48 protein-coding genes, 1 tRNA gene and 2 pseudogenes (2 of these 51 cut by a window edge) are annotated in these 56,499 nt (G+C 74.2%); 20 read left to right on the forward strand and 31 right to left on the reverse strand.

Features of this window, described 5'->3' with window-relative positions; all coding sequences use genetic code 11:
- From mctP to FJK98_RS24750, 7 genes are all read right to left on the reverse strand, one after another.
- On the reverse strand, nucleotides 1–1,474 hold the 5' portion of the coding sequence (mctP, locus tag FJK98_RS24720; protein WP_145921128.1) for a monocarboxylate uptake permease MctP. It extends 182 nt beyond the left edge of the window; only the first 1,474 of its 1,656 coding nucleotides appear in the window; the start codon lies at nucleotides 1,472–1,474; its stop codon lies off the left edge, out of view.
- Nucleotides 1,474–1,716: a DUF3311 domain-containing protein gene (locus FJK98_RS24725; protein WP_145921129.1), complete on the reverse strand. Its 243-nt coding sequence runs from the start codon at nucleotides 1,714–1,716 to the stop codon at nucleotides 1,474–1,476. Before FJK98_RS24725 ends, mctP begins: the two co-directional genes overlap by 1 nt.
- 199 nt (nucleotides 1,717–1,915) lie before the next feature.
- Nucleotides 1,916–3,127 carry a bifunctional RNase H/acid phosphatase gene (locus tag FJK98_RS24730; RefSeq protein WP_145921130.1) on the reverse strand — a complete coding sequence of 404 codons (1,212 nt, stop codon included), beginning with the start codon at nucleotides 3,125–3,127 and terminating at the stop codon, nucleotides 1,916–1,918.
- Between the two features lie 4 nt (nucleotides 3,128–3,131).
- Complete coding sequence (locus tag FJK98_RS24735) at nucleotides 3,132–3,869, reverse strand: zinc ribbon domain-containing protein (RefSeq protein WP_145921131.1); 738 nt, start codon at nucleotides 3,867–3,869, stop codon at nucleotides 3,132–3,134.
- The gene (locus tag FJK98_RS24740; protein ID WP_205789554.1) at nucleotides 3,866–4,696 is read right to left on the reverse strand and encodes a Nif3-like dinuclear metal center hexameric protein; all 831 of its coding nucleotides are present in this window, start codon (nucleotides 4,694–4,696) and stop codon (nucleotides 3,866–3,868) included. The genes FJK98_RS24735 and FJK98_RS24740 overlap by 4 nt, the downstream gene beginning before the upstream one ends.
- A gap of 90 nt (nucleotides 4,697–4,786) precedes the next feature.
- A complete protein-coding gene (locus FJK98_RS24745) occupies nucleotides 4,787–5,368 on the reverse strand; it encodes a flavoprotein (protein WP_145921133.1) in 582 nt (193 codons plus the stop codon).
- Between the two features lie 16 nt (nucleotides 5,369–5,384).
- A complete protein-coding gene (locus FJK98_RS24750; protein ID WP_145921134.1) occupies nucleotides 5,385–6,611 on the reverse strand; it encodes a helix-turn-helix domain-containing protein in 1,227 nt (408 codons plus the stop codon).
- Between the two features lie 251 nt (nucleotides 6,612–6,862).
- On the opposite strand from FJK98_RS24750, the gene FJK98_RS24755 reads away from it, so the two are divergent.
- Nucleotides 6,863–7,534, forward strand: coding sequence for a bifunctional DNA primase/polymerase (locus FJK98_RS24755; protein ID WP_145921135.1), 672 nt, complete (start codon nucleotides 6,863–6,865; stop codon nucleotides 7,532–7,534).
- Nucleotides 7,535–7,879: 345 nt separating this feature from the next.
- Here the strand turns inward: FJK98_RS24755 and FJK98_RS24760 are convergent, their stop codons facing one another.
- The 5 genes from FJK98_RS24760 to FJK98_RS24780 are packed head-to-tail and all read right to left on the reverse strand — an operon-like array spanning nucleotide 7,880 to nucleotide 14,067.
- Entirely contained in the window at nucleotides 7,880–8,602 is a 723-nt protein-coding gene (locus FJK98_RS24760; RefSeq protein WP_145922973.1) for an FAD:protein FMN transferase, read from the reverse strand.
- A gap of 48 nt (nucleotides 8,603–8,650) precedes the next feature.
- Nucleotides 8,651–9,247 carry an FMN-binding protein gene (locus FJK98_RS24765; RefSeq protein ID WP_145921136.1) on the reverse strand — a complete coding sequence of 199 codons (597 nt, stop codon included), beginning with the start codon at nucleotides 9,245–9,247 and terminating at the stop codon, nucleotides 8,651–8,653.
- Nucleotides 9,248–9,260: 13 nt separating this feature from the next.
- Entirely contained in the window at nucleotides 9,261–10,682 is a 1,422-nt protein-coding gene (locus tag FJK98_RS24770) for a ferric reductase-like transmembrane domain-containing protein (protein WP_145921137.1), read from the reverse strand.
- Nucleotides 10,679–12,070, reverse strand: a complete 1,392-nt coding sequence (locus FJK98_RS24775; RefSeq protein ID WP_240762325.1) for a DUF1501 domain-containing protein — start codon at nucleotides 12,068–12,070, stop codon at nucleotides 10,679–10,681. The genes FJK98_RS24770 and FJK98_RS24775 overlap by 4 nt, the downstream gene beginning before the upstream one ends.
- Nucleotides 12,071–12,090: 20 nt before the next feature.
- A complete protein-coding gene (locus FJK98_RS24780; protein WP_145921138.1) occupies nucleotides 12,091–14,067 on the reverse strand; it encodes a DUF1800 domain-containing protein in 1,977 nt (658 codons plus the stop codon).
- A 497-nt stretch (nucleotides 14,068–14,564) separates the two neighbouring features.
- Here FJK98_RS24780 and FJK98_RS24785 point away from each other — a divergent pair, with 497 nt between their 5' ends.
- Nucleotides 14,565–14,822, forward strand: coding sequence for a DUF3040 domain-containing protein (locus FJK98_RS24785; RefSeq protein WP_145921139.1), 258 nt, complete (start codon nucleotides 14,565–14,567; stop codon nucleotides 14,820–14,822).
- Between the two features lie 105 nt (nucleotides 14,823–14,927).
- Here the strand turns inward: FJK98_RS24785 and FJK98_RS24790 are convergent, their stop codons facing one another.
- The 3 genes and pseudogenes from FJK98_RS24790 to FJK98_RS34875 form a co-directional block, all read right to left on the reverse strand.
- On the reverse strand, nucleotides 14,928–15,860 hold the full coding sequence (locus tag FJK98_RS24790) for an SWIM zinc finger family protein (protein WP_145921140.1): 933 nt from the start codon (nucleotides 15,858–15,860) through the stop codon (nucleotides 14,928–14,930).
- Nucleotides 15,857–18,385: pseudogene (locus FJK98_RS24795) on the reverse strand (DEAD/DEAH box helicase); the annotation flags it as partial. The pseudogene FJK98_RS24795 and the gene FJK98_RS24790, both read right to left, overlap by 4 nt.
- A 108-nt stretch (nucleotides 18,386–18,493) precedes the next feature.
- A pseudogene (locus FJK98_RS34875) lies at nucleotides 18,494–19,114 on the reverse strand (ATP-dependent helicase); the annotation flags it as partial.
- 64 nt (nucleotides 19,115–19,178) lie between these two features.
- Here FJK98_RS34875 and FJK98_RS24800 point away from each other — a divergent pair.
- Nucleotides 19,179–20,054 (forward strand): carbohydrate kinase family protein, encoded by an 876-nt coding sequence (locus FJK98_RS24800; protein ID WP_145921142.1) that lies wholly within the window; start codon nucleotides 19,179–19,181, stop codon nucleotides 20,052–20,054.
- 75 nt (nucleotides 20,055–20,129) lie between these two features.
- Here the strand turns inward: FJK98_RS24800 and FJK98_RS24805 are convergent, their stop codons facing one another.
- The gene (locus tag FJK98_RS24805) at nucleotides 20,130–20,651 is read right to left on the reverse strand and encodes a DinB family protein (RefSeq protein WP_145921143.1); all 522 of its coding nucleotides are present in this window, start codon (nucleotides 20,649–20,651) and stop codon (nucleotides 20,130–20,132) included.
- A 122-nt stretch (nucleotides 20,652–20,773) separates the two neighbouring features.
- Here FJK98_RS24805 and FJK98_RS24810 point away from each other — a divergent pair, with 122 nt between their 5' ends.
- A complete protein-coding gene (locus FJK98_RS24810; protein ID WP_088644837.1) occupies nucleotides 20,774–20,971 on the forward strand; it encodes a hypothetical protein in 198 nt (65 codons plus the stop codon).
- A gap of 228 nt (nucleotides 20,972–21,199) precedes the next feature.
- Here the strand turns inward: FJK98_RS24810 and FJK98_RS24815 are convergent, their stop codons facing one another.
- Nucleotides 21,200–22,348 (reverse strand): polysaccharide pyruvyl transferase family protein, encoded by a 1,149-nt coding sequence (locus tag FJK98_RS24815; RefSeq protein ID WP_145921144.1) that lies wholly within the window; start codon nucleotides 22,346–22,348, stop codon nucleotides 21,200–21,202.
- 454 nt (nucleotides 22,349–22,802) lie between these two features.
- On the opposite strand from FJK98_RS24815, the gene FJK98_RS24825 reads away from it, so the two are divergent.
- Entirely contained in the window at nucleotides 22,803–23,762 is a 960-nt protein-coding gene (locus FJK98_RS24825) for a phosphotransferase family protein (RefSeq protein WP_145921146.1), read from the forward strand.
- Nucleotides 23,763–23,872: 110 nt separating this feature from the next.
- Here the strand turns inward: FJK98_RS24825 and FJK98_RS24830 are convergent, their stop codons facing one another.
- The 5 genes from FJK98_RS24830 to FJK98_RS34355 form a co-directional block, all read right to left on the reverse strand.
- A complete protein-coding gene (locus FJK98_RS24830) occupies nucleotides 23,873–24,661 on the reverse strand; it encodes an alpha/beta fold hydrolase (RefSeq protein ID WP_145921147.1) in 789 nt (262 codons plus the stop codon).
- Nucleotides 24,662–24,804: 143 nt separating this feature from the next.
- A tRNA-Val gene (locus FJK98_RS24835) sits at nucleotides 24,805–24,876 on the reverse strand.
- Between the two features lie 136 nt (nucleotides 24,877–25,012).
- On the reverse strand, nucleotides 25,013–25,480 hold the full coding sequence (locus FJK98_RS24840) for a peroxiredoxin (RefSeq protein WP_145921148.1): 468 nt from the start codon (nucleotides 25,478–25,480) through the stop codon (nucleotides 25,013–25,015).
- 90 nt (nucleotides 25,481–25,570) lie between these two features.
- A complete protein-coding gene (locus tag FJK98_RS24845; protein WP_067315614.1) occupies nucleotides 25,571–26,008 on the reverse strand; it encodes a DUF3052 domain-containing protein in 438 nt (145 codons plus the stop codon).
- Nucleotides 26,009–26,121: 113 nt separating this feature from the next.
- Nucleotides 26,122–29,178, reverse strand: coding sequence for a thiamine pyrophosphate-dependent enzyme (locus FJK98_RS34355; protein ID WP_240762327.1), 3,057 nt, complete (start codon nucleotides 29,176–29,178; stop codon nucleotides 26,122–26,124).
- A gap of 325 nt (nucleotides 29,179–29,503) precedes the next feature.
- Between FJK98_RS34355 and FJK98_RS24860 the strand changes: the two genes are divergently transcribed.
- The gene (locus FJK98_RS24860; RefSeq protein ID WP_145921149.1) at nucleotides 29,504–31,165 is read left to right on the forward strand and encodes an alkaline phosphatase; all 1,662 of its coding nucleotides are present in this window, start codon (nucleotides 29,504–29,506) and stop codon (nucleotides 31,163–31,165) included.
- A gap of 72 nt (nucleotides 31,166–31,237) precedes the next feature.
- On the opposite strand, the gene FJK98_RS24865 is transcribed toward FJK98_RS24860, so the two are convergent.
- Nucleotides 31,238–31,642: a YjbQ family protein gene (locus tag FJK98_RS24865; protein WP_168222548.1), complete on the reverse strand. Its 405-nt coding sequence runs from the start codon at nucleotides 31,640–31,642 to the stop codon at nucleotides 31,238–31,240.
- 206 nt (nucleotides 31,643–31,848) lie between these two features.
- Here FJK98_RS24865 and aceE point away from each other — a divergent pair, with 206 nt between their 5' ends.
- On the forward strand, nucleotides 31,849–34,587 hold the full coding sequence (gene aceE, locus FJK98_RS24870; protein ID WP_145921150.1) for a pyruvate dehydrogenase (acetyl-transferring), homodimeric type: 2,739 nt from the start codon (nucleotides 31,849–31,851) through the stop codon (nucleotides 34,585–34,587).
- A 64-nt stretch (nucleotides 34,588–34,651) separates the two neighbouring features.
- On the opposite strand, the gene FJK98_RS24875 is transcribed toward aceE, so the two are convergent.
- Nucleotides 34,652–35,098, reverse strand: a complete 447-nt coding sequence (locus FJK98_RS24875) for an SRPBCC family protein (RefSeq protein ID WP_088644846.1) — start codon at nucleotides 35,096–35,098, stop codon at nucleotides 34,652–34,654.
- Nucleotides 35,099–35,280: 182 nt separating this feature from the next.
- Between FJK98_RS24875 and FJK98_RS24880 the strand changes: the two genes are divergently transcribed.
- The 3 genes from FJK98_RS24880 to gltX all read left to right on the forward strand — a co-directional run bounded on the left by FJK98_RS24880 (nucleotide 35,281) and on the right by gltX (nucleotide 39,394).
- Entirely contained in the window at nucleotides 35,281–36,606 is a 1,326-nt protein-coding gene (locus tag FJK98_RS24880; RefSeq protein WP_145921151.1) for a GH1 family beta-glucosidase, read from the forward strand.
- Entirely contained in the window at nucleotides 36,603–37,880 is a 1,278-nt protein-coding gene (locus FJK98_RS24885) for an MFS transporter (RefSeq protein ID WP_145921152.1), read from the forward strand. Before FJK98_RS24880 ends, FJK98_RS24885 begins: the two co-directional genes overlap by 4 nt.
- Nucleotides 37,881–38,023: 143 nt before the next feature.
- On the forward strand, nucleotides 38,024–39,394 hold the full coding sequence (gltX, locus tag FJK98_RS24890) for a glutamate--tRNA ligase (protein ID WP_240763063.1): 1,371 nt from the start codon (nucleotides 38,024–38,026) through the stop codon (nucleotides 39,392–39,394).
- 58 nt (nucleotides 39,395–39,452) lie between these two features.
- Here the strand turns inward: gltX and FJK98_RS24895 are convergent, their stop codons facing one another.
- A complete protein-coding gene (locus FJK98_RS24895; RefSeq protein WP_145921154.1) occupies nucleotides 39,453–40,064 on the reverse strand; it encodes a copper resistance CopC family protein in 612 nt (203 codons plus the stop codon).
- 223 nt (nucleotides 40,065–40,287) lie between these two features.
- Here FJK98_RS24895 and FJK98_RS24900 point away from each other — a divergent pair, with 223 nt between their 5' ends.
- Nucleotides 40,288–40,953, forward strand: a complete 666-nt coding sequence (locus FJK98_RS24900; RefSeq protein WP_145921155.1) for a hypothetical protein — start codon at nucleotides 40,288–40,290, stop codon at nucleotides 40,951–40,953.
- Between the two features lie 74 nt (nucleotides 40,954–41,027).
- Here the strand turns inward: FJK98_RS24900 and FJK98_RS24905 are convergent, their stop codons facing one another.
- The 3 genes from FJK98_RS24905 to FJK98_RS24915 all read right to left on the reverse strand — a co-directional run bounded on the left by FJK98_RS24905 (nucleotide 41,028) and on the right by FJK98_RS24915 (nucleotide 43,024).
- Nucleotides 41,028–41,990 (reverse strand): NADP-dependent oxidoreductase, encoded by a 963-nt coding sequence (locus FJK98_RS24905; protein WP_145921156.1) that lies wholly within the window; start codon nucleotides 41,988–41,990, stop codon nucleotides 41,028–41,030.
- A gap of 36 nt (nucleotides 41,991–42,026) precedes the next feature.
- A complete protein-coding gene (locus FJK98_RS24910; protein ID WP_145921157.1) occupies nucleotides 42,027–42,380 on the reverse strand; it encodes a hypothetical protein in 354 nt (117 codons plus the stop codon).
- 104 nt (nucleotides 42,381–42,484) lie between these two features.
- On the reverse strand, nucleotides 42,485–43,024 hold the full coding sequence (locus FJK98_RS24915; RefSeq protein ID WP_145921158.1) for a hypothetical protein: 540 nt from the start codon (nucleotides 43,022–43,024) through the stop codon (nucleotides 42,485–42,487).
- Between the two features lie 188 nt (nucleotides 43,025–43,212).
- Between FJK98_RS24915 and FJK98_RS24920 the strand changes: the two genes are divergently transcribed.
- From FJK98_RS24920 to FJK98_RS24960, 9 genes are all read left to right on the forward strand, one after another.
- Nucleotides 43,213–44,397, forward strand: a complete 1,185-nt coding sequence (locus FJK98_RS24920; protein WP_205789189.1) for a sensor histidine kinase — start codon at nucleotides 43,213–43,215, stop codon at nucleotides 44,395–44,397.
- The gene (locus tag FJK98_RS24925) at nucleotides 44,394–45,059 is read left to right on the forward strand and encodes a response regulator transcription factor (protein ID WP_145921159.1); all 666 of its coding nucleotides are present in this window, start codon (nucleotides 44,394–44,396) and stop codon (nucleotides 45,057–45,059) included. Before FJK98_RS24920 ends, FJK98_RS24925 begins: the two co-directional genes overlap by 4 nt.
- Nucleotides 45,060–45,192: 133 nt before the next feature.
- Nucleotides 45,193–46,272: a cellulose binding domain-containing protein gene (locus tag FJK98_RS24930; protein ID WP_145921160.1), complete on the forward strand. Its 1,080-nt coding sequence runs from the start codon at nucleotides 45,193–45,195 to the stop codon at nucleotides 46,270–46,272.
- Between the two features lie 78 nt (nucleotides 46,273–46,350).
- Nucleotides 46,351–47,586 (forward strand): CdaR family transcriptional regulator, encoded by a 1,236-nt coding sequence (locus FJK98_RS24935; RefSeq protein WP_228543461.1) that lies wholly within the window; start codon nucleotides 46,351–46,353, stop codon nucleotides 47,584–47,586.
- Nucleotides 47,587–47,721: 135 nt separating this feature from the next.
- A complete protein-coding gene (locus tag FJK98_RS24940) occupies nucleotides 47,722–48,891 on the forward strand; it encodes an acyltransferase domain-containing protein (RefSeq protein WP_145921162.1) in 1,170 nt (389 codons plus the stop codon).
- Nucleotides 48,888–49,832, forward strand: coding sequence for a beta-ketoacyl-ACP synthase III (locus FJK98_RS24945; RefSeq protein ID WP_145921163.1), 945 nt, complete (start codon nucleotides 48,888–48,890; stop codon nucleotides 49,830–49,832). The genes FJK98_RS24940 and FJK98_RS24945 overlap by 4 nt, the downstream gene beginning before the upstream one ends.
- A 75-nt stretch (nucleotides 49,833–49,907) precedes the next feature.
- Nucleotides 49,908–50,147: an acyl carrier protein gene (locus FJK98_RS24950; protein WP_067313076.1), complete on the forward strand. Its 240-nt coding sequence runs from the start codon at nucleotides 49,908–49,910 to the stop codon at nucleotides 50,145–50,147.
- Nucleotide 50,148: 1 nt separating this feature from the next.
- The gene (gene fabF, locus FJK98_RS24955) at nucleotides 50,149–51,375 is read left to right on the forward strand and encodes a beta-ketoacyl-ACP synthase II (RefSeq protein WP_145921164.1); all 1,227 of its coding nucleotides are present in this window, start codon (nucleotides 50,149–50,151) and stop codon (nucleotides 51,373–51,375) included.
- 190 nt (nucleotides 51,376–51,565) lie between these two features.
- On the forward strand, nucleotides 51,566–53,134 hold the full coding sequence (locus tag FJK98_RS24960) for an amidohydrolase family protein (protein WP_205789197.1): 1,569 nt from the start codon (nucleotides 51,566–51,568) through the stop codon (nucleotides 53,132–53,134).
- A gap of 98 nt (nucleotides 53,135–53,232) precedes the next feature.
- On the opposite strand, the gene FJK98_RS24965 is transcribed toward FJK98_RS24960, so the two are convergent.
- From FJK98_RS24965 to FJK98_RS24975, 3 genes are all read right to left on the reverse strand, one after another.
- A complete protein-coding gene (locus tag FJK98_RS24965; RefSeq protein WP_240762329.1) occupies nucleotides 53,233–54,153 on the reverse strand; it encodes an ROK family protein in 921 nt (306 codons plus the stop codon).
- Nucleotides 54,154–54,256: 103 nt separating this feature from the next.
- Nucleotides 54,257–55,708, reverse strand: a complete 1,452-nt coding sequence (locus tag FJK98_RS24970) for a lyase family protein (RefSeq protein ID WP_145921165.1) — start codon at nucleotides 55,706–55,708, stop codon at nucleotides 54,257–54,259.
- Between the two features lie 9 nt (nucleotides 55,709–55,717).
- A protein-coding gene (locus FJK98_RS24975) for an amidohydrolase family protein (RefSeq protein ID WP_145921166.1) crosses the window boundary here: on the reverse strand, nucleotides 55,718–56,499 show its 3' portion. The gene runs 229 nt beyond the window's last position; only the last 782 of its 1,011 coding nucleotides appear in the window; its start codon lies off the right edge, out of view; its stop codon occupies nucleotides 55,718–55,720.

A 56,499-nucleotide genomic window follows, 5' to 3' on the forward strand; every position in this document is an offset into this window, starting at 1 on the left:
TGCCGACGTAGATCGTCTTCTTGGTGTCGAAGCCGAAGTCGGACAGCGGGAACGCCGACCCGCCGAAGTGCGCGCGCTTCGACGCGGGGTTGGGGATCTGGTAGAGCATCCACATGCCCAGGCCCATGCCGGCCGCCCAGCCGGCGATCAGCGCGCCCCGGTGGAACCAGCGGGTGTAGAGGCCCAGCGCCACCGCCGGCAGCGTCTGCAGGATGATCACGCCGCCGATGAGCTGGAGGTCGATGGAGAACTGCGGGTCGAGGAAGACGATGCAGGCCACCGCGCCGACCTTCACCACCAGCGAGGTGATCTTCGATACGTTCGCCTCCTGGGCGGGGCTGGCGTCCCGCTTCAGGTACTCCTTGTAGATGTTGCGGGTGAACAGGTTCGCCGCCGCGATCGACATGATCGCCGCCGGCACCAGCGCGCCGATGCCGATCGCCGCGTACGCCACCCCGGCGAACCAGTCCGGGAACTGCTGGTCGAACAGCACCGGCACCACCGTGTTGCTGTCGACGGTGCCCTCCTTCGCCCCGGGCAGCGGCTTCACCCCGGCCGCGATGGCCATGAAACCGAGCAGCGCGATCAACCCCAGCAGCAGGCTGTACGCCGGCAGCGCCGACATGTTCCGCTTGATCACGTCCCGGTTCCGGCTGGCCAGCACACCGGTGATGCTGTGCGGGTAGAGGAACAGCGCCAGCGCCGAACCGAACGCCAGGGTGACGTACTGGAGCTGGTTGTTGGCGTTGAGCAGGATGCCGTCGTTCGGGTTCGGCGAGGCGGCGAACTTCGCGTCCGCCGCGTCGAAGATCGAACCCCAACCCCCCAGCTTGTACGGCAGGTAGATCACCGCCACCAGGATCACGATGTAGATCAGGCTGTCCTTGACGAACGCGATCAGCGCCGGGGCGCGCAACCCGGACTGGTAGGTGTAGGCGGCCAGGATCGCGAAGGCGATGATGATCGGCAGGTGCCGCGCCACCGCGCTGTCCCCGGTGACCCCCATCGTCTTGAGCACCGCCTCGATGCCCACCAGCTGCAACGCGATGTACGGCATGGTCGCCACGATGCCGGTGATCGCGATCAGCAGGGCCAGCACCGGCGAGTCGAACCGGCGGCGGACGAAGTCGGCCGGGGTGACGAAACCGTGCCGGTGCGACACCGACCAGAGCCGGCAGAGCACCAGGAACACCAGCGGATAGATGACGATCGTGTACGGCACGGCGAAGAACCCGGCCGCGCCCGCCCCGAACATCAGCGCCGGCACCGCCACGAACGTGTACGCCGTGTAGAGGTCGCCGCCGACCAGGAACCAGGTGATCCAGCCGCCGAAGCTGCGCCCGCCCAGCCCCCACTCGTCGAGGTGCGCCATGTCCTTCGGCGCCCGCCACCGGGCCGCCACGAAACCCATCGCGCTGACCAGCAGGAACAACGCCGAGAAGACGATGATCTCGGTAAGATGATCACGCCACATTAGTGGTCACCCCGCTTCTTGGTCATCTGGTAGACCAGCGTGGTGGTGGCCACCCCGAGCAGGATCCACACCAGTTGCAGCCAGTAGAAGCGCGGGAAGCCGAAGATCCGGGGCGAGTCCGCGTTGAACAGCGCCGGGATCAGCGGCACCACGATCGGGATGAAGAGCAACCAGTTCCAGGGGCTGTGGTCCTTCGCCCTGAACGACGCCGTACGCGGCGTCTCCGGTTCGCCAGCTGTCATCTGACCTACCTCCGGTCGTCGTTCCGGCCAGTAACGGCCGGACGCTACGACCCGGTGCAGCCGGTCACGATCAATCGGCGCTCGACGATGCGCCCAACGGTGTTCCGGCTGCGCCGAACGGCACGGCGAACGGCGTGACGCATCGACCGACGACGAACCGGCCCGGGATTTCCGGGCCGGTTCGGGGGACGATCCGTAATCAGCGGGCCGGGAGGTGGGCGGTGTCGTTGACGGAGCGGACCGCGACGCCCCCGTCGGGCCACATGTCGAGCACCGAGATGCCCGCCGCGTCCAGGTAGAGCCGGTGCAGGAGGGCGTCGCCGGCCGCGAGGGCGTCGCGCAGGGCCAGCTTGATCGGCGAGACGTGCGAGACGACCACCACGGTCTCCCCGGGGTACGCCTCCCGCAGCGCCACCATCGCCCGGTCGACCCGCTTCCCGACCTCGGTGAACGACTCACCGCCCGGCGGGGCGACCCGGGTCGAGGCGAGCCAGGCGTCCAACTCGCCGGGCCACCGGTCGCGGACCTCGGCGAAGGTGTGCCCGTCCCAGTCACCGAAGTCGCACTCGATCCAGTCGTCCTGGGGACGTACCGGCAGGCCGCCGAGCGCCCCGGCGATCGCCTCGGCGGTGGCCGTACACCGGGACAGCGGGGAACTGAGCACGGCCGCGACGGACGGTGCCAGCGCGGCCACCCGGGCGGCGGTGGCCCGCGCCTGGGCCTGACCGGACTCGGACAGCGGCACGTCGGCGCGGCCGGCGTAGCGGTGCTGCACGGTCCACTCGGTCTCCCCGTGCCGGACCAGGATCAGCCGGGTGGCGGTGAAGCTCGGCCTCGGTTCCCAGGACGCCTTTGCGGTCGCCGGGTCGGTGCCGGTGGACCGGGTCGCGGCACGGGCGGCCACCTCGCGGGCCTGCGCCCGGCCCGGCGAGTCGGCACCCGCCACCGCCCGGGACGGCTCACCGCCGGCCGAACCCGCCACCGCCCGGGACGGCTTGCCGGCGGCGGTGTCCATCGCGGCGTTCGCCAGGGCGTCGGCGTGCCGGTTGCGGTCCCGGGGGATCCAACTGAACCGGACCGACTCGAAGCGGTCGACCAGTGCGGCGGCCCGCGCGGCGAGCGGACGCAGCCCGGGGTGCTTGATCTGCCACCGGCCGCACATCTGCTCGACCACCAGCTTCGAGTCCATCCGGGCGTCGACCTCGGCCGCGCCCAGCTCGGCGGCGGCCTCCAGCCCGGCGATCAGACCCCGGTACTCGGCGACGTTGTTGGTGGCCGTACCGATCGACTCGGCGCGTTCGGCCAGCACCTCGCCGGTGGCCGGGTCGCGGACCACGGCACCGTACCCGGCCGGCCCGGGGTTGCCCCGGGACCCGCCGTCGGCCTCGACGACGACCGCGCGCACCGCCACCGGGCTACAGCCCCGACTCGTTGGTGCGCACCATGATCCGACGGCAGTCCTCGCAGCGGACCACCTCGTCCGGGGCCGACCGGCGGATTCGGGCCAGGTCGGCGCCGGACAGCTCCAGCCGGCAGCCGCCGCAGCGGCCCGCGGTGAGCAGCGCCGCACCGAGGCCGGTGTCCTCACGGATCTTGTCGTAGAGGGTCACCAGGTCGGCGGGGAGGTCGGCGGCGAGCGGCTTGCGCGCGCCCTGCTTGAACTCCTCCTCCTTGGCGATCCCGGCCAGGCTCTCGTCGCGGCGCTGCTCGACGGCGGCCCGCCGGTCCCGGGCCTCGGCGATGCGGGCCTCGATCCCGTCGAGGGTCGCCTGCGCCGTCTCCCGCTGCTCCATCAGCTCCAGCTCGGCGTCCTCCAGGTCACCCTGGCGGCGGTTGAGCGAGACCAGCTCGTGCTGGAGCGCCTCCAGCTCCCGGGCCGGGCCGCTGCCGCTGGCCAGCCGGGCCTCGTCCTTGCTCTTACGGGCCCGCACCTGGTCGATGTCCTTCTCCAGGCGGGCGATGTCCCGGTCCAGGTCGTCCACGGCGACCTGGGCGCGGACCCGCTCGTCCTCCAGGGCGGACAGCTCCCGGGCCAGGCCCTCCAGCTCGGCCCGCTCGGGCAGCGACCGGCGGCGGTGGGCGAGCTGGGCGAGGGTGGTGTCGATCGCCTGGAGGTCGAGCAGGCGGCGCTGGACCTGGGGTTCAGCCTTCACGGTCGGGGCTCCTTGTCGTCCATCGCGGGTGCGGCGGCGTGCACGGTCCACGGGTCGGTGTCCAGGTCGGACACCACGGTCTCGACGCCGAAGCCGGCCCGCAGGTGGGCGGCCACGTCGTCCAGCCAGGGTCGTTCGGTCGCCCAGTGCGCGGCCTCCAGCAGGGCGGGCCCACCGGCGGCGAGGTGCTCACCGGAGGGGTGGTGTCGCAGGTCGGAGCTGAGGAACGCGTCCACCCCGGCGGCGGACGCGGCGGCCAGGAAACCCTCGCCCGAGCCACCGCTGACCGCGAGGGTACGCACGATACGCCCGGGATCGCCCCCGGCGCGAACCCCCCACACCGTGGCGGGCAGGACGGCGGCGGCGTGCCGGGTCAGCTCGGCCAGCGTCATCGGGGCGGGCAGCTCACCGATCCGGCCGATGCCCCGGCCGCCGCCGGCCGCCGGGGAACCCGGCGCGGACGGTGCGAGCGGACGCAGACCGGTCAGCCCGAACCGGTCGGCCAGCGCGTCGGAGACGCCCGGCGTGGCGACGTCGGCGTTGGTGTGCGCCACGTACAGGGCCACCCCGGCGCGGATCAGGTCGTGCACGATCCGCCCCTTCCAGGTGGTCGGGGCGACCGAGGAGACGCCGCGCAGCAGCAGCGGGTGGTGCGCGACGATCAGGTCGGCGCCGGCGGCGAGCGCCTCGGCGACCGTCTCGGGGACGACGTCCACCGTGCCGTAGACGCGGCGGACCGGGTCGGTGGGCTCACCGAGCACCAGACCGACCCGGTCCCACTCCTCGGCCCAGACCGGCGGATAACGCCGATCCAGCTCGGCAACCACATCGGCGACGGACGGCGGGGGCGCGGTTGTGCTCACGGCCGGTCAGCTTACCGGCGCGTGGTGGCGGCCACGCCCACGCCCGTCGCCGGGTCAGGCGGCCGAGGCGGCCCGGGAGCGGCCCGGCAGGGCCGCCACCGCCGCCTCCCACGGGAAGGCGTGCAGGTGCCGTTCCCCCGTGCCGGGTGGGTGCAGCGGGTAGACGTCGTCGCCGAACAGCACCGTGGCGCCCCACTCGCCCAGCCGGCGCAGGCCGCTCTGGAACGCCGGGTGCGCGGCCATCGCCACGTTGGTGAACGGCACCACCACCACCGGCACGCCCCGGCCCTGCCCCTCGACGAGCAGGCCCAGCGCCAGCGTGTCGGTGATCCCGGCCGCCCACTTGTTGACCGTGTTGACGGTGGCCGGGCAGACCAGCATCGCGTCGGCCGGGGGCAGCAGGTCCGGGTCGCCCGGGTTCTTGTAGTGGGTACGCACCGGATGCCCGGTCTGCCGGGCCAGCGCGGCCCGGTCGACGAACTTCGCCCCGTCGGGCGTGGTGACGACGCAGACCTCCCAGCCGTCGTCCTGGGCCAGGCCGACGAGTCGATCGAGGTGACGGGCCAGCGGCGAACCGCAGGCGATGACGTAGAGCACTCCACGGTGCTCACTGCTCTGGTGGGGGCTGCCGCTCATCCGGCCGCCGCCGTGTTCATACTCCGACTCCCATCTGCTCAGCCAACTCCGCAATCGGCGCGGGCAACGCACCCCGTGTGCGACGCAGCACGTCGGTCATCACTTCGTGGGCGATGGGTCGGCAGCGGATCTCGGACGGGGCGAGCCGGTCGCCGCGCAGCAACATCTCCCCCGCCATCGCGACGTCACCGAGCTGGGTGTAGCCCCGGGCCAGGTCGAGCAGGTGGTGGGCCCGCCGCTCGGGCAGCAGCCCGTTGAAGCTCGGCTCGGGGATGCGCTGGTGGATCTCCACCGCCCGCCCGCCGTCGCCCAGCTCCACGGCGGCGGCGGCCCGGTGCAGTTCCAGGTTGGTCGGGCCGAACGAGGTCCAGTAGTGGTTCTGGTCGCTGCCGAGCATCAGCGCCGCCTCGTTGGCCCCGTACAGCAGGTCCTCGACGGCGTCGGAGTCGCCGAACCGGGCGGCGGCCATCGCGCCCTGCAACAGCAGCATGCCGTAGACGGAGAGCCGGTCCGGCGCGCTGTCGTTCATGCCGCCGGGGGCGAGTTGGTTGGCGATGCTGAGGTTCAGCTCCAACGCGGGCCGGGCCCGGCCCATCGCCACCAGCGCGTTGCAGACCCGGGCGGTGGCGACACCGGCCAGCAGCTGGTCGTCGGCCCGCTGGGCGACCGCCATCGACCGGTCGGCGGCCAGCCAGGCCAGCTCGCACTCGCCCAGCTTGCGCAGCACCGAGGAGGCGATCTGGTAGACCTGCCCGAGCAGGTGGGCGGCCTCCCGGCCCTGCTCGCCGCCGTAGCCGGCGTCGGCGGCCTGGGCGTCGCGCAGCAGTTTCGGCAGCGCCCGGGTGAGCATCGCGTAGCGGCCGTACTGGTAGGTGAGCCAGGCGTGGGTGACGGCCTTGCGCAGGTCGGCCAGGGGCGGCGGGTACGACACCCCGTCGAAGTACGCGGTCATCGAGGAGTACTGCTCCAGGGCGGCCCGGATCTCCTGCACCTCGAACTGGTCGATGCAGCTCAACGCGTCGGTACGCCGTTCCGGGTCCTTGCCGAGCAGCAGTTGCACGTCGATCCGGAGGATCACGGCGATCTCGTACAGCACGGAGAACTTGTCCAGCCGGCGGACCCCGCGTTCGACCTTGTCGACCCAGCTCTTGGACTTGCCGAGTCGGTCGGCGAAGACCTGCTGGGACATCTTCCGTCGCCCGCGCCAGTAGGCCACCCGTCGCCCGATCGGAAGCTCGTCCATCTTCTCGCGTTCCTCCCCCTCGTGGGTCGTCCGGTCGGGCTCCGGACGACCCACGCCGGGCGTCTCCGATCCGTCCGCCCAGGTTGCCGCTGGTCGCACAGCGTGTACGTCACACGTACAGCCAGTTCTCATAGCTTCGTGCAAGTTGCATGAGCCGTTCGTCAGGTGTCAACGATCCCGGATCACGACAGTGACGGCGCTCGACGTGAGGGGTGGCGGTGACCGGTCGAGGCCAGAGGAGAGCACGGGACATGTGGGGGAACGTCGGGCCACGGGTCGCCCAGCTGGCACCGATCGAACGGGTCCGGCTGCGCCGGATCGCCGTCCGGTACGCGCTGCACGGCTGGGAGGTGACCCCCGGCGCCTGCCTGGCACGCAGCCGGTTCGTGTGCGGCCGGGCCGGTTGTCCCACCGTCGGCTGCCACCCCGCGCTGGAGAACTGGGAGCGGGGGGCGAGCACCGACCCGGCCCGGGTGGCCACCTGGTGGCGCAGCCGCCCGCACGGGGTGCTGCTGCCCACCGGCCGCGCCTTCGACGTGCTGGAGGTGTCGGCGCACCTGGGCCGGCGACTGCTCGACGCCGTACCCGGGCACCCCGCCGGGCCGGGCGTCCGGGGCCCGGTGGTGGTGACCCCGACCGGGCGGTGGATGTTCCTGGTCCGCCCCGGCGACCCGCTGCGCCCCGAGCTGGAACACTGCTTCCACGTCGTCCGGCACGGCACCGGCTCGTGGATTCCGGCGCCCCCCACCCGGCTGCCCGAGGGCCCGGTGCGCTGGGCGGTCGCCCCGGAGCAGGCCCGCTGGCGGCTGCCCGACTCGTACCTGGTGCAGAACACCCTGATCGAGACGTTGCGGGCCGACGGGGTGACGCTGATCCCGGAGCTGCTGCCCGGCCAGCTCCCCCTGCCCCGGCGCGGCCACTGACCGGCCAGCCACCGCACCGGACGGCCACCGACCGGACGGCCGCAGCGGGGCGGGACGCGGCCGGGTCGGGTTCCCGCCAGCGTCCCCGCCGACGCCGGACTCGTTGCACACCACGACGGCGCGCACGCGCCACCGGAGCGGGGGTACGACATGGCCAGGGACGAGATGCGGCACACCGGCGGCACCGAACCGCCGTACCGGCGACGGCCCCGCCACTGGTCGGACACCCGACCGGCCGGCTCCCGACCGGGTCGCCCCCGGCCGACCGGCTCCCGCCCGGCCGGCACCCACCGCACGGCCCGGTGAACACCCCCACCGGCAGGTGACCCCGCCACCGTCGACCCCTCAGTCGGCCAGCGGCAGGGCGGTCGAGCGCAGCAGCCGACCGTCGTCGGTGACCACCGCGTGCAGGTGGCCGGGCAGCCGGTCGAGCCAACCGACGCCGGCCGCGCCCATCGCCACCGCCGCCGTGGCGTACGCGTCGGCGACGCCCAGGTCCGGGCCGACCACGGTGACCGAGCGCAGCCCCCGGGCCGGTACGCCCCGGCGCGGGTCGAGCACGTGGTGCCCCCGTTCGTACACGCCCGAGGTGGCGACGGCCAGGTCGGTGCCGGTGAGCACCAGGCAGGTGGCGTCCGCGTCCCACGGGTGCCGGACGCCGATCCGCCACGGCAGCCCGGACGACGAGTGCCCGCGTACCCGGACGTCGCCGCCGGCGTTGAGGCAGTGGTCGACCGCCCCGGCCGCCACCAGCCGGTCCGAGGCGACCTGCGCGGCCCAGCCCTTCACGTAGCCGGAGGGGTCCAGCCGGCCGGTGGCGTACGCGTCGAAGAAGCCGTCGGTGTCGGCCCACAGGTCGGCGCAGCGGGCCAGCACGGCACGCAGGTCCGCCGACGCCCCGGCCGGCGGCAGCTCCCCCCGGTCGAGGCGGCGCACCTCGCTGTCCTCGCGGTAGGTGGTGAACCGGGCGTCGACCTCCCGCAGCCAGCGGAACGTGTCGTCGGCCAGCGTACGCAGGGCGGCGGCGGGCCGGTCGGTGGCGAGGTCCAGGCTGATCGCCGTACCCATGACCTGCTCGACCCGGCACAGGCCGGGCCGGGTCGACGACGCGCCCACCTAGCGGGCCTGGTCGAGCGCGGCCTGCAACGACCGCCGGTAGCCGTCGCTGGTGGCGGTCGCCTGGGAGACGGTGTCCAGGTTGGCGTTCTGCTGGCGCACCACGTCGCCGCTGGTGCCGCTGTAGGCGGCGTCGACCCGGTCGCTGCGCAGGTCGGACTGACCGCCCTGGGGCAGTTCCAGGGCCACCGCGTCGACGATCCTCGGGCCGGAGACGGTGATCCGCACCTGCACGTTGCCGAACTCGGTGGAGATCACCGGGCCGGTGACCGTGCGGGTGGTGGGCTTCGGCGCGACGCCGGTGGTCCGGTCGGCGGCCGGGGTGCGGCGGGTGCCGGCGTCCCCGCCGGGGGTGGTCCGCCGCGCGGCCGGGGTGCGGCCGGCGGTGGCGTCGGGCCGGCCGGTCGGCCGGGGTGTCGCGGCGGTCCGCTGCGGCGTCGCACCGGGGGTGGCCGGGTCGGCGCGGTCCGGCGTGCCGACCGGCGCACCGGCCGGCAGGTCCCGGGCGACCTGGCGGGCGTCCGGCGCGCCCTTGAGCACCACCAGGGCGGTGGTGCCGGCGGCCAGCCCGGTGATCGCGAGCAGCGCGCGACGCATGTCAGGTGCCCTCCTACAGCTCGAACGGGGCGAGGTGGATCTGCCGGCGGGGCACGCCGGCCTGCCGGAGCACCCGCACCGAGGAGTCGACCAGCCCCTGCGGGCCGCACAGGTAGACGTCGCGGCGGGTCAGGTCGGGCACCAGCCGGCGCAGCCCGTCCGGGTTCATCACCTGGCGGGGGCCGGCGTCGTCGCGGGAGCCGACGACGTACCAGACGGCGGTCTGCCGGGCCTGGGCCAGCCAGTCCAGCTCGTGCTGCAACAGCACGTCGGCCGGGGTGCGGGCCCGGTAGATCAGGGCTGCGCCGGCGGGCAGTTCCTCCAGCATCGCCCGCAGCGGGCCGATGCCGCTGCCGCCGGCGATCAGCAGGGCCCGGTCCCGGGTGCGGTGCGCGGCGGTGAACGTGCCGGAGGGCCCCTCCGCCCAGACCCGGGTGCCCGGGTCGAGGTCACGCAGGTCCCGGGTGTGCCCGCCGACCACCTTCACGGTCAGCCGCAGCCAGCGGCCGTTCGCCGCGGCGGAGAGCGAGAACGGGTGCGACTGCCACCAGCAGCCCCGGGCCAGGAACCGCCAGCGCAGGTACTGACCGCCGAGCGGGTCGAGCTGGTGCAGCCGGCGGCCGGTGAGGTAGATCGAGACGGTGTCCGGGCTCTCCGCCACCACGTCGGCCACCCGCAGCCGGTGCCGCAGGTTGAGCAGCAGCGGCGCGACCAGCCGGCCCCACACCAGGGCGGCGGCGACCAGCAGGTAGCCGGCGATCCAGCCGGTGCGCACCGGGCCGGGCGGGAAGAGCTGCGCGCCGTTGCTGAACTGGTGGCCGAAGCCGAGCAGCAGCGCCAGGTAGCTGGTCAGGTGCAGGTGGTACCAGAGTTCGTAGGGCATCGCCCGGCGGACCGCCCGGATGCCGGTGCCGCCGACGAGCACCAGGATGCCGGCCGCGGCGAAGGCGGACACCATGTCGTCGAAGTCACGCAGCAGCACCCCCGGCTGGGCGGTGACCGGGTTGCCCTGGGTCCGCGCGTAGCCGACCACCAGCAGCGACAGGTGCGCCAGCACCGCCACCAGCAGCGTCGCGCCGAGGTCCCGGTGCACCCGGGACAGCCGCTCGCCGCCGACCCCGCGTTCCAGCACGCCGAGGCGGCTCATCATCAGCACCTGCACCAGCAGCAGATAGCCGGCGACCAGGCCGGTGACCCGGCCGGCGGCGGTGAGCACGTCGGCGGTGCCGGTCAACGAGCCGGCCGGGGTGTCGAGCCACCACGGCAGCACCGCGGCCACCAGACCGACCCAGAACAGCGCGGACAGCACCCGTCGGCCGGCGGAGCCGCGCCGGGGCCGGGCCGGCGGCGGGGGTACGGACGCAGCCGGCCGGCCGGCGTACCGGGACGGCTCCCGGGTACGCCCACCGGCGGCGTGCATGTCCTGGTAGGTCACGCGTAGAGCTTCATCGGGGTGTACTTCCGCCGCGGGAAGATCTTGTCGACCTGGGCGGTGGTCAGCCCGAACCGGCCCTGCGCCACCGCACCGTAGACGTCGAACATGTTGTTGTACTCGGGGACGTCGCCCGAGTCCAGATCGCTCAGTCCGTCCCAGCGGCCGAGCAGCGAGCCGGCGAGCTTACGGCCGGACAGGATGGTGACCACCCCGCCGTGGCCGTGGTCGGTGCCGCCGCCGTTGGAGGCGACCCGGCGGCCGAACTCGCTGGACACCATGATGGTGACGTCGGCGGCCCGGTCGCCCAGGTCGGTGAAGAAGGCCGCCATCGCGCCCGCCAGCTCGCCGAGCCGCCGGTGCAGCTGGCCGCCGGAGCGGGTGCCCTGGTTCTCGTGGGTGTCGTAGCCGCCCATCCCGACCGTGGCGACCCGGACGTTCGCCCCGCCCTTGATCAGCTGGGCGAGCTGCTGGAAGGCGTACCCGACGCCCTCGTACCTCACGCCCTCGGCCGGCTGGTACGGCTTGGCGGCGAGCTGCTGGGCGGTCGACAGCGCGCCCATCCCCTCGATCACCGCCTCCTCGACCGGGTGGTTGATCCCGGTGAACAGACCCCGGATCGCCTTCTCGGTGGCCGCCCGGTAGCGGTCGTCGCCGTTGAGCCGCAGCGAGCCGACGCTGTTGAGCGACAACGCGCCGTTGGTACCGACCAGCGAACGGGGCAGGGTGCTGCCGATGCCGACGCTGCGGAACGCGGTGCCCTTGCCGAGGGAGTCGACCAGGCTGTCCAGCCAGCCCCGGCCACCTGTCTCGTTGGGCAGGCCGCCGAGGTTGCAGGCGTCGGCGGCCTGGAAGTGGCTGCGCGACAGCCGCTCGTCGGAGACCGCCGGGACGAAACCGAGCTGGCCCGATCTGAGCCACTTCTCCAGCGGGGCGAACGCGCTGGTCAGCTTGAAGCCCCGGCCCAGGGCCAGCGAGTCGCCGCCGAGCAGCAGGTCGGGGCGGCCCTTGGCGAGCACCGGGTCGTCGGCGGGGGCGACCAGGCTCAGCCCGTCCAGCCCGCCGTAGAGGAAGACGTGGATCAGGGTGCCGGTCTTCGTCGCCGCGAACGACGCGGAGGTGGTGACGAACTGGGCGGTGGCCAGCGCGGTGGCGGTGGCGGCGGCACCGGCGACGAACGTCCGCCGGGTCACCCCGCGCCCGTCCTGTTGGGCCTCCTCCAGGTCCTCCAGCCGGCGGTACCGGTCGGCCTCGGCGGCGTTCTCGGCGGCGACGAGGTCGGCTTCGGCGCGCAGCAGCGCCTCGGCCGGGTCGTCGGCGAGCCGGCGCAGGTCGGGGCACTCGGGGTGCAGGGGGAACGCGGGCACGGTCTTCTCCATCGGGTACGTCACCGGCTTCTCCATCGTCTGCCTCACCGCAGGTGGTGCTGGGGGGACGCGAGGATCGCCCGCGCGACGGCGGCGACGGCCCCGTTGAACGTGGCGTCGACCTTGGCGGTGGCGGACACGCCGGCCACCCCGAGGATCAGGTTCTTCTCCCGCGCCGACAGCTTCTGGTGCACCAGCCGCTGCGCCAACGCGTCCACGTACGCCCCGGCGGTGGACGGTGGCCGGGCCACCAGCTTCTCCGGCCGGGTGTAGGTGAACTGGCTGCGGTTGCCGGCGATCAGGTCGGCGGCCTCGTTCCAGCCGTTGACCATCGTGCCGGCCGACGTCCAGGCGACGTAGACGTCGGGGTAGCCGTCGGGGGTGGGCTGGCCCATCGGGTACTGGCCCAGCTCGCGCAGCTTGTCGTGGATCTGGCGCAGCCCCTGGGCGAACGCGGTGCGTTTGCTGTCGCCCTGCCGGAAGCCCGGCCCGGCCTGCGGCCCGACGCCCAGCGTCCGGTAGGTGGCGACCAGGTACTCCATCGGCCGGCGGACCTTCTGGCCGACCGCCGCCCAGAACTCCGAGGAGCTGAACAGCGACATCAGCAGCGGCTTCACCGAGCCCTTGTTGACCGTGTAGATATTGGCCAGCCGGTCCACCAGGGACTTCGGCGGGGTGTCCGAGACGAACCGGGTGGCCAGGCTGCGGGCGACGTACCGGGCGGTCGACGGGTGCAACGCGATGTACGTGATGTAGGCGTCGATGACCTGGTCGGCCTTCTTCGGGTCGGTCGAGTCGTTGGGGTGGCTGAAGCCGAGGATCTTCACCTTGCCCCGGTAGTGCCGGTCGTTGCGGAAGACGTACTTCCCGTCGTCGACGCCCCGGCCGGTCTGGAGCAGGGCGGCCTGCCGGACGTCCTTCTCGGTGTAGCCGCCGTCGACCCCGACCGAGTACAGCTCCAGGTTCTCCCGGGCCAGGTTCTCGTTGACCGCGTCGGCGCGGGAGTCGTTCTGGTTGAGGTAGAGCAGCAGCGCCGGGTGCTTGTTCGCCGCCACCAGCATGTCCGGGTAGCTGCCCATGGCGTGCTTACGGACCACGTCCCGGTCGAACGAGTTCCGGTACGCCTCACCCCCGTCGAAGTCCGCCGCGACGTGCAGGAAGTCGTTCCAGAAGTCGACCATCACCTCGTAGAGCTGCCGTTCCGACCAGATCTGCCGGGCCAGCGTGCCGTCGACCATCTCCTTCTCCGGCTGCGCGCCCCGCTCGTTGAGCTGCTCCCGCTGGTCGCGTACCTGCTGGCTGCTCAGGGCGAGGGTGGGCAGCTCGGCGAGCTTCAGCTCGGCGGCGCTCGGCGCGATCTTCTCCGGGTCGAGCTGCTGACGCACCCAGGCGTCGATGCCCATCCGGCGGATGTCGGCGAGCACCTTCGGGGTGGCCCCGAAGGTGGCCCGGCCGGCCAGGTGCCGGACCGGGTCCTTGGCCAGCACCGTCCGCACCGTCACCGGGGTACGCTGCGCCGCGTCGGCCGGCCCGGAGAAGGTCCGGCCCCCGCTGGGCGAGTTCTTCTTCAGCGCCGCACCGGCCCGGGAGCCCATGTAGCTCTCGTTCTGCTCGGTGTAGGTGCGTACCGTGCTGGGCTGCTGGCCGCTCGGGCGGGCCGGCGTGCCGTCGGTGGTGGTGACCCCGGTGGCGTCCCCGGCGGCGTCGTCGCCGAACAGGCCGCGTACCTGGGGGCTCATCGCCAGCGCCGCGCCGCCGGCCAGCACGGCGGCGGTGCCGCCCAACGCGACCAGGGCGCGCCGCCGGCCGACCCGGTCGCGGTCGTCGCCGTCGTCGTCGAGGTGGGGCAGTCCGGTGCCGGCCGGCTGGTGGAACGTCTGCCGGCCCAACCCCTCGGGCCCCACCCACTGCGGGCCCCGGGACACCGGCGGCGGCCCGTACGGCGCGGCCGTGACCTCGTACGTCGGGGTGGGCCCGCCGGGGGTGTGCGGTCGATGCGGTGGCACATTCTGGTCGGCCATGTACCGGTCCCGTTTTCTTTCGATGCGCCGTACCGCTGCGACCGGGGGTGGGGCGGAGGGTGCGGCGGCGGCTGCCGGAGGAGTTGCCACGGGAAGGTAGCCAAGGGCTGAGCTGCCGACAAGGCTGGTCAGGGCCGTCGGCGGGGGCACTTAAGGTGCCGCTGTGCGAGGGTGCCGCACGGGTGGTTCCGCCCCGGCCGGGCCGCACCGTCCCCAGCAGGGACGACGTGTCCGGCCGCGACCCCGCCGTAACGTTTTGGCGGTACGTGTCACGGGGCGTGGCGTTCACCGGCACAGCGAAACTTAAGCCCCCGGTAAGCCGGCGCTGAGGTGCTCCGCGCCCGCCGGCCCGGTTTCGGGCGGGGCGTCCCCGGCTGTTCCCGGCCCTGCCCCGCCGACGCCGCCCGGGGCCGAAAGTAGCAGCAGGAGCAGGGCGTGACCGGCCGCCGCAGCGGGTAAGCCGCCGAACCGCTGAAGCCTGAGGGGAAGGCACCGCCATGCTCAGCAAAGAGGATCAGCGCAGGTTCGAACAGATCACCCGGCAGCTCCGGGAGAGCGATCCGAAGTTCTTCGCGCGACTCGACCAGAGGGTCCGGGCCCGACGCGGGCGGTGGCTGATGCTGCTGACCGTCATCCTGTGGGCGTCACTGCCCGCGATGACCGTCCTGGCCGGACGGACGGCGAGTGCGGCGTGCGTCGTCGTCCTGGCGGCCAACACCGGCCTGATGTGGCACTTCCGGCACCGCTGGCGCTGACCCGCGTGGCCGTGATCGACACCAGGGGTCGCGATGGTGCGGCACCGCAGCGACGGGACACCCCGGCATCGCCCCGCTGGTGTCGATCATGACCCGCGCGCCGGGTCAGCCCGGGTCGAGGGCCTGGTAGGCCCGACGCAGGCGTTCCAGCAGGCCGGGACCGCCGATCGCCGCGGCGGGCGCGCCCAACTGCCGCAGCAGCAGCTCCGGGCCGGTGGCCAGGATGGGCGGCCGGTCCGGCAGCGGCACCGGCGACACCCAGAACCGGTCCACCGCCCCGGTGAGCGGCACGTCGGGCAGGTCGGCGAGCACCCGGGCCGCCCCCGCCACCGGAGCCGGCGGCCCGCCCGCCGCACCGTCCACCACCGACGGCGTCCGGCCGGGTGTGCCGGCGTCCCGCCCGGTGGGCGCGGCCGAGCCCACCGCCTCGGCCCGGAGGGCACGCAGCCGGCCCAGCAACGCGTCGCGGCTGCGGCCCCGCCAGTGCAACAACTGGAACGGGTCGGCGTCGAACGCCTCGGCGAGCAGGTAGAACGTCGCCGCGAGGTGCTTGCACGGCACCGCCACGTCGGGGCAGCCGCACCGCTGGGTCAGCTCCCCCACCGACCGGGGGAACAGCGGCGCGCCCGCGACGGCGAACAGCTCCTCCAGTTCCGCCGGCAGGTCACCGGCGAGCAGCCGGGCGCTGAAGAACGCCTGCCCGGCCAGCTCACGTTCGACCCGGTCCCAGAGCGCGTCCGGAAACGGCGGCAGGGCGATGGTCACCGGGTAGGGCCGGGGCCGGGAACCCTGCACGCTCGCCTCGACCCGCCCGGGTGACACGTCGAGCCGGAGCACCTGACCCCGGCGCGCGTACGCCCGACCCCGGGTGAGCCGGGTGCCCAACGCGAACGACTCCAGCACCTCCAGGAAACGCCGGGACCACCAGGAGACCCCGATCGCGCCCCGGGTACTGCGCGCCTTCAGTCCACCGTCGACCCGGCGCGGCGGCCCGAACCCGGCGAACGGGCCCTCCGCCCCGGCATCCCGAGGGCTCACTCGACCACCGCCCCGGCGTCGAGCGTGAACAGCTCCCGCAGCTGCCCGGTGGACAGCTCGGTGACCCACTGCTCGCCGCTGCCCACCACCGACGCGGCCAGCCCCCGCTTGTCGGCGATCATCGCGGCCACCTTCTCCTCGACGGTGCCGGCGCAGACGAACTTGCGGACCTGTACCCGTCGTCGCTGGCCGATCCGGAACGCCCGGTCGGTTGCCTGGTCCTCCACCGCCGGGTTCCACCACCTGTCGACGTGCACCACGTGGTTGGCGGCGGTCAGGGTCAGCCCGGTGCCGCCGGCCTTGAGGGAGAGCACGAACAGCGCCGGGCCGTCCGGAGACTGGAACCGGGTGACCAGGTCGTCCCGGTCGGCCTTGCCCACCCCGCCGTGCAGGTAGAGCACCTCCCGGCCGAAACGCGCCGACAGGTGGCCGCGCAGCAGCGCGCCGAACTCGGCGTACTGGGTGAACAGCAGGGCCTTCTCGCCGGCCGCGAGCACCTCGTCGACGATCTCCTCCAGCCGTTGCAGCTTGCCGGAGCGGCCGGCCAGCGGCGAGCCGTCGTGCAGCAGCTGGGCGGGATGGTTGCAGACCTGCTTGAGCCGGGTCATCGTGGCCAGCACCAGGCCCCGGCGTTCCATCCCGTCGCTCGACTCGATCCTCGCCAGCATCTCGTCGACGATCGCCCGGTAGAGCGACGCCTGCTCGGCGGTGAGGTTGCAGACCACCTCCATCTCCAGCTTCTCCGGCAGGTCGCTGATGATCGAGGAGTCGGTCTTGAGTCGCCGCAGCACGAACGGGCCGGTGACCCGGCGCAGCCGGGCCGCCGCCTCGGTGTCGCCGTGCCGCTCGATCGGCACCGCGTACGACTGCCGGAAACTGCTGGCCGGGCCGAGCAGGCCGGGATTGGCGAACTGCATGATCGACCACAGGTCGGCCAGCCGGTTCTCCACCGGCGTGCCGGTGACCGCGATCCGGTGCCGGGCGGGCAGCGCCCGGACCGCCTCGGCCTGCCGGGTGGCCGCGTTCTTGATCGCCTGGGCCTCGTCGACCACCACCCGGTGCCAGCCGACCGACGCCAGCGCCACCGCGTCCCGCGCGGCCACCGCGTACGTGGTGAGCACCAGGTCGGCGGCGTGCACGGCCTGTCCGAACGTGTCGTCCCGGACCCGGTCCGCGCCGTGGTGCACGTGCACCCGCAGCCCGGGGGTGAACCGGGCCGCCTCCCGCTGCCAGTTGCCGACCAGCGACATCGGACAGACCAGCAGGGTCGGCCCGGCGTCCGGCGGGTCCCCGGCGAGCAGGGCCAGCAACTGCACCGTCTTGCCCAACCCCATGTCGTCGGCGAGCACCCCGCCGAGCCCGAGCGACTGGAGGAACACCAGCCAGGCCAGGCCGCGCCGCTGGTAGGGCCGCAGGGTGCCCTTGAAGGCCGGCGGCGGGTCCAGCGGCACGAGCCGCCGTTCGGCCTGCCCGGCCAGCAGGTCACCGAGCGGGCCGTCGGCGGTCACCGCAAGCACCGGCAGGGCGTCCGGGGTCTCCGCCCCGGCCAACCCCATCCTGAGCAGGTCGGCGACGGTCAGCTCACCGGAGGAGCGCAGCAGCCGCAGGCCGGCGGCCAGCCGCTTCGGGTCCAGCTCCACCCACCGGCCACGCAACCGCACCAGCGGGGTCTTCAACGCGGCCAGCGCGGCCAACTCGTCGGCGTCGACCGTCACGTCGCCGAGCGCCACCTCCCAGCGGTAGTCGACGAGCGCGTCCAGCCCGAGCGCCCCGGCCGCGGCGACCGTGCCCGGGGCGGTGCGGCTGCGGGCCTGCAACCGGGCGCCGAGCCGCGCCGCCGGCCGCCGCCACCAGGACGGCAGCAGCACCCCGAACCCGGCGGCGTGCAGCACCGGCGCGCCGTCGCGCAGGAACCGGTGCGCCCCCTCGACGTCCAGCTCCAACTGTTCCGGGGCGGGAGTACGCAGCGCCCCGTCCAGCTCCGGCCAGAGCCGCCCGGCCCGGCCCAACTCGGCCAGCAGGGTCTCCTGCGGGTCGTCCCACCGGCCGGCCAGCGCCGGCAGCCGCTCCGGGTGCCGCCAGACGTCACCGGCGGCGACGTGCAGGCCCGGCTCGTCGGCGGCCTGGAGACCGAACTCGATACGCCACCGTCCACCCTGCCCGACGACCGCCGACGGGTCGGCCGGCACCACGGTCAGGGTGTCGACGATCTCGTCGTCGGCCGGCTCCACCAGCCGGAAACTCGCCCGGACCGGGCCGCCGACGGCGTCGCGCTGCCAGGCGTCCAGCTCGGCGCGGAGGGTGTCCAACGCGTCGGGTTCGGCGGTGAACCGCCGCTGCGGGCCGGTCAGCGCCGCCAGCCACCCGGCCGTCACCCCGTCGCGCCGACCGCCCCGGAGCAGGTCGACGTCGGCCAGCGCCCGGCGGGCGGCGGCATCGGTGAGCAGGTCCAGCACGTCCGCGACCAGCCCACCGACCCCGTCGCGCCGACCGTCCGGGACGGTACCGGCGGGCGGGACGTCTCCTTCACGCTGCCCGGAGCCGGGTGTCCCCTCGGGACCGGGCCGTTCCCCGGCCGTCCGGTCGACCCCGGGACGGGAGCGGGCGGAAGGCGACGCGGGCCCGGCGGCGGCCCGGACCGCCGGGGGCAGGGCGAGGGCCAGCGACCGGGCCCACGCGGCGTCCGCGCCGGTGAGCAGGGGCCGCCACACCGCCCACCCGACCGCACTCCCCGTCGACCGTCCGCCCGGCGGACGGTCGGCCGGCGCTCCGGGCCCGTCGGTCGGCGGGCCGGCGGACGGCGGACGGTCGGCCACGCCGGGCAGCAGCCGGCCCCGGGCCACCAGGTCGACCGCGAAACCCGCCAGCTCGGCGAGGTGCCGCAGGCCCGCCCCCGCCACGGCGTCGAGCCCGTCGAGGGTACGCAGCAGGTCGAACGCGTCGTCCGGGGCGTACCGGAGGACGGGGGCCCGCCAACCGGCGAGGGTGACCGGGCCACGGGCCGGTTCCGCGACGGTGGCCAGTTCCGGCGAGTGCAGCGGCGCGCCGGCCCGGGTGGGGAGGGTGAGCAGCACGGTGCCGGCCGGGCGGTCGCCGAGCAGCGCGGCCAGGGCGGTCGGGTCGGCGGCGAAGGGGTGGGGGCGTTCGCGCGGGGCCCGGCCGGGGCGGCGCGGCACCCGGGTCGGCCGGGTCGAATCCTCCGCCCACACCGCCAGACCGGCCCCGACCAGCCACACCCCGTGGACGACCAGCACTCGTTCCCCCTCGTCGACGCCCGGGGGTCAGGATAGGCGGCGACGGCCGGCTACCGTCGCCGCCATGGTCGATCTTCTCGTGGTCGGCGGCCTGGGGGTGGACGTCCGCGTCCGGGTGCCCGCGCTGCCGCTGCCCCTGGCCGACTCGGTCACCGCCCCCGGCATCGCCTGGCGGATCGGCAACACCGGGTCCGGGGTGGCGCTGGCCGCCGAGGCGCTGGGCCTGGCGGTCACGGTGGTCGACGTGCTCGGCGACGACCCGGCCGGCGACGTGGTCCGGGCCGCGCTGGCCCGGACCACCGTCCGCCCGGTGCTGGTCGACGATCCGGGCGGCACCCGCCGGTCGGTCAACCTGGTGGACCCGACCGGCCGTCGGATGTCGCTCCACGACCCCCGGCCGTGGCGCGGCGGGACGCCGTTCCCGCCAGCCGGACTGACCGCGCTGGCCCGGGACGCCGCACACGTCCACGTCTCGATCATGGACTGGGCCCGGGACCAGCTCCCCGCGCTGCGCGCCGGGCTGACCGAAGGTGCGCTGCTCTCCACCGACCTGCACGACTGGGACGGCGACGACCCGTACCACCGACCCTTCGCCGAGGCCGCCGACCTGGTCTTCGTCAGCGGGGTGCGGCTGGGCGACCGGGCGGCGGCGGTCGCGGCGGCGCTGACGCCCCGGACGGTGGTGGTGACCCGGGGCGCGGACGGCGCGGACGTCCACCCGGGCGGCGGGCCGCCGGTACGGGTGCCGGCGGCGGTGCCGCCCGGTACGGTCGTCGACACCAACGGGGCGGGCGACGCGTTCGCGGCCGGCCTGCTCGCCGCCCGGCTACGGGGCACGCCGCTGCCGCAGGCCGCCGGGTACGCCGCCCGGGTCGCCGCGGCGGCCTGCACGCACGACGGGATGCGGTACCCGCCCGGTCTGCTCCCCCGTCCCACCTGACCGCACCGGACGTCGGCCGGGTCCCCGGCGCGCACCCTGCGGCCCAGACCGGATTCCCGGCGCGCGCCCTGCGGCTCAGAGCGCGCCGGTGCTGCCGTCGGTCAGCTCCCGGAGGATGTCGGCGTGCCCGGCGTGCCGGGCGGTCTCCTCGATCATGTGCACCATGATCCAGCGCAGCGACACCTCCCCGAGCTGCGGCTGCGGCACGACATGGTCCAGCGGGAACCGGGCGGCCAGCTCACGGGACCGGGCACAGGCCCGCTCGTAGGTGTCGGCGAGCTGGTCGAGAGTCTCCCCCCGGGTCAGGGCGAAGCTGGCCGCCGCGTCCTCCTCGGAGGTCGGGAAGACGTCACCGGGGGTCGGATCGAGCAGGAAGGGGAACCAGTTCCGCTCGACCAGGGCGAGATGCCGCAGGATGCCGGCCAGGGTGGTGGCCGACGGCACCAGCCGGCGGGTCGCCTCGGCGTCGCTCAGGCCCCGCGCCTTGCGCAGCACCGTCGCCCGGTGGAAGTCGAGGAACGCGTCGAGCACCGCCCGCTCGTCGCCGGTTCGGGCCAGTACCGGCGCGAGCGTCGGATCGATCCGGATTTCCGCCATCAACGGACGATAGCCGCGGCGGTACCGTCCCGCTGTCCCCCGCTTGTCCCCGCTGCCCCCCGGCGAACCCGCTGTCCCCGGCAAACCCTGCGGTCGGGCGGCAGGCTTGGCAGGATGGGCGCATGGCTGCGACGGTACGGATTCCCCTGGCGGACGGCCCGGCTGACGGCGAGGCGGTCGACGTCGAGCTGGACAGCAACGAGCGTCCGCCGCTGACCCACCACCACCTCGGCCCGCAGGGCCTCGTCGACGCCCAGATCTACGAGTTGGAGTCCGCCGGCGACCAGTGGCGCTACCGCTGGCGCGGCCCGGCCGTCTGACCCGGCCGGCACCACCGCTCCCGGTCGCGCCGGTTCCCGGTCTTGGTCGTGCCGGTCGCCGGTGTCGTGGCGGCCCGGACCGTCAGGCCGCCGGTGGCCGTAGCGGCCTGGGACACGGATCTCGGTGTCGTGGCGGCCCGGATCTTCGGGCCGCCGGTGGAGGCGGTCCCGACCGTCAGGCCGCCGGTGTGAGGGCGGTCCGGGCCTTCGGTTCGTCGGGGTCGCCGGTCAGGCGGCCATCCGGGCCAGGGTGCGTGAGCGCAGGCCGTCCAGCACCGCGCGGGTGACCTGGGAGGTGCCCCGGGCCTGGTCGCACACCTCGGCGACCCGGCGGGCGGTGGCCTCGCGGCGGGACTCCCGCTCGTCCCAGAGCCGGTCGACCTCCGCCAGCAGCGGACCCTCCACCTCGCGTTCCACGCCGCGCAGCGCCGGCACCCCGAGCCGCTGGGCCAGGTCGAAGACCTTCCCCGCGTACGGCAGGGGCAGGAACGGGGTGCCGACCATCGCCGCGAAGATCAGGAAGTGCAGCCGCATGCCGACCGCCAGGTCGAAGTGCTTCATCAGGCCGAGCACCTGCCGGGGCGAATAGTCGCCGTGCAGGATGCGCCCCCGGTCGGCCGCGATCATGTGGGACAGCACCCCGTGCGAGTGCCGGATGTCGTCGCGCTCCATCGGCACGAACAGCACGTGCGCGTCGATCCGCTGCACCAGGAAGTCGCCGATCTGGGCGAGCAACCGGTGGTACCCGTCGACGTCGAGCCGTTCGGCCGCCCGCCCCGGCTCCCGGACACTCAGCCCGACCAGCCGTTTGCCGGCGGGTACCCCCTCCTCGCGCAGCAGCCGGGCGGGGAAGTCCTCCGGTTCCAGCAGGAATGCCGGATCGGCGGTGACGGTGATCGGATTGAGCAGCCCGGCCTCCTCCAGCACCATCCGGGACTCCTGGTCGCGGACGGTCACCTCGGTCGCCCCGGCCAGGGTCTCCCGGACCATGCCGGTGTCCACCCCGTCGTTGAGCGGGCCGACACCCACCGCGTACGTCAGCAGGGGCAGGCCGCGTTCCTGGGCGACCCGGACCACCCGCAGGTAGCGACGGGCCTCCTTGTCGTACAGGATGCCGCCGCCACCGAGGATGAGCAGGTCGAGCTGGCCGAGCACCTCGGCCGAGTCGACCCGGCTGACGCCCTCCCAGGGCACCGCCTCGACGTCGGGATGGGCCAGCGCGGTGTGCGCCGGATTACGGGAGAACACGATGATCCGCGCGTTCGGCTCCTGCTCCCGCAGGTCGGCCAGCAGGCCGGTGAGGATCGCCTCGTCCCCCAGGTTCCGACCGCCGTACGAGCCGAGCACACCGATGGTCAAGCCGGTGGGACCCCTCATCCGTCACTCCTCCCCAGGACCGTCCCCGCGCATTCCCCCTCCCACCCCACCCATGCCCTGCCCCCGCCCGCCGCCGCCCGCCGCCGCCCGCCGCCGCTCCCGCCCCGCCCCGCCCTGGTGATCAAGAGGTTTGCGTCAACCCGCCCCACCCTTCCTGCCTCAAACCTCTTGATCACCGGGGACAGCGGTGGGGGTGGGCGGGTGATCAAGAGGTTTACGTCAGGCCGACCCGGCTCGCTGACGCAAAGCTCTTGATCGCCGGGACATCGACGGGGGCGGATGGGTGATCAAGAGATTTACGTCGGATTGGGGCGGGCTGTTGACGTAAAGCTCTTGATCACCGGGGCGGGGCGGGGCGGGGCGGGAGGGGCGCCGGCCGTCGCGGGGGCGCGGGCGTGGGGTGGGTGGGGTAATCGGGTTGCTTGGGGTGAGGGGTGCTCGCCAGGGTGGGGGGATGGCGGGTGTGCGTGCGGGTGGGGGCAGGATCGGGTGGGATGAGCTGCCCGGGCATGTCCGGCAGGCGGTGGAACGGATCATCGGTGACCGGGTGGTCGAGGCGGTCTCCCAGCCCGGCGGTTACTCCCCGGGCACCGCCGACCGGGTGCGGACCGCCGGTGGTCGACGGGCGTTCGTCAAGGCGGTCAGCCCGGCACAGAACCCGGACAGTCCCCGGATGCACCGCGCCGAGGCCCGGCACACCGCAGCCCTGCCCCCGTCCGCGCCGACGCCCCGGCTGCTCGGTTGTCACGACGACGGGGACTGGGTGGCGCTCGTGCTGACCGACGTCGACGGACGGCACCCGTACACCCCCTGGCGGGACGCCGAACTCGACTTGACGCTGCGTACGCTGGAAGTCCTGGCCGGGACGCTCACGCCGAACCCGGTGCCGGGCACGCCGACCGCCGCGGAACGGTTGGCCCACGATTTCGCCGGCTGGTGGCGGATCGCCGCCGACCCGCCACCCCGGCTCGACCCGTGGGTCGCCGGGCACCTGGACGAGCTGTGCGCGGCGGCCGAGCAGGGGCTGACCGGGCTGACCGGGGACACGCTGTGCCATCTGGACGTGCGGGCCGACAACCTGCTGATCGGTCCGGACGGCACGGTCACCGTGGTGGACTGGCCGTGGGCCTGCCGGGGCCCCGCCTGGCTGGACACGGCACTGCTGCTGGTCAACGTACGGCTGCACGGCGGGCACGACACCGAGGCGCTGTTGCGTCGACTGCCGCTCACCGCCGGGGCCGACCCGGCCACCCTGACCGGTTTCTACGCCGGGCTGGCCGGCTTCTTCACCGACAGCGCGCGCCGCCCGCCGCCGCCCAACATTCCCACCGTCCGCGCTTTCCAGCAGGCCCAGGCCGACGCTCTCCTGCCCTGGCTGCGCCACCGCCTCTCCCACCCGCAGACCGCTGATTGATCAAGAGGTTCGCGTCACGGCAGCCGGTTGCCGTGACGCGAACCTCTTGATCAACGCGGGCGGGCGGAAAGTGAGGCGAGGGGCGGGCGGAAAGTGAGGAGAGGGCGGGGTTAGTGGAGTTGGTGGGTGAGGAAGGGGAGAACGAGGTGGGGTAGGAGGGGGGTGGTGGGGATGTCCTGGTGGGTGTGGCCGGGGAGGACCGCGAGGCGGGAGGTCGGGCGGGCGGTGCCGTCGCCACCCGGGTCGCGGTGGCCGCCGCCGAGCAGCCCGTAGAACTCGGCCATGTGGGCGACCGGGATCGCGTCCGCGTCGGCGAAGACCAGCAGGGTCGGTACGGCCAGCGCCGCCACCTGCGGTGTCCAGTCGTACTCGCGGCGTAGCAGGTCACCGGTCTTGGCCCAGAGCACCGGCCAGTTCTGCGGTCGGGGGGCGATCCGCGTGTAGAGCTGGTGCGGGGGCGTGCCGCGCATCCGCTCGCCGGCCCGCTCATCCTGGCCGGACAGGGCGGCCAGCACCTCGGGATACCACCCCTGCCGCCGGAACGGGGTGGAGACCAGCACCAGCCGGCGTACCAGGTCCGGATGCTGGATGGCGGTCCGCAGCGCCACCCCGCCGCCGAGGGAGTAGCCCAGCAGCTGCGCCCCGGGCAGGTCGAGGTGCCGCAGCAGCGCGGCGACGTCGTCGGCCATCGACTCGTAGCGCAGTGGACGGTCCACGTCGGCGGTGCGGCCGTGACCCTGGAGGTCCACCGCGATGACCCGGCGACGCCGGGCGAGTTCCGGCAGGATCGGGGCGAACGTCTCCGCCGCGCCGTAGCCGCCGTGCAGCAGCACCAGCGGTGGGCCGTCGCCGTGCTCCTCGTACCAGAGCCGCAGCCCGTTGACGTGCGCGTAGCTCACGATGTCTCCTCCGACCGGCGTCGGGATGCGGACCGCCGGGAGCCGCCACGGCGACGCCTCCGTCAGACCTGCCGGAGGCGTCCCATCGGCTCAACGATCCGGCCGCCGATGATCGGCGGCCGTTGTCGTTGCTGGTCGGAGTGTGGGCGCGGCAGGTTTCGAACCTGCGACCCCTCGCTTGTAAGGCGAGTGCTCTCCCACTGAGCTACGCGCCCGGAACGCCCGTACGAGCGGGCCGGAGGCTGGCAAGTTTACCTGCCGGCCGCCGGCCCGTCGCAACGGTGTGCCCGGTGGATCACGGTGCCCCGCCGTGCCGGTGGACCGGTGCGGCGGGGCGCGGTGGGGCGCAGGTCAGGCGGCGACCGCGTCGGCGAGGGCCTTGCGCCAGCCCTGCTGGTCGCGCGCCTCACCCGGCATGTTCATCTCGGCGAACCGGACGATGCCGGCCTTGTCGATGACGAAGGTGCCCCGGTTGGCGATGCCGGCGAGGTCGTTGAAGACGCCGTACGCCTGGGCGACCGCCCCGTGCGGCCAGAAGTCGGCCAGCAGCGGGAACTGGTAGCCCTCCTTCTCGGCCCAGATCTTGTGGGCGTAGATCGAGTCGACGCTCACGGTGAGCACCTGCACGTCGTCGTTGACGTAGTCGTTGAGGTTGTCCCGCACCTCGCACAGCTCACCCTGGCAGATGCCGGTGAAGGCGAGCGGGTAGAAGACCAGCAGCACGGTGCGGTTGCCCCGGTAGTCCGAGAGCCGTACCTCCTGGTTGTTCTGGTCCTTCAGCAGGAAGTCGGGTGCCTCGGCACCAACCTCGATCGGCATGCGAACTCCTTGGGTCGAGTCTGAGGTGGGTCCAGCCTGCCACACCCGGGAGCGACGCCCCGGGTGCGGGATTGCTCAGTTGGGTGCGGCCTACTTGCGGCCCTTGGACCCGCGGCGCAGCACGAGCCGGGCACCGCTCCAGTCCTTGCCGGCGTTGAGGGTCGAGGTCTGCTGGAGCCCGGCGGTCTGCGCCGACTCGGCGACCTCGCTCGGCTCGACGTGCCCGTCCCGGCCGGCCTTCGGGGTCAACAGCCACACGACTCCGGCGTCGGCCAGCGGACCGAGGGCGTCGACGAGAAGCTCGAAGAGGTCACCGTCACCGTCGCGGTACCAGACGAGCACCGCGTCGACCACCTCGTCGGTGTCCTCGTCGACCAGTTCTCCACAGCGGTCGGTCAGGGCGTCCCGGAGATCCTGGTCGACGTCCTCGTCGTACCCCATCTCCATGACGACCATGCCCGGTTCGATCCCGAACCGGTCCGCCAGGAGACGTACCCCGTCGGCGGCCTGACCAGCGGTCGCGCTCACTGTCGCGTGCCTCCTCATCTCGTCCCTGCCCGGCGGCGTCGCGGTGACGCCGTCAGGCAGAGTCCACACAGTTGTGGTCCGTCGCGCAAGTGGCGCACCGGGTGGAACGGAATTTACCGTGCCAGCAGCGTACGGGCACCCTGGGTAATGGCATCCTCGGAGACCAGCACCTGGCGGGCAGCCGGACCTAATGGTACAAACGAGTCAACTGCCGCCACCCGCCGCGCCGCCCCCACGTATCCGGCGTCGACCAGCGCCGCGAGTATGCCCTCCCCCACCCCGCCGGAGCGCCGCGTCTCGTCCACCACCAGCACCCGCCCGGTCACCGACGCCTCCCGGATCAGGTCCGCCACCGGCAGCGGGGCCAGCCACCGCAGGTCCACCACCCGGCAGCCGATCCCCTCGTCGGCCAGGGTCGACGCCGCCCGCAGCGACATCCGTACCCCGTTACCGAACGTGACGATGGTGACGTCCTCGGCGGAGCCGACGCCGTACACCCGGGCCCGGCCGATCGGCGCGTGGCCGGCAGCCCAGGCGGACGGCTCGGCGTAGGCGCCCAACCACTCACCGTCACCCGGCTCGTACAGGTCCCGGGTGTGGTAGAGCGCGATCGGCTCCAGGAACACCGAAACCGTGCCGTCCACCACCGCGGCGGCGAGGCAGGTCCGCAGCAGCGGGCCGGCGTCGTCCGGCCGCGCCGGCACCGCGACCACCAGACCGGGCACGTCCCGCAGTACGGCCACCGAGTTGTCGTTGTGGAAGTGCCCCCCGAACCCCTCCTGGTACGCCAGCCCCGGCACCCGCACCACCATCGGGTTGCGGAACGCCCCCTGCGAGAAGAACTGCAGGGTGGCCGCCTCGCCCCGCAACTGGTCCTCGGCGTTGTGCAGGTACGCCAGGTACTGGATCTCCGGCACCGGCAGCATCCCGGCCAGCCCGGCACCCAGCCCCAGCCCCAGCACCGACGTCTCGTCCAGCAGGGTGTCGAAGACCCGGGCCGCCCCGAACCGCTCCCGCAGCCCCTTGGTCACCCCGTACACCCCGCCCTTGGCGGCGACGTCCTCGCCGAACACGGCCAGCTGCGGGTGGCTGAGCATCCCGTCGGCGAGGGCCGCGTTGATGCTCTGCGCGAGGGTCAGCGGGCCGGCCAGCTCCGGCGGCTTGCCGCCGAACGCCTCCGCCCGGCCGGTCGCGTCCGGGCCGGCGGCCCGCTGGGCGGCCTGCGCCACGGCGGCGGCGACCCGCGACGGCCGGCGGGGCGACAGCGGGGCCACCACCTCGGCCACGGCGGCCAGCTTCGGCTCGTCGAGCACCTCCTCGGCGGTCCGCCGCACCTGCCAGCCCCGCTCGTCGTAGCGGGCCAGCAACTCCTCCCCGGTGGCCACCCCGGCCTCGACGAGCAGCCGGGCGGTGGCCAGCACCGGGTCGCGCGCCTCGTCGGCGGCGATCTCGGCGGTACTGCGGTACGCCTGCTCGGCGTCGGCACCGGCGTGGCCGAGCAACCGCACGGTACGCAGGTGCAGCACCGCCGGGCGACGGTGCCGGCGCACCCAGCCGGCGGCCTCGGCGGTCACCGCGTGCACGGCCACCGGGTCGGTGCCGTCGGCGGTGAAGTACCGCACCCCCGGCCGGGCCCGCAGGGTCCGCTCCACCCAGCCCTCCGGCGACCGGACGCTGATCCCCAGGCCGTTGTCCTCGCAGACGAAGAGCACCGGAATCCGCAGCCCGGTGTGGTCGTACCAGCCGGCGGTGTTGAAGGCGGCGGTGGCGCTGGCGTGGTTGACCGAGGCGTCGCCGAACGAGCAGACCACGATGGCGTCCCGGGGCCACGGCGAGCGCGGCGGACCGTCCGGGTCGTCGCGCCGGCCGGCGGTGTCCATCCGGCGCAGCCGCTCCACGGCCAGCCCCAGCCCGACCGCGCGGGGCAGGTGCGAGGCGATGGTGGAGGTGGTCGGCACCACGGCCAGGTCGGCGCGGCCGAAGACCTTGTGCCGGCCCCCGGCGATCGGGTCCCGGGTCGAGGCGACCATGCCACGCAGCACGTCCCGGGCCGCCTCGGCGTACGCCTCCTGCCATCCGTCCCGGTCCGGGCCGCCCGCCGGGTCGGCCACCGCCGGCTCCGGGCGCGGGTCGACGGTCCCGGGTCCGGCGTCGGCCGGTTCTCCCGCCGGGCCGGGCTCACCGGCGGCGGAATCGGCCGGTGTGACGGCCTGACCGGACGCGGTGGTGGGGGCGGCCACCGGAGCGGCGGGCTGGTGGCGGGGCACCGGTTCGGCGGTGCCGTCGGCACCCACCCGGTAGGCGACCGCCCCGGCCGGGGGTGGCGGCACGGTGACGCCGTCGACCGTGTCCGCCGGGCGCACCGACGCGGGGTGCGGGTCGTGGGCCGGGGAGCCGGGGCCGGTCTCCCCGCCCCACCCGGCACCGGCGGCCGACCCGACCGGCAGACCGGCGTCCACGCTCCCGTCCGGCCGGCCGGCGACGTCCGGAGCCCCGGGCGGCGCGGCGTCCGGCAGGCCGGCGTCCGGGGGTCCGGACGGCGCGGGGACGGCGTCCGACGCCCCGGTCGGTGGGCCGGCGGTGTCCGGGTGACCGGGTACGTCCGGGTGACCGGGCAGGGAGCCGGCGTCGGTGCCTGCGGCGGGCGGGCGCGGGTGGTGCGCTCCGGCGGGCGCGGGAACGTCGTCGGCCGCCGGGTGGCCGCCGTCGTCGGGGGCGTCGGCCGGCGGACGGATGCCGTCGGGGTCACCGGCGGCCGGGTGGTCGTCCCCGTCGGCGTCCGGGTGTCCGGCCGCGGGATCCCCGCCGGCCCCGGCGTCGCCGCCGGGGAAGTCGCCGGCGGCCTGGGCGGCGCGCAGGCAGTAGAACGCGCCGGAACGGTAGTGCAGCAGGGCGGGGTCGGTGGGGCGCAGCGCGGCGGCCACCGCCGCGTTGGCCTCGTGCCCGGCCGAGCCGATCGTGTAGAAGCCCTCGTCGAAGCTGCGCAGCCACCGCGCGGCCAGGTCGAGCTGACGGCTGGTCACCTGCGCGTCGAACAGGGCGAGCAGCTGTCGCCCGGTCAGCGCGGCACCGGGCCGGACGGGTTGCCCGGGGTCACGCCGCCGCTCGGGCTCGGGCAACGCGCCCAGGGTCTCCCGGAACCGGTCGTCGAGATCTTGCGGGGTGGTCACGCGATCAGCATTACCGACGGAGGCCACGGTCGCCCACTCAGACACGACCCGACCGGGGTACGGCGCTGCGCCGCACCCCGCTGCGGACGGTCCCCGCAGGACACCGTCCCGCCCCGTTCCCGCAGAGTGGACAGCCGGGCGGAGGCCGGGGCGACGGCCGGCGACCCACCCGACCGCCGGGTCGGGCCGGGGGTGGCGGGCACACCGGCCGCCGGGCGCTGTTCGGCTGCCGGAGGCGGCGACGGTCTCCGGTCGTCACCTGACGGCCACCGTGGGTCGCGACGCTGCCGGGGTCAGGAACGCACCGGACCCCGGGGAGGCTCCCATGGCACTGTCCCGACGTACCGTCCTGCTCTCCGGCGCGGCGCTCGGCGCGGCCGGCGCGACCGCCGGCCGGTCCACGCCCGCCGACGCCGCCGACGGGCGTCCCGCCCGGCCGGTGGTCCCCGCCGGGCACCGGCCGCTGATCTGGCCGTTCACCCTCGGGGTGGCCTCCGGCGACCCCGACCACCAGGGGGTGGTGCTGTGGACCCGGCTGGCGCCGCAGCCGCTGGCCGGGGACGGCCTGGGCGGCATGCCCGGCCGGGCGGTCGAGGTGCAGTGGGAGGTGGCCGCCGACGAACTGTTCCGGCACGTCGTCCAGCGGGGTACGCAGACCGCCCGGCCCGAGTCGGCGCACAGCGTGCACGTCGAGCTGACCGGGCTGCTGCCGGGACGGGAGTACTTCTACCGGTTCCGGGCCGAGGGGCACCTCTCCCCCACCGCGCGTACCCGTACCGCACCCGACCCGGCGTCCCTGCCCACCGCGCTGGCGATGGGTTTCGTCTCCTGCTCCCACTACGAGCAGGGGTACTTCACCGCGTACCGGCGGCTGGCCGAGAGCGCGCCGGAGCTGATCCTGCACCTCGGCGACTACCAGTACGAGTACGCCCGGGAGTACGGCCCGGACCGGCCGCGCGGGCACGAGGGACCGGAGACCCGGACGCTTGCCAACTACCGGCAGCGGCACGCCCAGTACAAGACCGACCCGGATCTGCAGGCGGCGCACGCGGTGGCCCCCTGGGCGGTGGTCTTCGACGACCACGAGGTGGAGAACAACTGGGCCGGCGCGGTGCCGGAGGAGCCGGACCCGGACTTCCTGGCCCGGCGGGCCGCCGCCTTCCAGGCGTACCACGAGAACATGCCGTTGCGGCGGGCGTCGGTGCCGCGCGGTCCGGACATCGCGCTGTACCGGCGGCTGCGCTGGGGACGGCTGGCCACCTTCCACCTGCTCGACACCCGGCAGTTCCGCGACGACCAGGCGTGCGGGGACGGCTACCGGGACTGCCCGGCGGCGGCCGACCCGGGTCGCACCATCACCGGGACGACGCAGGAGCAGTGGCTGCTGGACGGGTTCCGGCGCTCCGACTCCCGCTGGGACCTGCTCGCCCAGCAGGTGTTCTTCGCCGCCCGGGACCGTGACCCCGGCCCGACCCGGCTGACCAGCATGGACGCCTGGGACGGCTACCTGGCTTCCCGGGACCGGATCACCCGGGGCTGGGTGGCGGCCGGGGTACGCAACCCGGTGGTGCTCACCGGCGACGTGCACGCGCACTGGGCGGCCGATCTTAAGCTGGACTACCTCGACCCGGCGGCGCGGACGGTCGGCACCGAGCTGGTCTGCTCCTCGGTCACCTCGGGCGGGGACGGTTTCGACTCGGCCAGCGGCTCGCACCCCTGGCTGCGTACCAACCCGCACCTGCGGTTCCAGAACGACCTGCGCGGTTTCGTCCGGACCACGATCACCCCGGCGCAGCTCAGCGCGGACTTCATGGTGCTGCCGTACGTGAGCCGGGCGGGCGCGCCGGCGTACCCCCGGGCGTCGTTCGTGGTCGAGGACCGGGTGCCCGGCCTGCACCAGACGTACGACCGGCCGCCGTCCACCGCCCGCGCCCGGCCGGTGGACCGGGACCGGTACACGGTCGAGACGGAGACCGGGCTGCGCTGAGCGGCTGACCCGGGGCCGGCCGGGGCCCCTGGTCAGCCCGGGGGCGGTCGGGTCAGCCGGGGCCCGCCGGGGTCAGCCGGGGAGGAAGGAGAAGCGGACCTGGCGCGACGGGTTGTCGCCGTTGGGGTCGACCAGGCAGACCGACTGCCAGGTGCCGAGCTGGAGCCGGCCGCCGAGCACCGGCAGCGTCGCGTACGGCGGGACGAAGGCGGGCAGCACGTGGTCGCGGCCGTGGCCGGGCGAGCCGTGCCGGTGCCGCCAGCGGTCGTCGGTGGGCAGCAGGTCGTCGAGGGCACGCAGCAGGTCGTCGTCGGAGCCGGCGCCGGTCTCGATGATCGCCACCCCGGCGGTGGCGTGCGGCACGAAGACGTGCAGCAGGCCGTCGCCCTGCCCGGCGACGAACCGTTCGGCCTCGGCCGTGATGTCGGCGACGGTGGGACGGGAACCGGTCCGGACGGTGATCACCTCACTGCGCATACGGCGCATTCTGCCGCATCCGCCGCGCCGCCGCCGTCGGCCGGGGCCGTGCCGGCCCCCGTCGGCCGGCACGGTCGCCCACGCAAAGTTACCGACGGGTACCTGTGTTCAGCGTCGCGTCTGGGGGAGCTAGACGTGACGACGGGTGCCACCAGAGGGCAGGATGGCGCTAGAGACCTATCCCACACACAACCGAGGGAACGCCTGTGGCTACGGAACGCAAGCGCCCGGTGATCACCGCTGGTCTGCCGAGCCAGCTTCCGGACATCGACCCTGAAGAGACCGGCGAATGGGTCGAGTCGCTCGACGGTGTCATCGACGAGCGCGGAACCAAGCGCGCCCGGTACGTCATGCTGAGCCTGCTGGAGCGGGCCCGTGAGCGGCAGGTCGGGGTTCCGTCCCTGACCACCACCGACTACATCAACACCATCGCCCCGGAGCAGGAACCCTGGTTCCCGGGTGACGAGCACATCGAGCGGCGGATCCGGGCGTACGTCCGGTGGAACGCGGCGATGCTGGTGCACCGGGCGCAGCGGCCGGAGATCGGCGTCGGCGGGCACATCTCCACCTTCGCCAGCTCCGCCTCCCTCTACGAGGTGGGCTTCAACCACTTCTTCCGGGGCAAGAACCACCCGGGCGGTGGCGACCACATCTTCTACCAGGGCCACGCCTCCCCCGGCATGTACGGGCGGGCGTTCCTGGAGGGCCGGCTCTCCGAGAACCAGCTCGACGGGTTCCGGCAGGAGCTGTCGCACCCGGGCGGCGGGCTGCCGTCGTACCCGCACCCGCGGCTGATGCCGGACTTCTGGGAGTTCCCCACGGTCTCCATGGGCCTGGGCCCGATGAACGCGATCTATCAGGCCCGGTTCAACCGCTACCTCCAGCACCGGGGCATCAAGGACACCTCCCAGCAGCACGTCTGGGCGTTCCTCGGTGACGGCGAGATGGACGAGGTCGAGTCGCTCGGCGCGATCGGCGTGGCCGCCCGCGAGGAGCTGGACAACCTCACCTTCGTGATCAACTGCAACCTCCAGCGGCTGGACGGGCCGGTCCGCGGCAACGGCAAGATCATGCAGGAGCTGGAGGCGTTCTTCCGGGGGGCCGGCTGGAACGTGATCAAGGTGGTCTGGGGCCGGGAGTGGGACCCGCTGCTCGCCGCGGACACCGACGGCGCGCTGGTCAACCTGATGAACACCACCCCCGACGGTGACTACCAGACCTACAAGGCGGAGTCCGGGGCGTACGTGCGGGAGCACTTCTTCGGCCGCGACCAGCGGACCCGCAAGATGGTCGAGCACCTGTCCGACGACGAGATCTGGAACCTCAAGCGGGGCGGGCACGACTACCGCAAGCTCTACGCGGCCTACAAGGCGGCCACCGAGCACACCGGGCAGCCGACCGTGATCCTGGCCAAGACCATCAAGGGCTGGACGCTGGGCTCGCACTTCGAGGGCCGCAACGCCACGCACCAGATGAAGAAGCTGACGCTGGACGACCTGAAGCTGTTCCGCGACCGCCTCTACCTGGACATCCCGGACAAGGTCCTGGAGGAGAACCCGTACCTGCCGCCGTACTACACCCCGGGCGAGTCCTCGGACGAGCTGGCCTACCTGCGGGAGCGGCGGGAGCAGCTCGGCGGCTACCTGCCGACCCGACGGACCAGCCACAAGAAGCTGGCGATCCCGGGGCCGGAGCGGTTCGCCGACGTCAAGCGCGGCTCGGGCAAGCAGAAGGTGGCCACCACGATGGCCTTCGTCCGCCTGCTCAAGGACATCATGAAGGACAAGGAGTTCGGCAAGCGCTGGGTGCCGATCATCCCGGACGAGGCACGCACCTTCGGCCTCGACTCGATCTTCCCGACCGCGAAGATCTACTCGCCGCACGGCCAGCGGTACACCTCGGTCGACCGGGAGCTGTTCCTGTCGTACAAGGAGTCGACCACCGGGCAGATCCTGCACGAGGGGATCAACGAGGCCGGTTCGGTCGCCTCGTTCACCGCCGCCGGCACCTCGTACGCCACCCACGACGAGCCGATGATCCCGATGTACATCTTCTACTCGATGTTCGGGTTCCAGCGCACCGGTGACGGCTTCTGGGCGGCGGCCGACCAGATGGCCCGGGGCTTCGTCCTCGGCGCGACCGCCGGCCGGACCACGCTCAACGGTGAGGGCCTCCAGCACGAGGACGGCCACTCCCTGCTGCTGGCCGCCACCAACCCGGCGGTGGTCGCCTACGACGCGGCGTTCGGGTTCGAGCTGGCCCACATCGTGGAGAACGGCCTGCACCGGATGTACGGCGAGGCGCAGGAGAACGTCTTCTACTACCTCACCGTCTACAACGAGCCGATCCACCAGCCGGTCGAGCCGTCCGACGTGGACGTCGACGGGCTGCTCAAGGGCATCTACCGGTACGCGGCGGCCCCGCAGGTCGACGGCCCGAAGGCGAACATCCTGGCCTCCGGCACCGGCATGCAGTGGGCCCTCAAGGCCCAGCAGCTGCTCGCCCAGGACTGGGGGGTGGCCGCCGACGTCTGGTCGGTGACCTCCTGGACGGAGCTGCGCCGCGACGCGGTGCTCTGCGAGGAGCACAACCTGCTCAACCCGGGCGCGGAGCAGCGGGTGCCGTACATCCAGCAGAAGCTGGCCGACGCCGACGGCCCGAAGGTCGCGGTCAGCGACTGGATGCGCGCGGTACCGGACCTGATCGCCCGCTGGGTACCGGGCGACTACACCTCGCTCGGCACCGACGGCTTCGGCATGTCGGACACCCGGCACGCGCTGCGGCGGCACTTCCACGTCGACGCCGAGTCGGTGGCGGTGGCGACGCTGCGGCAGCTCGCCCTGCGCGGCACGGTGCCGGCCGGCGTCCCGGCCGAGGCCGCCAAGAAGTACGCGATCGACGACGTCAACGCCGCCCCGGTCGGCGAGACCGGCGGGGACAGCTAGCCCCCACCGGTACGACGCAGGGCCCGGCGCGGCGCGCCGGGCCCTTTCGCGTCGCTCCGTCGCGTCAGCCGACGGCGGCCAGGTCGGTGAGCCGGGCCAGCGACTCCTCCAGGTCGGCGCCGACCCGGCGCAGCCCGAGGCGCAGCAGGGCGCCCTTGACCGGGCCGGCCGGCCAGCGGACCACGATCAGCCGGACGATGGTGCCGCCCTCCTCCTCGTCGGCGGTGAGCTGCACGTAGATCTCGGTGCGCGCCTCGGCGCGGGCCCCGGCCCCCCTGGCGCGTTCCCGCCAGCCGATCAGGGTGGGTTCCTGGTAGGCGATCACCTCGGCCTCGTGCGCCGAGCCGCGCCCGGCCTGGACGAGTTGTCGTCGGCCGAAACCCTCCCCCGAGAGGACCTCGGCGGCCCGGACCCCGGCCAGCCAGGCGGGCAACTGCTCGGCCCGCTGTACGACTTCCCAGACCGCTTCCACCGGCGCCGTCACGTGCGCACTGCGTTCGACGAGGATCATTCTGTTCTTCCCCCACTGAGGACATCCGCGATATTCCGCACTCTATGCGCTAAATCGGACTTACCGGGACGCGTTTGGTAAAGACACGCCGAAAACCCTTGCGCCCGCATTGCTTCGCGCCTATAGCGCTCGGGGACTTCGCGCCCTAGAGTGCGAACACGTTTCGCGTTCTGGGAGGGTGGATGACGACCGCACCGATCCCCGGTTTCCCCGCCGGTTTCCGTTGGGGGGTGTCCACCTCGGCGTACCAGATCGAGGGGGGCGCCACCGCCGACGGCCGGGGACCGTCCATCTGGGACACCTTCGCGCACACCCCCGGCCGGATCATCGACGGCAGCACCGGCGACGTAGCCTGCGACCACTACCACCGGCACCGGGAGGACGTCGCGCTGCTGGCCGGGCTCGGGGTGTCGGCGTACCGGTTCTCGATCGCCTGGCCCCGGGTGCGGCCCGGCGGCACCGGCCCGGTCAACGCCGCCGGCCTGGACTTCTACGACCGGCTCGTCGACGACCTGCTGGCCGCCGGCATCGACCCGGTCGCCACCCTGTTCCACTGGGACCTGCCGCAACCGCTCCAGGACGCCGGCGGCTGGCTGAACCGGGACACCGCCGCCCACTTCGCCGAGTACGCCGACCTGACCGCCGAACGCCTCGGCGACCGGGTGAAGCTCTGGATCACCCTCAACGAGCCGTTCATCCACCTGAGCCTCGGCCACGGCACCGGGGAACACGCCCCCGGTCAGACGCTGCTCTTCGACTCCTTCCCGGCCGCCCACCACCAACTGCTCGGGCACGGGCTCGCGGTCGCCGCGCTGCGCGCCCGCAGCAGCTCCCCGGTGGCCATCGCCAACAACTACTCGCCGGTCGTCCGGCACGGCGACACCGACGCCGACCGGGCCGCCGCAGCGGCGTACGACGCCCTGCACAACCACCTGTTCACCGACCCGCTGCTGGGCCGGGGCTACCCCGACGGCTTCGACCCGGGCGTGGTACGCGACGGCGACCTGACAGTGATCGCCGCGCCGCTGGACGTACTCGGGGTCAACTACTACAACCCGACCGGGGTACGCGCCCCCGAGGAGGGCTCCCCGCTGCCGTTCGACCTGGTCCCGCTGGAGGGCTACCCGCTGACCGCGTTCGACTGGCCGGTGGTCCCCGACGGGCTGCGTACCCTGCTCGTCGGCCTGCGCGACCGGTACGGCGACGCGCTGCCCCCGATCCAGATCACCGAGGGCGGCTGCGCCTGGGACGACGTCCCCGACGCCGACGGCCGGGTGCACGACCCGGACCGGATCGCCTATCTTGACGGGCACCTGCGCGCCCTGCGGGCCGCCATCGACGAGGGCGTCGACGTGACCGGGTACTTCGTCTGGTCGCTGCTGGACAACTGGGAGTGGGCCGAGGGCTTCACCAAGCGCTTCGGCCTGGTGCACGTCGACTTCGCCACCGGCACCCGCACGCCCAAGTCCTCGTACGCCTGGTACCGGTCCCAGGTCGGCCGGGGGTGACCACCGTCGACCCGACGCCGGCCTCGCTGCCGGCGGCGCTCGCCGACCCGGTCGTCCCGGTACAGCGCAGCTGGATCGCGTTGATCTTCGCGGCCAACCTCGGCGTGTGGATGGCCTTCTTCACCCCCATCCAGGTGCTGCTGCCGCAGCAGGTGGAACGGATCTCGCCGGACCACAAGGAGGCGATGCTGGCCGTCGTCACCGGGCTGGGCGCGCTCGCGGCGGTGCTGGCCAATCCGCTCGCCGGGGCGCTGTCGGACCGTACCTGCCTGCGCGTCGGCGGGCGGGAGTTCGGCCGCCGGCACGTCTGGACCGCCGGTGGGGCGGTGCTCGGCGCGCTGGCGCTGGTGCTGCTGGCCCGGCAGCAGACCATCGCCGGGGTGGCGCTGGGCTGGGTCGCCGCCCAGGTCTGCTTCAACGCGATGCTGGCCAGCCTCACCGCCGGCATTCCGGACCGGGTGCCGGTCGTGCAGCGCGGTGGCGTCTCCGGCTGGGTGGGCATTCCGCAGGCGCTCGGCCTGGTGCTCGGCGCGGTGCTGGTCACCGCCCTGGTCAGCGGCACCGTGCCCGGCTACACGGCGATGGCGTTGGCGGTGCTGCTGCTGTCGCTGCCGTTCGCGTTCCTCACCCCTGACGACCCGCTGCCCCGGCAGCACCGCCCGCCGCTGCGGCTGCGCGCGCTGGTCGCCTCGATGTGGATCGACCCGCGCCGGCACCCGGACTTCGCCTGGGCCTGGATCACCCGGTTCCTGGTGCAGATCGGCAACGCCCTGGGCACCCTCTACCTGCTGTACTTCCTCACCGACGGGGTGCGCTACCCCGACCCCGAGGGCGGGCTGCTGGTGCTGATCCTGCTCTACACCCTCGGCATGATGCTCACCGCCGTGGTCGCCGGGATGCTGTCCGACCGGTCCGGCCGGCGCAAGGTCTACGTGATCGTCTCCGGGGTGGTGATGGCGGTGGCCGCGCTGCTGCTGGCGGTCGCGCCGACCTGGCCGATGGCGCTGGTCGCCGCCGTGCTGCTCGGTGCCGGTTACGGCGTCTACCTGTCGGTCGACGCGGCGCTGATCACCGAGGTGCTGCCGCGCGCCACCGACCGGGCCAAGGACCTCGGCGTGATCAACATCGCGAACTCCGCGCCGCAGGTGCTCGGCCCGGCGCTGTCCGCCCCGATCGTGGTGCACCTGGGCGGCTACCCGACGCTGTACGCGGTGACCGCCGTGGTGACCCTGCTCGGCAGCGCCCTGGTCCTCAAGATCCGCGGCGTCCGCTGACCACCGGCGGCGACCCGACCGGTCCGGTCCCGGCCGGGCCCCGGGGCGGCGGCGTCCCGGCCCCCTGGGGAAACCGGGTCGCACCCGGCCGTAGGCTGGACGGCGTGACGGTACGTGTGCGCTTCGCCCCTTCCCCGACCGGTATGTTCCACGTCGGCGGCGCCCGCTCGGCGCTACAGAACTGGATCTTCGCCAAGCAGCAGGACGGGGTGTTCGTGCTGCGCGTCGAGGACACCGACGCCGCCCGCAACAAGCCCGAGTGGACCGAGGGCATCCTGTCCGCGCTGGAGTGGATCGGCATCGCCCGGGGCAGCTACGAGGGCCCCTACTTCCAGTCGGCGTACGCCGGTGAGCACCGGGCCGCCGCCCAGCGGCTGCACGACGCCGGCCGGGCCTACTACTGCGACTGCACCCGGGAGGCGGTGCAGGCCCGTACCGGCTCGCAGTACCAGGGCTACGACGGCTTCTGCCGGGACCGGGGCCTGCCGCCCGGCGAGGGGCGGGCGCTGCGCTTCCGTACCCCCGACGAGGGTGCGACCGTGGTGGTCGACCTGATCCGGGGCGAGCCGACCTTCGAGAACAAGCTGATCGAGGACTTCGTCATCGCCCGGGGCGACGGTTCCCCGGTGTTCCTGCTCGCCAACGTCGTGGACGACATGACGATGGGGATCACCCACGTGATCCGGGCCGAGGAGCACCTGCCGAACACCCCGAAGCAGCAGCTCCTCTGGGACGCCCTGGGCGTCAAGCCGCCGATCTGGGCGCACGTGCCGGTGGTGGTCAACGAGAAGCGGCAGAAGCTCTCCAAGCGCCGCGACAAGGTGGCCCTGGAGGCGTACCGGGACGAGGGTTACCTCGCCGCCGCGATGCGCAACTACCTGATGCTGCTCGGCTGGGCGCCCTCGGGCGACCGGGAGATCGTGCCCTGGTCGGTGATCGAGGAGGAGTTCCGGTTGACCGAGGTCAACCCCTCCCCCGCCTTCTTCGACGAGAAGAAGCTGCGCGCGTTCAACGGCGAGTACATCCGGGCCCTGCCGGTCGACGAGTTCGTGGCCGCCTGCCAGCCGTGGCTGACCGGCACCGGCACCATCGCGCCGCCGCCGTGGCAGCCGGCGGAGTTCGACGCCGACGCGTTCGCCGCGGTGGCGCCGCTGGCGCAGACCCGGATCGCGGTGCTCAGCGAGATCGTGCCCAACGTCGACTTCCTCTTCCTCGCCGACCCGCTGATCGACGAGGCGGCCTGGGCGAAGGCGATGAAGGAGGGGGCGGCCGAGCTGCTCGACGCGGCCGTCGCCGGCTACACGGCGCTGGAGTCCTGGGACACGGAGTCGCTGAAGTCGACGCTGGAGGCGGTCGGCGCGGAACGCGGCCTCAAGCTGGGCAAGGCGCAGGCCCCGGTCCGGGTGGCGGTCACCGGCCGGACCGTCGGGTTGCCGCTGTTCGAGTCGCTGGAGGTGCTCGGTCGGGAGCGCACCCTGGCCCGGCTGCGCGCCGCCCGGCTCCGCCTGGTCTAGCCACCACGGCACGATGCGGGGCCCACCGGTGACCGGTGGGCCCCGCGTCGGTGTCCGGTCAGGTCCGGGTGGAGCGGCGGCGGCGCAGGAACAGGCCCCCGGCGAGCGCGGCGAGCAGCACCAGGCCGCCGGCCGCCGCCCAGAGCCAGCCCCGGCCGGCGTCGTCGGTGCCGGTCGCGGCAACCGGGGTGGCCGACGGGGAGTCGGGTGCCGCACTGCTCGGCGACGGCGACGGCGTGGGGTTGGCCGACGGGGTGACCGACGGCGACGGGGGCGCGGCGGCGGTGCCGGTGGTGAGGGTGAACCGCACCTCCCCCTTGACCGGGTGGCCGTCACTGGACGGCAATTGATAGTCGACGATGTACAGTCCGGCCGCGCCCGGGGCGAACGGCACCCTGACCCGGCTGCCGGAGAAGGTCGGCTCGCCACCGGCGGCCGGGATGTTGTCCGGACCGGTGACTGTGATCTTCGTCCTGTCCGGATCGAGTTTGGCCAGGAAGCGCAGCTCGACCGCGGCCGGCGCGGTGGCGACCTTGGCCCCGTTGGCCGGATTACTCCCGGTCAGCGAGTTGTGTGCGAACGCCGGCGACGCCGGCAACAGCGCCACGCCGAGCGCCACGCCGACGAGCACTGGCACCGCCCGCACCAGCCGTGGGACCCTGCCCCCCATGAAGCCCTCCGCAAAGGTACGATCCGCCCGCTGATCGCGCGGCTGAGAATTGGTCGTTCCAGGATCGCAGATAGTTCCACATATTGTTCCCAGAGCTGCATCCGAGCGATGTTCCAGGAAGTCTGTGCGGTGGGGCCGGCGCTGCCCGGTCACGCACCGATGCCGACCGAGCCGCGCGTGACCCGCAGCACAGCCATCCATCGAACGGGGCGAGGAGGCGGCGATGGTCGACAGGGTGAGGCGACTGCTGGCAGCGGTCGCCGTGGGCGTGGCGGCGGCGGTGCTGCTCGGCACCGGGACGGCCGCGCAGGCGGCCGGGACGCACCGGACGGCACCGAAGACGCCACCCGCCGGAGTGGACATCACCGGGGTCGGGCTGACCGAACCGCTACGCCTGCGCACCGACACCGCCCCCACCCACGTGGTCGCGGTCATCGACCAGGTCAGCTGGTTCGGCCGCACCGGTGAGGCCAAGGGGCCCAAGGCCGCCGACCTCGGTCCGAAGTACACCATCGTGGTGCTCGCCGGGGACGCCCCCAAGCAGACGTTCGACCTCTACCCGCTGGCCAAGGGCGGCCCCCGGGCCTTCCGGCCGGCCAAGCAGCCCGACCAGCGCAAGACCACCGCCGGCTGGTTCCTCGGGCGGCTCAGCATGTCCGAGACGCTGCGCGCCGCCGGGGTGCCGCTGGAGCGGCAGCTCGACACGGTCAGCGGCGGCGTCGGTGGCGGCGAGCGGGTCCTTACGGACGACGCCCTCAACCCGGGCCGGGACATCGACGACGCGATCGCCGAACTCCAGCGGCTGCTGCTGCTCAACGTGGGCGTGATGCTGGTGATCACGCTCGGTCTGGCGGGCATCGCCCTGCTGGTCCGCCGCCGCACCCGCTGACCTCCGGCCGGCCGCCGATGCCGGCCCGCACAGCCCCGCCGGTCCGGCGCGGTGCACCCGCGCCCCGGTGCCGGTCAGGCCGGCCGGTCGGCCGCCGTGCCCGCCGCCGACCACACCGCCAGCACCACCTTGCCCCGGACGTGCCCGGCCTCGACCAGCCGGTGCGCGTCCGCGGCCTGGGCCAGCGGGAGCACCCGCTCGATGTGGACGGTGAGCCGGCCCGCGTCGACCAACGCGGCCAGCAGCCCCAGGTCCGTCGAGGACGGCTGCGCGAACAGGTAGCTGCCGCCGAGCCGGGTGACGTGTTCCGGGTCGGCGACGGAGACCAGCCGGGCCGGGCGGGACAGCAGCGCCGCCGACACGTCCAGCGCCGACCCGCCGAACAGGTCGAGCGCCACGTCCACCCCGTCGGGCGCGAGCGCGCGGAGCCGGTCGGCCAGGCCGTCGCCGTGGGCGACCGGTTCGGCGCCCAACGACCGGACGAAGTCGTGGTTGGCGGGGCCCGCCGTGCCGATCACCCGGGTCGCCCCCAGCGCCCGCGCCACCTGCACCGCGAGATGCCCCACCCCGCCCGACGCGCCGTGCACCAGCACGGTGTCCCCCGCGCCGGTGCCGGCCCGCCGCAACGCCTGGTAGGCGGTCAACCCGGCCAGCGGCAGGCCGGCCGCCTCGGCCCAGGACGCCCGCGCGGGCCGGACCGCCAAGCAGCGTTGCGGGGCGGGGACCAGTTCGGCGTAGCTGCCGTACTGGAGGTGGTCGCGACGGACGTACCCGATCACCTCGTCGCCGACGGCGAACCCGGTCACCGCCGGACCGGCCGCCACCACCACACCCGCCGCGTCCCAGCCGGGCACCAGGGGGAAGTGCGCGGGGATCGCCCCGGCCAGCTGCCCGGCGCGGATCTTCGCGTCGACCGGGTTCACCCCGGCGGCGCGGACCCGCACCAGCACCGTGTCCGGCCCCACCGGGGGGTCGGGCAGCTCCCGCAGGGCCAGCCGGTCGGCCGTACCCCACCCGTCGATCGCGATCGCCTGCACGTCACCCACGCTAACGGCCGACGGGCCGTCAGGTGATCAGCACCAACGGTGTGGCGGGCGTTGGACACGCTGCCGACGCCGGCCGGGGCGGACCGGGCCGTGCCGGTGCGCGCCGGCCCACCCGGCCAGGTCGCTGCGGCAGGCACGGGCCGGGGTGTCCGGCTGACCGGTCGGGCCGGGTTCCGCCGCCGGTCGGGATGCCGCGCCGTCGACGGTCTCGGTGCCGCGCTGGCGGGGCAGTGTCAGCTCGTCGTCGGCCCGCTCGGCCGCCCGGCAGACCTGCTCCGTGGCCATCCGGCGGTGCGGTCGGGCCGCCGGCGGCTGGTCGGGGTGGCCCGGTCGGCAGGGTTCGCCCTGGGCGCAGCCGTGGTCGGCCTCCCCGTGCGCCATCCCGGTCTCCTCACACTCGCGTCGCCCGCCGGGACGACACCCCGGCGCGGCAGTGCCACCGTACTGGCCGGCACCGACGCGCCGTGCAGCGCGTACCCCCGGTGTCAGGACCTCGAACGACGCGGGAAGATCGTCTCCCAGACCGGGAACGCGACCAGCCAGATCAGCAGCCCGACGGTGAGGTTGCGGATCCAGTTCGCCAGCTCCCGGGTGCGCTCGGCGTCCCCGACGACGACGATCGCGGCGGCCAGCAGGGCACAGGCGACGGCCCAGCCGAGCAGTGCCTTGCCCCATTCCCGCCACTCGTGGCGGGCCCGCGCCCAGCCGTACCGGGGTGGTTTCACCGGCGGCGGGCCGCCCGCGAAGCGGTGGGCGAAGCGCTGGTCGGCCCACCGGATCACGGAGTGCCCGAACGCCACCGAGAACCCGAGGTAGACGGCGGCCAGCCCGTGGGTGGCGTCCGCGGTGGCCCCCCGGCGCAGGTCCACCGCCGCCGCGCCCAGCAGCACCAGGTCGACCAGGGGGACGCAGACCAGCAGCGCCGCGCCCAGCCGGGGCCGGCGCAGCGGGTACCGGGCGACCAGCCCGGCCGCGAGCAGCACCCAGAATCCGATCTCACACCCGACGATGACCGCCAGCAGCATGTCCACCTCCCCGTCCCGGTCCAGCGTGCCGGGGCGGGCCGGTGGTCACCTCACCGGCGGGGACGAGTTCCGGGTCCCTCCTTCGGCGGAGCGGCGGCCCCGCGTACCCCCTTCGGCGGACGGCCGACCGGGCGGCCTCCTCCGCAGGTGGGAGGGGCACCGGCCCGGGGTGTGGTGGGATCGGGACCATGCGGATGCCGGGCTGGGTCGGCTCCGGCCGGCCGGGACGCGACCTGGCCCTGGCCGGGGTGTCCCTGGTCGGCGGCCTGGCGGCCTACGGTGTCGGCCTGCAACCGCAGTTCGGCTGGGCGCCGGACGTGCCACGGGTGTCCTTCCTGGTGCCGCTGCTGGCGGTCAGCGTGGCGGTCGGGCTGCGCCGGGTGGCCACCCGTACCGGCCTGGCGGTGGGCACGGTGGCGGTGCTCGCCGACGCCGCGCTCGGCGTGTCGGTGGGCACCACGGTGATCTACACCCAGGTGTTGTACGACACGTGCGTGTACGGCCCGCCCCGGTGGTGGCGCTGGCTGTTGCGGGTCACCGTCGGGCTCAGCGTCGGCGGCACGGTGCTGGGCCTGCTCTGGTGGGGCTGGCGGGGTGCCGCCGTCGGGATGCCGTTCGCGCTGCTCGGGGTGCTGCCGGTGGTCACCGGGATCAGCGTGCGGCAGTACCGGGACCAGGCGGCGACCGAGCGGGCCCGCGCCGAGCAGACCGCCCGGCTGGTCGAGCTGGACCGGCGGCAGGCGGTGCTGGCCGAACGGGCCCGGATGGCCCGGGAGCTGCACGACGTGGTGGCGAACCAGCTCAGCGCGGTGGCCCTGCACGCCACCGCCGTGCTCGCCGCCCCCGGGCTGGACCGGCCCCGCATCGACGCGGCGCTGCGGGTGATCCGGGAGAGCAGCGTGCAGGGCATGGCCGAGATGCGGCAGCTCATCGGGCTGCTGCGGGAGCCGTCCGTGGACCCGGTGCAGGAGGCCACCCGGGTCCGGCTGGACGAGTTGGACCGGCTGCTGGCCCGGATGGCCGACGCCGGGCTGCGGGTCCGGGCGACGGTGCAGGGGCCGCCCCGGGAGCTGCCGGTCGGGGTCGACCTGGCGGCGTACCGGATCGTGCAGGAGTCGTTGACCAACGCGTTGCGCCACGGTACGGGCACCGCGGAGCTGACCGTGGCGTACCGGCCGACGGAGGTGGCGGTGACGGTGGAGAATCCGGTCCGCTCCGGCGGGCCCGGTGCCGGCGCGGGGCTGCCGGCCGGGGGCGCGGGCCTGATCGGGATGCGGGAGCGGGCCGCCCTGCTCGACGGCGAGTTCACCGCCGGCCCCGGGGACGGCTGCTGGCGGGTGCGGGCGACGCTGCCGGCCGGGGAGCGGCCGTGACCGCCCCGGTCCGGGTGGTGCTGGCCGACGACCAGGCGGCGGTCCGGGCCGGTCTGGTGCTGATCCTGGCCGGCGCGCCGGAGATCGAGGTGGTGGGCGAGGCGGCCGACGGGGAGACGGCGGTACGGCTCTGCCGTGAGCTGCGTCCCGACGTGGCGGTGCTGGACATCCGGATGCCCCGGCTGGACGGGGTGTCGGCGACCCGGGAGATCGTCGCCGCCGGCACGGCCGACGTGCTGGTGCTGACCACCTTCGACCTCGACGAGTACGTCTTCGGCGCGCTGCGTGCCGGGGCGGCCGGTTTCCTGCTCAAGGACACCGACGCGGCCGGTCTGGTGGCGGCGGTGCGGACGGTGGCCCGGGGCGAGGGGGTGATCGCCCCGACGTTGACCCGGCGGCTGATCTCGGCGTTCGCGGCGACCGCGCCGGCCGTCGACGGGGCGGACCGCGCCGCGGTGGCCGGGTTGACCCCCCGGGAGCGCGACGTGCTGGCCTGCCTGGGCGTCGGCCTGTCCAACCGGGAGATCGCCGACCGGCTGGCGGTGGCGGAGAGCACCGCGAAGACCCACGTGAGCCGGGTGCTGGCGAAGTTGGCGCTGCGCAGCCGGGTGCAGGCGGCGATCCTGGCGCAGGAGCTGGCGCTGCCCGCACCCCCACCATGATATAGATTTTGGTCTATTGACTGACGGTCCGCGACGGTCATAGGGTGCGAGCGGAACCGTGGGCTTTCCGGCTGGCGACCGTGGTCCGACGCCGCGCCCGACCGGAGCTCCGACGGGGATCGGAGGAATCGTCATGATCGCGTCCAGGCGGTCCGTCCTGACGGCGGCCGGCATCCTCGCCGGCACCACCATCGTCGCCCTCGGCATGACCACGGTGGCCGGCGGCGCACCCGCCACGGCCACCCCGGCCGGCGGCTGCACCGCCACGGTCCGGGTCGACTCCCGCTGGGGCAGCGGCGCAAGCGGCGGCCAGATCGTCACCTTCACCGTCGCCAACACCGCGTCGTCGACCGCCAACCGGTGGACGGTCACCTGGCCGCTCACCGACGGCCAGCGGATCGTGTCGTCCTGGAACACCTCGGTCAGCGCGACGGGTCGCACCGCGACCGCGACCAACACGTCGTACAACGGGGTGCTGACGCCGGGCGCGTCGACCACCTTCGGCGTGCAGCTCGCCGGCCCCACCACCACGCCGACGCCGAGCTGCACCAACGACGCCGCCCCGCCGACCACCGCCAGCCCGCCGACCGGCGCCGACGTCACCGTCCGCGAGGCCGACAACCAGCGCACCGTCACCCTGTTCGTCGGGCAGACGCTGGGCGTGACCCTGGCGGCCGACTACCTGCCGGTCACCACCACCGGGAGCGCGCTGACCCCCGTGTCGACCAGCGGCGGCTACCCGACCGGGCAGCCCCTCGTGGCGACGCTGCGGGCCGTGGCCCCGGGCACCGCCGAGCTGACCACCAGCACCGACCACGCCTGCCGGCACGCCACCCCGCCGTGCGCCCTGCCGACCGTGCTGTGGACGCTGCACGTCGCGGTCCTCGACGTGCCGCCGACCGACGCCGGGCAGACCGTCGTCGTCTCCGCGCCCGACAACCAGCGGGACCTCACGCTGCGCGTCGGTGACACGCTCGTGGTCAGCCTGGCCAGCAACTACCTGCCCCCGACGCTCTCCCCCGCCGGGGTCGTCGTGCCCCACGAGGTGACCGGCGGCTACCCGAGCGGCCAGCCGCTCGTCGCCCGCTACGTGGCGACCGCGCCCGGCCGGGTCGACGTCTCCACCATCACCGACAACCTCTGCCGGCACGCGCCCACCCCCTGCCCGTCCCCCCAGGTGCGCTGGGTGGTGCACGTCACCGTCACCAACTGACCGCCACCCCGCCGACCTGCGCCCCGACGCCCGGCGACCCGCCCCCCGGCGGGTCGCCCCGGAGCCGACGTCGAGTCCCTGCTCAGGGCATGTCACGCTGGAGCGGTGAGCGAGCCGGACGGGAGGGAACTGACGGCCACCCTGCGCCGGATCGAACGGGCGGCGGGGGCGCTGGCCACGGCCAGCGTGGTCCGGATGGACGAGAGCCTGCCCTGGTTCCGTGAGCTGCCGGCCGAGCAGCGTTCCTGGGTGATGCTGGTGGCGCAGGCCGGCGCCCGGTCGCTGGTCGAGTGGCTGGGGTCCGGCGGCGGCACCACCGACAGCACCCAGGAGGTCTCCGACGAGGTCTTCGCCACCGCGCCGCTGGCCCTGGCCCGGTCGATCAGCCTCCAGCAGACGGTGGCGCTGATCAAGGTGACCATCGACGTGGTCGAGGAGCAGGTGTCGCACCTGGCCGCGCCCGGTGAGGAGCAGCAGCTGCGCGAGGCGGTGCTGCGGTTCTCCCGGGAGATCGCCTTCGCCGCCGCCCGGGCGTACGCCCGCGCCGCCGAGTCCCGGGGCTCCTGGGACGCCCGGTTGCAGGCGCTGCTGGTCGACGCCCTGCTGCGGGGGGACTCCCCCGACGTGCTGGCCAGCAGGGCCGCCGCGCTGGGCTGGGCGGACGCCCCACCGGTGGCGGTGGCGGTGGGCCGGTCCCCCGGCGGGGAGGTGTCCGCCGTGCTGCACACCGTCTACCGGTACGCCCGCCGGATCGGGGTGGAGGTGATCGGCGGCGTGCACGGCGACCGGCTGGTGATCGTGCTCGGTGGCGCGGCCGACCCGATGGCCGCCACCGAGAAGCTGCTCCCCGGGTTCGGCGACGGCCCGGTGGTGGTCGGTCCCGCCGTACCCAGTCTGGACGAGGCGACGGACTCGGCGCGGGCCGCGCTGGCCGGCTACCGGGCGGCGCCGGCCTGGCCGACCGCGCCCCGGCCGGTGCCGGCGGCCGACCTGCTGCCCGAGCGGGCCCTCGCCGGCGACGCCGAGGCCCGCCGCCTGCTGCGCCACGACGTGTACGCCGCCCTGGTCCGCGCGGGCGGGGAGCTGCTGGAGACGTTGGACGCCTTCTTCGCCGCCGGCGGGACGCTGGAGAGCGCGGCCCGCGCCCTGTTCGTCCACCCCAACACGGTGCGTTACCGACTGCGTCGGATCGCCGAGGTGACCGGATTCTCCCCGCTGACCCCCCGGGACGCGTTCGCGCTCCAGGTGGCGCTGACGGTCGGCCGGCTGGACCCGATCGTCCCGGCGGGCGCGCCCGGTCCGAGCCAGAAATGACACCGGGTGACCGGTGAGCAGGGCCGCTAGGCGACGATCACGGCCGATGTTTGTAGGAACCCTCCAAGAGTTCTAGTGCGGTTTGGTGTCAGCCCGCACAGCGCTTACCCCGGGGTATCGGGAAGAGTCATAGACGTGCTCGCCGTCCTCTCTCCCGGCCAGGGTTCCCAGAAGCCCGGCTTCCTGACACCGTGGCTCGCCCTGCGCGGCGTCGAGTCACGGCTGCGCTGGTGGTCGGTGCCGGCCGGGGTCGACCTGGTCCGGCTCGGCGCCGAGGCCGACGCCGACGAGATCAGGGACACCGCCCGCACCCAGCCGCTGCTGGTGGCCTCGGCCCTGGTCGCGGCCGAACAGCTTCCCCTGCACGACGTGAACCTGGTCGCCGGGCACAGCGTCGGCGAGCTGGCCGCCGCCGCGCTCGCCGGGGTGTTCTCCGCCGAGACCGCGGTCACCCTCGCCGGGGTACGCGGCCGGGAGATGGCCGACGCCTGCGCGCTGACCCCGACCGGGATGGCCGCCGTGCTCGGCGGCGACCCCGACGAGGTGCTCGCCGCGCTGGACACCCACGGCCTGCACCCGGCCAACCGCAACGGCGGCGGCCAGATCGTCGCCGCCGGCACGCTCGACGCCCTGGACAAGCTCGCCGCCGAGCCGCCGGCCAAGGCCCGGATCATCCGGCTGCAGGTCGCCGGGGCGTTCCACACCCCGTACATGGGCCCCGCCGAGCAGGCGCTGGCCGCCGTCGCCGCCGGGATCACCCCGTCCGCCCCGGCCCGGCTCCTGCTCTCCGACCTCGACGGCGCTCCCGTCGCGCACGGCCGGGAGCTGGTGCACCGGCTGGTCCGGCAGGTCACCGCGCCGGTGCGCTGGGACCTGTGCATGCGGACGCTGGCCGACCTGGGCGTCACCGGCGTGCTCGAACTGCCCCCGGCCGGCACCCTCGCCGGGCTGGTCAAGCGGGAACTCAAGGCCACCGGCGTACCGGAGATCGTCACCCTGAACACCCCCGCCGACCTGCCCGCCGCCCGGGACCTGATCGCCCGGCACAGCGGCCCGCCCGGTCACCGCCCGACCGACCGCACCCGGGTCGTCGTCGCCCCCGCCGTCGGCACCTTCGCCCCGGCCGAGGGCCTCACCGAGGGCACCGAGCTGAGCGCCGGCCAGGTGCTCGGCCAGGTGACCACCCGGCTGGGGCCGGTCGAGGTCACCGCCCACGAGAGCGGCCCGCTCACCGAGTGGCTCGCCCACCCCGCCGACCCGGTCGCGCCGGGCCGACCCATCGCCCGCATCGGAGGCCAGGCATGAGCGGCAGTCGGATCGTCGCCCTCGGGCACTACCAGCCCTCCCGGGTGGTGACCAACAACGACATCGCCCAGTTCGTCGACACCAACGACGAGTGGATCAGGGACCGGGTCGGCATCGTCAGCCGGCGCATCGCCGACGGCGAGACGGTCGCCGACATGGCCACCGCCGCCGCCGACAAGGCGCTGGCCAACTCGGGCCTCACCGCCGCCGACATCGACCTGGTCGTCGTCGCCACCTGCACCTCGATCGACCGCAGCCCGAACGTGGCCTGCCGGGTCGCCGCCAAGCTGGGCATCACCGCCCCCGGCGCGTTCGACCTGAACACCGCGTGCTCCGGCTTCGCGTACGCGCTGGGCACCGTCGACCACGCCATCCGGGCCGGCGCGTCCCGCAACGCGCTGGTCATCGGCGCCGAGAAGCTCTCCGACTTCACCGACTGGACCGACCGCTCGACCTGCATCATCTTCGCCGACGGCGCGGGCGCGGCGGTGGTCACCGCCACCACCGGCGACGAGCCGAGCGGGATCGGCCCGGTGGTGTGGGGCTCCGCGCCGGACAAGAGCGACGCGGTACGCATCGAGGGCTGGCGGCCGTACATCGCGCAGGAGGGGCAGTCGGTGTTCCGCTGGGCCACCACCGCGCTGGCCCCGCTGGCGCTGCAGGCGTGCGAGAAGGCCGGCGTCGACCCGTCCGAGCTGGCCGCGTTCGTGCCGCACCAGGCCAACTCGCGGATCATCGACGGCATCGCCAAGCGGCTGAACATCCCGCAGGCGATCATCGCCAAGGACATCGTCGAGTCCGGCAACACCTCGGCGGCGAGCGTGCCGCTGGCCCTGTCCAAGCTGGTCGAGCGGCGGGAGGTGCCCTCGGGCGCGCCGGTGCTGCTGTTCGGCTTCGGCGGCGGGCTGACCTACGCCGGTCAGGTCGTCCGCTGCCCCTGAGACCCGACGCGGTCGGCGACCGCGGCGCACCGCCAGCCGGCGGAGAACAAACCCCGATGAGAGGAACCCACCGTAATGACCCGTGACGAGATCACCTCCGGCCTCGCCGAGATCCTCGAAGAGGTTGCCGGGGTGAACCCGGACGACGTGGCCGAGGGGAAGTCCTTCACCGACGACCTCGACGTCGACTCGCTCTCCATGGTGGAGGTCGTGGTCGCCGCCGAGGAGAAGTTCGGCGTCAAGATCCCGGACAACGAGGTGCAGAACCTGAAGACCGTCGGGGACGCCGTCAGCTTCATCGAGGCGCAGTCCTGAGATGAGTCACGTCGACGTCGTCGTCACCGGGCTCGGCGCGACCACCCCGCTGGGCGGGGACGTCGCGTCGACCTGGGACGCCATGCTCGCCGGCCGCTCCGGGGTGAGTCCGCTCACCCAGGAGTGGGCCGGCCAGCTCCCGGTCCGGATCGCCGCCCAGCTCGCGGTCGATCCGAGCGAGGTGCTGGACCGGGTCAAGCTGCGCCGGCTGGACCGTTCCGAGGCGATCGCGCTGATCGCGGCGCAGCAGGCCTGGGCGGACTCGGGGCTCGCCGACTCCGGGCTGGACCCGGAGCGGTTGGGGGCCAGTGTCGGCTCCGGCATCGGTGGCGCCCTGACGCTGCTCGCCCAGGACGACATCCTGGAGGCGTCCGGCCCGCGCCGGGTCTCCCCGCACACCATCCCGATGCTGATGCCGAACGGCCCCGCCGCCTGGGTGGGGTTGGAGCTGGGCGCGCAGGCCGGGGTGCACTCGGTGGCGAGCGCCTGCGCGACCGGCGCGGAGGCGATCGCGCTCGGCCTCGACATGATCCGGTCCGGTCGGGCCGACGTGGTGGTGGCCGGCGGCACCGAGGCGGTCATCCACCCGCTGCCGATCGCCGGGTTCAGCTCCATGCGGGCCATGTCGACCCGCAACGACGAGCCGGAGCAGGCCTCCCGCCCGTGGGACAAGGGCCGCGACGGCTTCGTCCTCGGTGAGGGCGCCGGCATCCTGGTGCTGGAGCGGGCCGACCACGCCGCCGCCCGGGGCGCGCACGTCTACGCCCGGCTCGCCGGCGCGGGCATCACCTCCGACGGGTACGACATCGTGCAGCCGCACCCCGAGGGTGCCGGCGCGATCCGGGCCATCGCCAAGGCGATCGCCGACGCCGACGTGGCCAAGGCCGACATCGTGCACGTCAACGCGCACGCCACCTCGACCCCGGTGGGCGACCTCGCCGAGATCAAGGCGCTGCACCGGGCGCTCGGCGACCACCCGGTGCTGACCGCCACCAAGTCGATGACCGGGCACCTGCTCGGCGCGGCCGGCGCGTTGGAGTCGATCGCCACGATCCTGACCATCCGCGACGGCGTCATCCCGCCGACGATCAACCTGGACGACCCGGACGACGGTCTGGACATGGACGTGGCCGCGAACAAGGTCCGCCACCTGGACGTGCCCGCCGCGCTGAACAACTCGTTCGGCTTCGGCGGTCACAACGTCGCCCTGGTCTTCACCCGCCCCTGACGGCACCACCGGCCCACCGACCCCGGCACTCCGGGGTTGGTGGGCCGTCGGGTGACGGTGGGCGAGCGGGGCCTGTCGACGGGTGGTGGGCCGCCGCTGATCTTCTCAGCATCCGGTCGGGACCAGCGCGTTCACCGGATACTAGCCGGTCGGAAATTTCGCGGAAATCGCCTCTTCCTAGCTTGCCCGCATGCCTCACACCCCGGACACAGCCCCGACGCCGGAGAACGGCGACGACCACACAACGGCACTCTTCGACGAGTGCGGCAGGCCCGCTCCCGCACCACTGCTCGGCCGACGCGCCCTGCTGGCCGCCGCCGGAGCCGCCGCCGTGTCACCACTCGCCCTGCCCGCGCCGGCCCACGCCGCCTCCCCCGGGCCGCACCGGCCGGGCCGTGCCCCGGGCTGGCGTCCGGAGCGGGGGCACTACCTGATCAGGAACGCGGCGTTGGTCTCCGTCGATCCCGTGATCGGCAACCGGGCACGGGCCGACATCGAGGTGCTCGACGGGCGGATCGTCCAGGTCGGCCCGAGCCTGCGGGCCCGGGGTGCCCAGGTCATCAACGCCTCGAAGATGATCGCGATGCCCGGCTTCGTGGAGACGCACTACCACATGTGGAGCGCGCTGGGCCGCAACTTCGTCTCCACCGGATTCGAGTACTTCGCGGCGAAGTCGGCCACGGTCGCCGCCTACCAACCGGACGACTTCTACCACAGCGTGCTGCTCGGTCTGGTCGAGTGCGCGAGCGCCGGCATCACCACCGTCAACAACTGGGCGCACAACGTACGCGGGCCGGAGTACGCCGACGCGGAGTTGCACGCGCACGCCGACGGCCTGGTCCGGGCGCGCTACTCGTACGGCCACCGGGACGGCCAGCCGGCCACCCAGCCGATCGACTTCGCCGACATCGACCGGGTCACGTCCACCTGGTTCGGCAAGAAGTCGCCGTTCGACGGGCTGGTGCACCTCGGGGTGAACCTGCGCGGCCCCGGCCAACTGCCCACCTTCCTGACCGAGATGGCCGAGGTCAGGAAGCGGAAGCTGCCGGTCTCGGTGCACTCCGGGCAGGGCCCGACGACGGCCGTGCACGCCGCCGACCTGGAGCGGATGGGTTTCCTCGGGCCCGACTTCCTGCTCTGCCACGCCCTGCCGTTCGACGAGGCGGACCGGCAGGCGATGGTCCGCACCGACGCCCCGGTCAGCTTCTCGGTCCACTCCGAGCTACGCCTCGGCACGGCCGGCGGCTTCCACGGGCAGCTGCTGCGGATGCTGGCCGCCGGGATCACCGTCTCGTTGTCCTTCGACGCCAGCTCGCTCGCCCCGATCAACATGTTCGAGTCGATGAACGTCGCCTGGAACCTGGGCATCCCGTGGGTGGGCACGGACACCGCGACGCTGCCGCCGGTGGTGTTCCGGCAGGCGATCGAGATGGCGACCATCAACGGCGCGAAGGCGCTGGGTCTCGCCGACGTGACCGGATCGATCACCCCCGGCAAGCGGGCCGACATCGTCCTGATCCGGGCGGACGACCTGAACATCGCCCCCATCGGGGACCTGGAGTCGACCCTGGTCCGCTCGGCCACCCCCGCCAACATCGACACCGTGCTCATCGACGGCCGGATCGTGAAGCAGAACCGGACCATGGTCAGCCACGACACCGCCAAGGTGGTCCGCAACGCGGCGGCGGCGGCCCACGCCGTCCGTACCCGGGCCGGTGGGGTGCTCACCCCGACCAGCACCACCCCGCCCACGTTCTGACCCGCCCCCGCACCGGGTGTCCGGCCCGCCCCCTTCGCGGGCCGGACACGCGGTCCGACCGGTCCGCCCCTCGCGGTCCGGACGCCCAGGTGATCCGGTCAGCGGGGCGCCGGCACCGCCTCCCGGGCCAGGGTCACCGCACCCAGCAGCGCCGCGTCGTCGGCGAACCGGGACAGCACCACGTCGGGGCGGTGCGGGAGCACCTCGGCCAGCCGGTCGACGAGCAGCCCCCGGATCAGCGCGCTGCCGGCCACCCCGCCCACCAGCACCACCCGCTGCGGATCGAGCAGCAGGCAGCAGGTGACCAGGTGCCGGGCCAGCTCGTCGACCCGGGCGGCGAGCGCGTCGCGGGCCGCACCGGGCAGCTCGGCGGCAGCGGCCAGCCCGGCCGCCTGCCCGGCCACCCCCAGTTCGTCGGCCAACCGGTCCAGCGCCCGGCCGGAGAAGTCCAGCTCCAGCATGGTGCCCGGCCACGGTCCGCCGGCCACCGCGTAGCCGATCTCGCCGGCCGCGCCCCGGTGCCCGGCGAGGACCCGGCCGCCGACGGTGACCGCCGCCGCCACGCCGGTGCCGATCCCGACCACCAGGCCGGGGTCGGCGTCGCGCAGCGCACCGAGCCGCAGCTCGGCCAGGGCGGCGGCGTTCAGGTCGTTGTCGACCGCCACCCGGGTCACCCCGAGGGCGTCGGAGACGGCGTCGGCCAGGCGCAACCGTTCCCAGCCGGGCACGTTCGGGGCCAGGTCGATGCCGTCGGGGCGGACCACACCGGGCGAGGCCACCCCGGCCGCCACCAGCGGCCCGCCGACCTCGGCGACCAGCGCGGCGGCCAACTCCAGGGCCCTGTCCAACGCCTGCGGGGCACCCTGTTCGGCGTGCGTGGCGATCCGCCGGTGGGCCAGCAGCCGACCGGTGTCGTCGGCCACCCCGACGGCCATCTTGGTCCCGCCGAAGTCGATGCCGAGCAGCAGTTCCCCGGTCCGGGTGCCGGCGGCGGCCCGGCCGGCCAGCCGTACGCTCACCTGGTCCACCGCCCCGTCACCGCCGTGTCCGCCGGTCGTCTCCGCGACGGTGTGCCGCCCGGCCGCACGGGCCGGCGGCCACCGGGTCGCCCGATCGGCGCGCTCACCGGCCGGCCACCTCGGCGGCGACCGCATCCAGCGCCTCGTCGGCGCGGGCCAGCCGGTCCCGGGTCACGGCGAGCCGGTCGGCGACACCGGTGAACGCGACCCGCAGGGTCGCCACCTGGGCGCGGACGGCGGCGGCGCCGGGCCCGTCCACCTGCGCCCGGTCGAGCACCAGTTCGGGGTCGACGGCGGCGGCGATCAGGTCGGCGACGGCGGCGTCGGTGAGCCCGTCGACCAGCCCGTCGGCGGCGGCCCGGACCCCCTCGGCGGTCCAGGTGCCCGGCGCACCGGCGCGGACCAGCCGGCCGACGACCGAGTGGGCGGCCCGGAACGGCACCCCGTGCCGGGTCAACGCGTCGGCCGCCGCGGTGGTGGTGGCCCCGGACGCGACGATCTCCTCCCGGGTCGGCGGGTGCAGCGGCTCCAGTTCGGCGAGGAAGCCGCCGACCAGGGCGAAGAACCGTTCCGCCCGGTCGTTGCTGTCCCAGAGCCGGACCTGCACGTCGGTGGTGGCGTTGTTGGAGTCCTCCCACCAGGCCGCCCCGACGTTGTTGAGCACCGACGCGGCGTCGGCGGCGCTCGCGCCGGCCATCGACACCAGGTGCTCCAGCACCACCGGGTTGCGCTTCTGCGGCATGATGCTGCTGCCCTGGGTGAAGTCCCCGGGGGTGGCCACCCACTGCCAGGTCAGCCAGTCCATCAGGGTGCGGGCGAGCCGGGCGCCGGTGGCCAGGGCCTGCGCGTTGAGGGTGCCGACCCGCACCAGGTGGTCGGCGCCGGCGACGGCCTCGTAGGAGTTGGTCACCAGGCCGTCGAAGCCGAGCAGCTCGGCCACCCGGGCCGGGGCGATGTCCAGGTCGGTGCCGGCGAACGCGCAGGAGCCCAGCGGCGAGACGTTGAGCTGGTCGATCACGTCGGCGTACGCGGCGGCCTCGCCGGCCAGCGCCTCGGCGTAGCCGGCCAGGGCGTGCCCGATGGTGGTGGGCTGGGCAGGCCGGCGGTGGGTGTAGCCGGTGATCACCACGTCGGCGTACCGGTCGGCGGCGTCCAGCGCGGTCACGCCGGTGACCAGCACCCGGTCCAGCACCCCGAGCAGCTGGTCGCGCAGGAGCATCCGGAACACCCCGGCGTCCAGGTCGTTGCGGCTGCGGGCCATCTGCACGTCCAGTTCGGACGCGGGCAGGCCGCACGCCTGCGCGAGGGTCTTCTCCAGCAGGTAGTAGGTGTCCTCGAAGCTGCCGTCGAACGCCGGGGCGGGGGCGGTGTCGGCGCGCAGCGCGGCCAGCCCGCGCAGCAGCCGGGCCCCCCGCTCGGCCGGGATGAGGCCCTGCTCGGTCAGCATCACCACGTGTGCCTGGCTGGCGCGCACCATCGCCGGGTACAGGTGGCCGACGTGGTGGTCGTAGGTCGGGGCCAGGTGGTGCCGCTGGTAGGTGGTCAGCTCGCTCATGGCGGTTCCTTACTTCCTTCCGGGCCGGGACGCGGCGCGGGGGCCGGTTCCCGGGTTCTCGGCTGGTCGGTCGGTCAGGCCGAGCAGCCGTTCGGCGTTACCGGCGAAGATCGCGCGGAGGTGGTCGTCGGGCATCCCCAGCTCGCGGCAGACCCGCAACTGGTCGTCGAGGTAGCGGGTGACGTAGCCGCGCGGGAACCACGACGAGTCGCTGCCGTACACGATGCGCTGCGGGCCGATCGTCTCGTAGCAGCGGCGGAACAGGTCCTCCAGCGTCAGCTTGTACGGCATCCAGCGCACCCACTGGTTGGAGCCGGAGGTGTCGACGTGGATGTTGGGGCAGCCCCAGGCGGCGAAGAGGAGATCCTGCACGTGCTGGACGCCGAAGTGCGGCACCACCACGTTCAACTCGGGGAACCGGCGGGCCATCCGGGCCAGCTCGTCGGGGCCGCCGTACCGGCCGAAGGAGAGGCCACCGGCGCTGCCGTAGTGGCCGATGTGGATCAGCACCGGCACCCCGAGGCGCTGGGCGGTGGACCAGAGCGGGTCCAGGTCGGCGTGGTCCAGCGGGCCGCGCAGCAGCGGGGCGAACAGCTTCAGCCCGCGCAGGCCCCGTTCGGTCACCGCACGTTCCAGTTCGGCGGCGGCGTCGGGGCCGTACGGGTCGTGGTGGGCGAAGCCGAGCAGCAGGTCCGGGTGCCGGTCGACGACGTCGGCGACGGTGTCGTTGCCGCCGCCGGTGACGAAGACCGCCCGGCGTACCCGCACCGCACGCAGCTCGTCGGCCCACC

This window comes from Micromonospora sp. HM134 (genome assembly GCF_007833915.1).
GTDB classification, from domain to species: domain Bacteria; phylum Actinomycetota; class Actinomycetes; order Mycobacteriales; family Micromonosporaceae; genus Micromonospora; species Micromonospora wenchangensis.

What these genes read in the sequence shown, in the direction of transcription:
- FJK98_RS24755 (WP_145921135.1), top strand. Translation starts at nt 6,863, where the DNA reads ATGTGGGGGAACGTCGGGCCACGGGTCGCCCAGCTGGCACCGATCGAA.
- FJK98_RS24875 (WP_088644846.1), bottom strand. Translation starts at nt 35,098, where the DNA reads ATGATCCTCGTCGAACGCAGTGCGCACGTGACGGCGCCGGTGGAAGCG.
- FJK98_RS24920 (WP_205789189.1), top strand. Translation starts at nt 43,213, where the DNA reads ATGCGGATGCCGGGCTGGGTCGGCTCCGGCCGGCCGGGACGCGACCTG.
- FJK98_RS24725 (WP_145921129.1), bottom strand. Translation starts at nt 1,716, where the DNA reads ATGACAGCTGGCGAACCGGAGACGCCGCGTACGGCGTCGTTCAGGGCG.
- FJK98_RS24840 (WP_145921148.1), bottom strand. Translation starts at nt 25,480, where the DNA reads ATGCCGATCGAGGTTGGTGCCGAGGCACCCGACTTCCTGCTGAAGGAC.
- FJK98_RS24895 (WP_145921154.1), bottom strand. Translation starts at nt 40,064, where the DNA reads ATGGGGGGCAGGGTCCCACGGCTGGTGCGGGCGGTGCCAGTGCTCGTC.
- FJK98_RS24815 (WP_145921144.1), bottom strand. Translation starts at nt 22,348, where the DNA reads ATGAGGGGTCCCACCGGCTTGACCATCGGTGTGCTCGGCTCGTACGGC.
- FJK98_RS24750 (WP_145921134.1), bottom strand. Translation starts at nt 6,611, where the DNA reads ATGGACGAGCTTCCGATCGGGCGACGGGTGGCCTACTGGCGCGGGCGA.
- FJK98_RS24945 (WP_145921163.1), top strand. Translation starts at nt 48,888, where the DNA reads ATGAGCGGCAGTCGGATCGTCGCCCTCGGGCACTACCAGCCCTCCCGG.
- FJK98_RS24880 (WP_145921151.1), top strand. Translation starts at nt 35,281, where the DNA reads ATGACGACCGCACCGATCCCCGGTTTCCCCGCCGGTTTCCGTTGGGGG.
- FJK98_RS24930 (WP_145921160.1), top strand. Translation starts at nt 45,193, where the DNA reads ATGATCGCGTCCAGGCGGTCCGTCCTGACGGCGGCCGGCATCCTCGCC.
- FJK98_RS24915 (WP_145921158.1), bottom strand. Translation starts at nt 43,024, where the DNA reads ATGCTGCTGGCGGTCATCGTCGGGTGTGAGATCGGATTCTGGGTGCTG.
- FJK98_RS24800 (WP_145921142.1), top strand. Translation starts at nt 19,179, where the DNA reads ATGGTCGATCTTCTCGTGGTCGGCGGCCTGGGGGTGGACGTCCGCGTC.
- FJK98_RS24810 (WP_088644837.1), top strand. Translation starts at nt 20,774, where the DNA reads ATGGCTGCGACGGTACGGATTCCCCTGGCGGACGGCCCGGCTGACGGC.
- fabF (WP_145921164.1), top strand. Translation starts at nt 50,149, where the DNA reads ATGAGTCACGTCGACGTCGTCGTCACCGGGCTCGGCGCGACCACCCCG.
- FJK98_RS24825 (WP_145921146.1), top strand. Translation starts at nt 22,803, where the DNA reads ATGGCGGGTGTGCGTGCGGGTGGGGGCAGGATCGGGTGGGATGAGCTG.
- FJK98_RS24865 (WP_168222548.1), bottom strand. Translation starts at nt 31,642, where the DNA reads ATGCGCAGTGAGGTGATCACCGTCCGGACCGGTTCCCGTCCCACCGTC.
- FJK98_RS24960 (WP_205789197.1), top strand. Translation starts at nt 51,566, where the DNA reads ATGCCTCACACCCCGGACACAGCCCCGACGCCGGAGAACGGCGACGAC.
- FJK98_RS24780 (WP_145921138.1), bottom strand. Translation starts at nt 14,067, where the DNA reads ATGGCCGACCAGAATGTGCCACCGCATCGACCGCACACCCCCGGCGGG.
- gltX (WP_240763063.1), top strand. Translation starts at nt 38,024, where the DNA reads ATGTTCCACGTCGGCGGCGCCCGCTCGGCGCTACAGAACTGGATCTTC.
- FJK98_RS24805 (WP_145921143.1), bottom strand. Translation starts at nt 20,651, where the DNA reads ATGGCGGAAATCCGGATCGATCCGACGCTCGCGCCGGTACTGGCCCGA.
- FJK98_RS24765 (WP_145921136.1), bottom strand. Translation starts at nt 9,247, where the DNA reads ATGCGTCGCGCGCTGCTCGCGATCACCGGGCTGGCCGCCGGCACCACC.
- FJK98_RS24785 (WP_145921139.1), top strand. Translation starts at nt 14,565, where the DNA reads ATGCTCAGCAAAGAGGATCAGCGCAGGTTCGAACAGATCACCCGGCAG.
- FJK98_RS24900 (WP_145921155.1), top strand. Translation starts at nt 40,288, where the DNA reads ATGGTCGACAGGGTGAGGCGACTGCTGGCAGCGGTCGCCGTGGGCGTG.
- FJK98_RS24760 (WP_145922973.1), bottom strand. Translation starts at nt 8,602, where the DNA reads ATGGGTACGGCGATCAGCCTGGACCTCGCCACCGACCGGCCCGCCGCC.
- FJK98_RS24860 (WP_145921149.1), top strand. Translation starts at nt 29,504, where the DNA reads ATGGCACTGTCCCGACGTACCGTCCTGCTCTCCGGCGCGGCGCTCGGC.
- FJK98_RS24950 (WP_067313076.1), top strand. Translation starts at nt 49,908, where the DNA reads ATGACCCGTGACGAGATCACCTCCGGCCTCGCCGAGATCCTCGAAGAG.
- FJK98_RS24910 (WP_145921157.1), bottom strand. Translation starts at nt 42,380, where the DNA reads ATGGCGCACGGGGAGGCCGACCACGGCTGCGCCCAGGGCGAACCCTGC.
- FJK98_RS24745 (WP_145921133.1), bottom strand. Translation starts at nt 5,368, where the DNA reads ATGAGCGGCAGCCCCCACCAGAGCAGTGAGCACCGTGGAGTGCTCTAC.
- FJK98_RS24970 (WP_145921165.1), bottom strand. Translation starts at nt 55,708, where the DNA reads ATGAGCGAGCTGACCACCTACCAGCGGCACCACCTGGCCCCGACCTAC.